We start from the raw sequence: 55111 nt of genomic DNA, 5'->3' as shown, positions 1-55111 counted from the left end.
AAATGGGGGGCGCTGCCGTCCGCATTGAGCATGTACAGCACGCCGCCGTTTTCCCGATCCCTTGCAAGGGCCCAGGTATGCCGCAGGATCGCTGCGGCACCGGGGCAGGGCAGCTTCAGCTGCTCGGCCGCCTCCAGGCAGAACACCATGCTCTCAAAGGTATGGCCGGGGTTGATGCGGCCTCCCCCTGCCGGCGCGCCGCCCGGCGCGCGCTCTTCCAGCACCACCCCCCGGGCCGGGTCCGCGAAGCGGCCCAGAATGCGCTCCAGCAGCCGGGCGCGCAGACCGGCCAGCGCCCCGCCTCCCAGCAGGCGCTGGGCAGGCGCGAGCGAGTTGAGGGCGATCATGTACACGCCGTGCAGCTCGGCCCCCGGCACATATGCCTGGGGCGCGATGCGCTTGACCACGCCTGCCTCCAGCTCCCGGGCCACCGCCGCCGCGGTCAGGCGCACCTGGTCCTGCCCCGCAGCGTCGCCCGAGGCCAAAATGTATTGGGCGAGCCCCTCCAGCGCAAAGAGGTCGGCATACAGTGACACCGATCCCTGTTCCACCTCCCCTCTGCGCGACAGAACGTAGTTCCAGCGGCCCTGCCCCGCCCAGGCATGGTCCAGCAAAAAGTCCCGGCCGGGGCGGGCCAGGGCCAGCCATTGCTCCCTGTGGGCGGGGTCCTGCGCGGCCAGGGTCGAGAACATCCACACCATCCGCCCCTGCATCCAGGTGTTTTTCCGGTCGTCCCACACCCTTCCCCGGCGGTCAAGGCCTGTGAGGTAGCCGCCGTATTCCGCATCCACCGCGTGGCGTTCCCAAAAAGGCATCACATTTTCAAACAGCATCTCCCGCAGCTGCTCCCGTGCCCCCGCCAGGCGCTCATCCATCGCCCTTTCCCCCGAGCTGCCGCTCCGCAAGGCATGCCAGCTGCGACAGATCCGCCCCGCCCATCCCCTCGGCCCGCGCCTCGGCCAGGCGGGCCAGGCCCGCCTGCATCAGGGGCAGGGCGCGGGCGGCTTCCGGCGCCATGGCGGCCGCATAGCGCAGATCCTTGTAGGCCAGATCGATGGAGAAGGACAGCGGATATTCCCCCGCCGCGATCTTTTCGCCGTACAGCCGGTAGGGTACGCAGGCCACCCCGGTCTGGCCGATGGCGCCAAACAGCGCCTGCACATCCGCGCCCGCCGCGCGGGCCAGGGGAAAGATCTCGCAGTACAGCACAGCGTACTGGATGGCCAGATAATTGTTCACCAGCTTGGCCACGTTGCCGCTGCCCGGGCCGCCCATGTACCGCACCTGCGCGGCAAAGCTTCCCAGCACCGGCCGCGCGGCCTCCAGCGCTTCGGGAGCTCCGCCCACATACACCATCAGCGTACCCTGCCGTGCTGCCTCGGGCGTGCCGGCCAGGGGCGCGTCCAGAAACCGCGCGCCCGCCTCCGCCAGCTTTTTGTGCAGCGAGACAGTGGTCTCAGGCAGGCTGGTGCTGGTATCGATCACCAGCCTGCCCGCCACACATCCCTCCATCAGCTCCCCCACCACCTGCTCCACCGCCGGGGCGTCGGGCAGCGACAGAACCACCGCCTCACTGGCGAGCGAAGCCGCCCGCGCGCTTTGGGCCAGCGCCGCCCGGCCCGCAAAGCGCTCCTTTGCGGCCAGGCATACGTCGTACACCGTGAGCTGGTGGCCTGCCCGCAGCAGGCTTTCACACAGGCCCGCCCCCATGCGGCCCAGGCCGATGCATCCCACCTTCATTTTTTCACGCTCCTTTTCCTATTCGGGCTCCACCGTGACCGTATATTCATACGCCGCACCCGCTTCCAGATGCAAAATGCAGGGGCGGGCGGCCAGCTCGTATCCCCCGTCCCCGCGCGAGGGCAGGCCCTGCCAGGGCTCCACGCACACAAACTGGCCCTCGTTGTCGGGTGACCACACCACCAGGGTGGGGAATCCGCCGATGGAGACCCTCACCCCCCGCTCCGCGCCCGCCGCGCGCAGGGCCGCCCAGGGCGCGTTCAGCCCCTGCAGCACCAGGCATCCGCAGGCGCGGAACAGCTCCTTGGAGAGGGGCAGGGCGGCCACCCCCTCCAAACAGGGTTCTTTGTGGTCCAAAAGGCCCTGGGCCAGCCGCCAGTTCCAGGCGGTCTGCGGCCCGGGAAACACCAGGGCGCACTCTTCCAGCGGGCGGCCCAGCGGCGCGAGGGCCAGCCCCAGATGCTCACCCATGGAAAACTCCATGCGGCCGGCACCCGTGTTCTCCACCCGGCGCGTGAGCGCAAGGCCCCGGGGCGTGAGCGCGAAGGTGCAGGTCAGCCGGAACGGAAAGGGGTAACACCGCAGCGTATCCTCGTCCGCCTGCAATACCAGGGACACGCCTGCCGCCTGGCGTTCCTCCTCCCGGAATTCCCGGTCCTTGGCAAAACCGTGGGGCGGCAGCTCGTAGCTCTTGCCGCCGTGGTCAAAGCGCATGTCCCGCAGCTTGCCCGTGATGGGAAACAGGGTGGGCGCATGCCCGCTCCAGTAGCGCGGGTCGCCCTGCCAGATAAACTCTGCCCCGTCGGCTTTGCGCCGCAGCGAGCACAGCTCGGCGCCCAAGGTATCCACCCGGGCTGTAAATAATTCGTTTTCAATGCCGATTTTCATGTTCTATCCCTCCCGGATCTCATGATCGTTTCTGTATCGTCCCATCCCCCGGGCGCTTCGCCCGGCAGATGGCGCCCGCTCTGCCCCAGCTTTTCGCGGATCACGCCCCACGCGGCGGCAAAATCGCGGTCGCCGGGCAGGCGCACGGGCTCAAAGCCATATTTCCCATACAGCGCAACGGCGCGCCAGCTCCAGGTCTGGGTGGTCAGATACACTGCTCTGCCCGGTTCCAGAGCCGCAAAAACATCCAGCATGCCGCACACCAGCGCCCCGCCCAGCCCCCGCCCCTGGCAGCAGGGCCGCAGCGCCACCCTGCGCACGCGCCCCACCCTGCCCTCTCCCGGCACGCTGCCGAACCAGGCAAAGGCCACGCCCATGGGCCGCCCCTCCTGTTCCAACAGCAAAAACCGCCGTTCAAGCTCCCGGGGCCAGGGACCGAACTCCCGGTCAAAGTAGGCGAGCGCCTCCTCTTCGCGGGCAAATTCCCCCACCTCGCACTCCACCCGGGCAAAGGCGAGGCGGTCCGCCCCGCCCTGCCAGCACCGCAGCCGCCATCCGCCATCCGGCAGGGGCGGCCACCCGCCCTGCGGCGGGCCGCTCACCGGGGGGCGGCGCATCTCCACCGGGTAATAGCGCACACTTTTATCCAGCATCCCGCGTTCCTCCCTTCCTCCACTCTCGGTCGTGGGCATTGTAGCACGGCCGCTAAAATTCTGTCAATTTTATGATTTATCCAATTAATCGTCCGGAAAACTATTGAACATATACAATTTTTAAAAGATTTTTACAGTATTTCTTAAGATTGTTTTATTTGTTAAATAGTTAACCAATCGTTTCTTGCAAATGTGCTATTATTGGTGAAAATTATTGCACATGGCCTGGGGCGTGCCTGCTAAAATGAAAGCGTCCCAGGGGACCCTGATTGCTGCAGCGTCTGTTTTCCCCGATGCAACGAACACCCACATGAACTTGAAAAGGAGCCGTCTTCAACATGAAAATTGGTTTTATTGGCCTGGGCCGGATGGGCCGCGGCGCATGCGAAAATTTCATCAAGCACGGCCACGACGTGGCGGTATTCGACGTAAGCGCCGAAGCCATGGAATACTTCCGCGGAAAAGCCGAACTCTCAGCCAGCCCCGCAGCCCTGTTCCAGCGCAGCGAAGCGGTGCTTCTCTCGCTGCCCTCCTCGGTGCAGGTGGAGGCCATGTGCGAGACGTTTTTCGCCTGCGGCGCAGCGGGAAAGACCGTGATCGACCTGTCCACCAGTTACCCGCTGTCCACCAAAAAGCTGCACGCGGCCTTCAAGGAGCGCGGCGGTGTTCTGCTGGACGCCCCGCTGATGGGCAACCCGGCCATGGCCGCCGAGGGCACCATTTCCGTGACCGTGGGCGGCGACGAGGCGGACTTCGAGGCCGCCCGCCCCATTTTTGAGGCCTTTACAAGCCGGGCCGATTATATGGGCGAGGCCGGCAGCGGCCACCTGGTCAAGCTGGCGCTCAATTTCACGGGCCTGATGTACGCAATCACCTATTCGCAGATGTTCCCGCTGATGGAAAAGCTGGGGCTGGACACCCACAAGCTGTTCGATATCATTTGCGGGCAGAAGACCAACTGCGGCGTTTTTCAGTTCTATGGCCAGAAAGTGCTCGACCGCGATTACCGGCTGGATTTTGCCCTGGCGTTCGGCCTGAAGGACCTGGGGTATGTAAAACGGCTGTACGAGGACCTGAACTGCCCGGCCTTTGCGCTGGACGGCGCGTTGGACCTGCTGCGCACCGGCCTGAAGGATGGCCGCGGCGGGCACGATTTCTCCGAGGCAGCCGCAGTGATGCGGGATTATCTGGAACTTTGATCCACAAAAGGCGGTTTTGAAAACAAGCTGAAACGCACCGATGAAAAGGGGGTACCACAAATGTCTGTAACAATAAAACGGCTGATCGCCCTGGGCCTTTCCCTTGCAATGGCGCTGACGCTGGCGGCCTGCGGCGGCAGCCCTTCCCAAAGTGCGCCGGCGCCCGCCGGCCCCGCCGGGGAGAGTGCGGCGGGGGGCGCCGCCTCGGAGGCGGCCCAGCGCCTGGACGAACAAAAGGAACTGAACATCATGTTCGTGGCGGGCAATTTCCCCGAGTCCATGCAAAAGATCTACAGCGACTATGAAGAGGAATACGGCGTGAAGATCAATTACACGGTGCTGGGGGTGGACACCTATTACCAGAAGATGCTGGTGGAGCTTTCGTCCGGGTCGGACGCGTACGATCTGATCTATCTCATGAGCCCGCAGTTTTTGCAGTATGCCTCCAACGATTGGCTGTACCCGCTGGACGATTTTATTGCCGACAAGACCATCACCGACGACGCGCTGCTGGATCTGGACGGCCTGATGAAATCGTCGGTGGACGCCCAGCGCTACGACGGCAAGCTGTACGGCCTGCCGGTGGCGTCGCTGACCACCCTGTTGTACTGGCGCAAGGATCTGTTCGAGGCGGCGGGGCTGGACCCGGACAAGCCCCCCGAGACCTGGGAGCAGCTGCGGGATTACGCCAAGCTCCTGCACAAGGACGGCGTTGCCGGCGTGGGCCTGCGGGGCGCGCGCAGCGCGGGCGGCTCGGAAGGGCTGATTTGGGAGTGGCCCATGGTCATGTATTCCATGGGGGGAGACTTTGTGAAGAACTTCCCCACCGATATGACCCCCACCCTGGACACCCCGGAGGTGGCCGCCTCGATCGATTACTACGCCGACCTGCTGCAAAACTACTCCATCCCCGGCGCCACGACCTGCAACTACGAAGATATCACCGTGGCGGTGCAGCAGGGCGACCTGGCCATGTGGATCGACGGCGCAGCCATTGTGCGCAACTACATCGACCCCGACAAATCCGCCACCCGCGAGGAGGACGTGGGCTTCGCCCCGGTGCCCGCGGGCCCCGAGGGCCGCTGCGCCCCCCTGAACGTGCACTCCATCAATATCCCCAAAAACGCCCAGCACAAAGAGCGGGCCTGGCATTTCATGCAGTGGGCCCTGTCTGAGGAGATCCTGGTGCGGCTGGGGATCGAGGGCAACCTCGTGACCGTGTCGCGGGAGTCGGTATACGACAACCCCGATTTTATCGCGAAGAACAACATCGGCGGCGGCGCCTGGCTGCAGGCCATGCGCGAGAGCCTGGCCAATTACGCCATGCCGAACTACCGGCCGCTGACCCCCGAGTGGCCCGAGGTGGCCGACATTGTGAGCGGCTACATCTCGGATGTGTTCGCAAAGCAGAGCACGGCAGAGGAGGCCATGAAAATGGCCAATGAGGAGGTGGCCGCCGTTTATAAAGAGGCGGGCTATATTTCCTGATCCCCGGCATTTGGAAAAAAGCCAAGCGCAAGGGCCGCTCCCCTTTGGGGGAGCGGCCCTTGCGGATCGTTTGGGTCCCGCCTGCAAAAAGCCGGGCCCCTTTTTAATCGTTGACCAGCATCACCTTGCCCCCCACGCGGCCTCCCTTGAACAGGGCGAACGCCTGGGCCGCCTGGGCCATGGGGAAGGTCCGGTATACCAGCGCGTTGTCAAACCACAGCCGGCCGCCGGCAAAGCACGCGGCGGTGTCCAGCCATTCCCGGCCGGGGAAGGGGGCGCTGTAGCTCATCCAGGAGCCGGTGAGGGTGAACTCTTTGCGGTTCATCTGCTCAAACAGTTTCCAGCCGAATTGCAGGTCCGCCGCCGAGGTCCCGATAAAGCACACCTTTGCCCTGGGGGCCGCCAGCTCGAACGCAAGCCGCATGGTGGCGTTCTGGCCCGCCGTCTCAAACACGAAACCGTAGCCCGCCGGCCCCGCCAGCGCCGCGGCCCGCTCCAGGGCCCCGGGCTGCGCGGTGTTCACCGCCACATCCGCGCCCATGCGCAGCGCCAGTTCCAGGCGTGCGGGGTTCAGATCGAACACAACGGTCCTGCGTGCGCCCAGGATGCGCGCCCACTGCATGGCAAACAGGCCGATGGTGCCGCCCCCCAGGATCGCCACGCTCTCGCCGCCCCGGTACCCCGCCTGCAGCAGGCCGTGCAGGCCCACGGTGGCGGGCTCGAAAAATGCCCCCTGCACAAAACCGACGCTCTCGTCAAAGGGCACCACATTGCGTGCGGGCACACACACATACTCGGCAAAGCCGCCCGCCCGGCTGGAGCCGATGAATTTGTAGTTCCGGCAGAGGGCGTAATCGCCTTTTTGGCAGTTTTCACAGCGCATGCAGGGCACCAGCGGCGCCGCCGTGACCCGCCGGCCCGGGGCAAGGCCCTCCACACCCCGGCCCACCTCGGCCACCTCGCCTGAAAACTCGTGCCCCAGCACGATGGGATAGTAGTGGGCCGCAGGGCCCAGTACCCGGGGCAGGTCCGAGCCGCAGATCCCCGCGGCCCGCACGCGGATCACCACCTCGCCGGGGCCTGCCCGGGGGGTGTCGATCTCCTCCCAGCGAAGGTCATCCACGCCGTGCAGCACTGCTGCTTTCATACTTTTTCACTCCTTTCAATCCGGGCCGCACGGCCCATAGTATCCTTGAGATCTTCGTAAAGCTGCCGGTAGATGGGGTAATACGCCTCGTATACCGCCTGGGCGCCGGGGCGGGGCCGATAGATCTGCCCCGGGCGCGCGCACAGCCGCACGGCCGCCTGCAGGTCCGGGTAGCACCCCACCCCCACGCCGGCCAGCATTGCCGCGCCCAAGGCGGCGGCCGTATCGGCACAGGCGGCCCGCACGGGCGTTCCCGTTACGTCCGCCTTGATCTGCATCCAGAGCGGGCTGTTGGCGGCGCCGCCCGTGGCGTACAGCGTCTGGGCTTCGATCCCCGCCCCGCGGGCTGTTTCCAGGTTATGGCGCAGCGCATAGGCCACGCCTTCCAGCACCGCGCGGAACAAATGCGCCCGGGTGGTGCCGAACCGCAGGCCGAAGAACACGCCGCAGGCGGCGGGATCCCACAGTGGGGAGCGCTCTCCCGAAAGATAGGGCAAAAACACCACTCCCCCCGCGCCCGGCAGCGCCTGGGCGGCAAGCTCGTCCAGCAGGGCGAAAGCGCTTTGCCCCGTCTGGTCCGCCCGGGCCTGTTCCGGCCCCCCCAGCTCCCCCGCCAGCCAGCGCAAAGCGGCGCCCCCCGCCACCGTCCCGCCCTGCAAAAGCCAGCGGCCAGGGGCCACATGGGCGCTCAGGATCAGGTCCGGGTGAGGCAGGGGGACGCCGGTGCAAAGGCTCATGCCTCCCGCCTGGCCCCCCTGCTCCTGTGCCTGGCCCGGCTCGATCACCCCAGCCCCCAGGGCGCTGCAGGCAGCGTCCAGTCCGCCGGCAGCCACAGGCGTCCCCGCCCGCAAACCGGTGGCCGCGGCCGCGGCGCTTGTAACGCGGCCCGCGAGCTGCCAGCAGTCCGCCAGGGGGGGCACCTTTTCGGGGTCCAGCCCCAGCTCCCGCGCCAGGGGCAGGTCGTACTCCCCCTGGGCCATGTTGTAAAAATGCAGGCCGTAGCCCTGGCTGCGATCCTGGCAGAACACGCCCGTGAGCCGGTAAACGATGTAGCCGTTGCTCTGCAAAAAAAAGGCCGTGTTTTTATAAAGCTCCGGCATCTGCCGCTTGAACCACAGCATTTTTGGGGTGGTGTAGGAGGCCTTGAAGGGGTTGCCGCTCACCGCCCGCAGCCGGCCGCCCAGCCGCGCCTCCACCTGCCCGCAGAGCGGCGCGGCCCGGCTGTCGGTCCAGATGGGGGTGGGGGCCAGGACCGTGCCCCCCGTGTCCACGGGGATGCAGGACCAACTCTGGCCGTCCACCCCCACGGCCGCCACCTGCCCGGCTGCCACGCCGCTCTGGGCCAGGCAGCGGCGCACACAGGCGCACACGGCTGCCCACCAATCCCCCGGGTCCTGCTGGGCAAACCCAGGTTCCGGGTATTCCACCCGGTAACCCGCGCTGGCGGCCCCAACCACGGTCCCGGTCAGCGAAAACAGAGCCGCCTTACAGGCCGAAGTGCCAATGTCGATGCCCATCAGATATTCCGCCATGGCTTTTCCCTCCTCACGCGCCCAGCCGCTCGACCCGGCAGCGGGGCAGCAGCGCCGCCACATCCGCCGGCTCCACAAAGCCTGTGCGCTGCTGCATGGCGTTCGCGCCGGCCACCGCCAGGGCGAACCGCAGCTGCTCGGGCCCCGGCCGCCCTTCGCGGATCGCCAGGGCGAACGCCGCCACCATGGAATCCCCGCAGCCGGTGGCATTCTGCACCGGCACGCTGGGGGCCGCGCCCCAAAACACTCCTTCCGGGCAGGCCAGCAGCGCACCGCCTTCGCCCAGCGACACCGCCACGCTGGCCGCGCCTTGGCCGCGCAGCCCCACCGCGGCCGCGCGCACCTGCTCCAGCGAGCCGCAGGCGCAGCCGGTCAGCTGGGCCAGCTCTTCCCGGTTGGGCTTGATGAGATCCGGCCGGGCCCCCAGGCCCCGGGCCAGCGCCTGCCCGCTGGAATCCAGCAGCACGGGCGCGCCGGCGGCTCGCACCGCGCGGATCAGGCGGGCGTAATAATCCGGCGCGCAGCCGGCAGGCAGGCTGCCGCACAGCGCCACCGGCCCCTCCTTCGCCATAAGGCGCAGCTTTTCACAAAAGGCCGCCTGGGCGGCGGCCGGGATCTGCGGCCCCGGCTCTAAAAACTCTGTGCCCCGGCCCTGCGCGTCGATCAGGTTCACACAGCTGCGGCTCTCGCCCTCGACAGCATAAAAATCGCCTTCCACCCCGTCTTTGCGCAGCAGTTCCAACAGATAGGCGCCGCTGTGGCCGCCCAAAAAGCCCGTGGCGCGCACCGGCGCGCCCAGAAGCTGCAGTACCCTGGCCGCATTCACGCCTTTGCCGCCCGCCGAGGCCCGGCATTGCTCCACCCGGTTCACCCGCCCGGGCTGCCAGTTTTCCAGCAGGTACAGCTTGTCGATGGACGCGTTCAGCGTGACGGTCGTGATCATATCCGCCGCCCCCTTTCACGCCCGGCCGCCGCAGCCGCACACGCGGATGAGATCCAGCACCAGCTGCTCCACCGCCTCGCGCCCCGCGCCGCCGTAGGTTTTTGGGTCAAAGGTCTTTGCATCCTGTGCCAGGGCGCGCCGCACACCTGCGGTGTAGGCCGCGCGCAGCTCGGTGGCAAAGTTTACCTTGCAGATGCCCTGGCTTATGCACCCGCGCACCGCGCGCCCGCCCAGGCCCGAAGCCCCGTGCAGCACCAGCGGAACGGCCAGCAGGTCTTTCAGCCGGCCCACCAGCCCGGTGTTCAAAACCGGCGCGGCGGCATACACCCCGTGGGCCGTGCCCACCCCCACCGCCAGGCTGGAGACCCCCGTTTCCCGCACGAACTCCACCGCCTCGCCCGGGTCAGTATAAGCCCCGGCCCCGCACACAAGATCGTCTTCCTTGCCGCCCACCCGGCCCAGCTCCCCCTCCACCGGCACGCCGCAGGCGCGGCCCAGCTCCGCCACACGGCGGGTCAGGGCGATGTTTTCCGGCAGCGGCAGTTTGCTGCCGTCGATCATGACGCTGGTGTAGCCCGCGCGCACGGCCTGGGCGCACAGCTCAAAACTGCTGCCATGGTCCAGGTGCATGGCCACCGGCACCGGGGCGCTCTCGGCCAGGGCGCGCACGCTTGCCAGATACAGCGCAAGGCCACCGTACCGCACGGTGGAGGGGGTGGTCTGAAGGATCACCGGCGCGCGCGCGCGGCACGCCGCCTGCACGATGGCCTGCGCCATCTCCATATTCTCGGCGTTGAATGCGCCCACCGCATAACCGCCCTGCCGGGCGGCCAGCAGCATGGTTTCACTTGTCACCAGCGGCATATATGTACCTCCTTGTTGCCGGGCCCGCAAAAACGGGCAGAAAAAGCCGGAAAGCAGCGGCCGCGAAAGCGTGCTGCCCTCCGGCAGGGTGGGCAGCGCCGAAATCACACTTCCAATTTCAGCGTATGACCCAGCGGTTCATAATTTTGGCGCCCCTCGGCGTAGACTCCCGCCCGGTCCAGCTGGCCGTTGCCGCTCACACGCTCGTGGCGGCCGTCGATCGCCGGGTCGGCATAGCGGGCAAACCACGCCTCCAGCTGCCGCTTGAGCTCGCGGATGCGAAGCGCATGTTCCGGCGCGTCGATGAGGTTTCTTTCCTCGCCGGGGTCGCCTTTCAGATCGTAATATTCGTCCGGCCCGTAGGGGTAACGGCAGACGTATTTGTCCACATAGGTACGGATCATGCGGGCGGGGCCGTATTCATCGAACACCACCACCGGCGCGCTTTCGTTTATGGGCTGCTCTTCCCCTTCCAGCAGCGCGGCAAAGCTGCGGCCCGGCAGCTCCGGGCGCTCGGGTGGGGGCAGGCGCAGGTAGTCCAGCAGGGTGGGCATGAAATCATAGGCGCTTACCATATGCCGCACCACCCGCCCCGCCGGGATGCGGGCCGGGTGCCACATCACCAGCGGCACCTTGACCGAGGTGTCGTACATGTTCAGCGGAAAGGTGCCGTTGCCTTTGCCCCAGATGCCGTGATGGCCGCAGTTGAAGCCGTTGTCGGCGGTGAAGACGACCAGCGTGTTGTCCAGCACGCCCAGCTCGCCCAACCGCCGCATCAGCCGGCCCACGCCCCTGTCCACCCCTGTCACGGCAGCGTAATACCCCTTCAGGCTTTCCTGGGGGTGTTTTGCATTTTCCCGGGTGGGGGCGTCGGGCGCGGTGGAAAAGATGGCCCAGGGATGGGGCTCGCGCACAGGGCAATCCGAAAAGGCGCAGCCCTCGTACAGGTCTGTGAGCTCCGGGGGGTGGTTGCCGCCCGTCCAGGGGCTGTGAGGCGCCGTGTAATGCACGCCCAGATAAAAGGGTCCGCCCTGCGCGGCCATCTCGCTCATGAATTGCAGCGCGTTGTCGGTGATGGCGTCGGTCACATAGCCCGGCTCCTCGATCATTTCTCCATTTTTGATCATGGGGGCATTGTAGTAGTTCCCGCCGCCCCTTTGGTGGGTGTACCACCGGGTGAAACCCTTCTGCGGCAGGGTCGCGTCTCCCAGGTGCCATTTGCCGCTCAGCGCGCAGCTGTAGCCCGCGTCCACCAGATCCTCGGTGTAGCCGCGCATCCCCCGCAGATACTCGATGGCGCCCGGCCCGCAATTGCCGGCGCGGATCCAGTCGTGCACGCCGTGCTGGGAGGGGATGCGCCCGGTGAGCAGCGAGGCCCGGGCCGGGCTGCACACGGGCGAAGCGCAGAAAAAGCTTTCAAAGCGCGCGCCCCCGGCGGCCAGCCGGTCGATGTTGGGGGTGATGATCTCTTTGTTGCCGTTGCAGCCCAGGGCCCAGTAACCCTGATCGTCGGTGAGCACAAAAAGAATGTTGGGTCTTGACGGATCGTGATTGGCCATAAAAAAGCTCCTTTTCAATCGCCTGCAAGGCCGCCCTGTGTGAGCCCCTTGACGTAATATTTGCGGATGGCAACGCCGAAGAACACCACGGGCAGCGCGATCATGATGGAGCCCGCGGCAATGACGCCCCAGTTCATTTTTTCAAACACGATGAAATTGAGAATGCCGATGGGCGCCGTTTGCACCTTTTGCCGTGTGAGCAGCAGGGCGAACAGGAACTCATTCCAGGAAAAGATAAACGCCAGGATGGCGGTGGAGGCGATGCCGGGCGTGGCCAGCGGGATGGAAATTTTGAACAGGGTCTGCAGCAGCGAACAGCCGTCGATGCGGGCCGCTTCTTCCAGGCTTACGGGAATATCCTCCATGAAAGCCCGCAGGCTCCACACGATAATGCCCAGGTTGGACGCAAAGTAGATCAGGGTCAGGCCCAGGTATGTATCCAGCATGTTCAGCTCTTTGTAGGCGATGAAATACGGGATCACAAACACTGCGCCGGGGCTCATGCGGGTAATGAGCAGCACATAGAAAAAGCCCTTTTTGAACCGGAACTCGCACCGGGCAAAAATATAGGCCGACGGAATGCCCACCACAAGCGCCAGCACAATGGAAAGGATGCACACCACAAAGCTGTTGAAAAAATACTGGCCGAAGCTGCCCGTGACAAACAGCTCCTGATAATTTTCAAAGGTGGGTGTGAAAATGAGCTGCGGCGGCACCTGAAACGCGTCCTTTTGGTTTTTCAGCGAAATGAGCAGCGTCCAGTAAAAGGGGAACAGGGTGGCGAACATGAGCACCGCCACGAACAGGCCGCGTGCCGCGGCCGCCAGCCCGCGCTTTGTTTTGGGCTTGAGCATATGCCTTTCCTCCTATCGTTTGGCGCGGGATTTCCGCCCGTAAAAGAAGATGATCAGCGCCAGAAGCACCGCGAACATCAGCATGGAAGAAGCCGACGCATACCCCGCCTTGAATTTTACAAACCCCTCGGAATAGGCAAAGTAGGTGAGCTCTTCGGTGTTGTTGCCGGGCCCCCCCTGGGTGAGCGAAAATACCAGCGGGAATATTTTGAGCCCCTCCACAATGCGGAACACCAGCACCATGGACAAAATGGGCTTGATGAGCGGCAGGGTGAGGTACCACAGCTCCTGCCAGAAGCTGGCGCCGTCGATGCGGGCGGCCTCGAAGGGCGACACGGGCAGCGAGTCCAGCGCGGCCAGCACGAACAGCACCACAAAGGGCGTCCACTCCCACACGGCCACCAGCACGATCACCCACCGCGCCGCAACGGGATCGGCCAGCCAGGCGGGGGCGTCTTTTACGCCCAGCCCGTACAGCAGCGCGTGGATGCCGCCGTATTTCGGGATCAGCAGAATGCGCCAGATCAGGCCTGCGATCACCGGAGGAATCACCATAGGCATCACGATCAGGGCCTGCACCAGACCCCGCAGGCGCCGCATCCGCTGGATGGCGAGCGCGGCGGCCACCCCGGCCGCCATCTGGAACAGCACGCTGAAAAACACCATAAACAGCGTGTTTCCGGCAGCGTTCAAAAACCCCTTGTCGGAAAACAGGCGGATATAATTTTCCAGCCCGGTGAAGCGGATCTGCGCGCCGGTCATCTTGTAGTTGGTGAAGGAAAGCCCCAGCAAACTTGCCATGGGCACCAGCACCAGGATAAGAAGCGAGAGAAACAGCGGCAGCAGAAATGCGATCTCCAGATTCTGCCGCTCGGATTTCAGCGTCGCTCCCTTGGGGCGCCGCGCTGCGGGCCCCCTGCCGCCTTTTTTCATAGCCGGTCTCCTTTCGCATTGCGGCGCCCCAAGCTTTTTGCCTTGCCGCCCGCGCTTTGTGCCAAAACAGCCCCGCCCGCCGAAAAACGCTTGGACCGGCGCGGGCCGCCTGCCTTGCTTTTATTATAAAAAAGTGGAGCGGGGCTTTGTGCCCGAATTCTCACCAGTAATGTAAACATCTTCCGCTGCCTGCGCCGGGCGCCGCCAAAATAGCTTTAATCTACCGAAAAACATAAAAATTTTACGGCTTTTTGTTGGGCGTTGCATAAAAACAGCGGCCCGCCCGGGATGATCCCGGGCGGGCCGCTGTTTTTATTCCAGGCTTCCCGCAGGGGCCGCATGCTGCGGCGGAAGGGAAGGTATAGCCGTGGAGCCGCTTTGCCCCTGCTGCCCCTCACCGCCCGCCGTGGACAGGCTGGCCGGCGGTGTGGGCGACGCTCCTCCTGGCGGCGGGGCGCTGGCCGGGGGCTCGGCGCCGCCCGCCTGCCGGGCGTCCGGCGTGGGCAGCGGGGTTTGCGGGGCGGGCGTTCCGCTCCCTGCCGCCGTGGGGGCCGGCGAGGCGGCGGCGCCCTGCTGCCCTTCCAGCGGGTCGGTCACCGGCTGCGGCGTGGCGTAGAGAGGTTTTTCGGCGGTTTGACCCTCGGCGGGCACAAACCGCAGTTTGGCAAAAGCAATACTGTCTTCTCCGAATTCGTACCGTTGCGCCTGCTGGTCGTACCGGCCGGCCACCGGCTCGGCCTGCACCTGGGCCTGCTTTTTTGCCAGCCAGCGGAAGGTGTTTTCCAAGGTGTAAAAGTCCGCGGCGGTGAGGTCGGTAAGCAGGCTGCCGCTGTTTTTGCGCAGCCCTGCGGGCAGGGTGTCGGCCAGGTTGTCCAGCTGCTGGCGCAGCGCGGCGTCCCAAACCGCCGCACGCACCCGTGCCGCGCGGGCGGGCGGCAGACCCAGCCCCGTTATAAAGGCGTTTGCCTCGGCCGGCGGCAGGCTCAGCACAGGGTCTGCTTCCAGCCCCAGGGCCGCAAGCGCCTCCTGGTCCAGCAGGCCGGTCAGGTTCACCCGGGGCGGTTCCAGCTGCCCCCACAACTTGCCCAGCGTGTCCGGCGTGACGGCCAGGTATTTGTCAATGCGGATGTTCAGGGTAGCGGCCAGCAGCGCCGCCGCCCGGGCCGGGCCTGCGCTGGAATAGCTGTCGGCCAGCAGCACCGTGCCGCCCGGCGCCAAAAGAACGCTCTCGGCAGGCACCGGGCACAGGTGAAGCACCCCATTCTGCGCATCCAGGCGCACCAACACAAAGCCCGGCTTTTCCGCGGCCACCGTTACCAGCACGGTGAGATCGGTCTCAGCCCCGGGCCCGCCCAAGGGCACCCCGCTCTGGCTTTTTTCCGCCTGCCGCGCCTGGCCCCCCTGCCAGCCAGAATAAAAGATCAGCCCGCCCAACAGCGGCAGCAGAATGGCCAGCGTCAAAAAAAACGACAGCCAAAACGCTTTCGCCCCGCTTTTTCGCATGGGCCTCCCCTCCTTTTTCCAAGTGATGTGGCGCATATAGCATGGTCCGATCGCAAACCTTATATGCGTAAAGGAGGGTGAACGAAAATGGAAAAGCACCCCGAACTGGATGCGCTGCCTCATATGGTGCGCCAGGTGGTGGAGGCCGCCCGCCCCGCCCACAACGACCCCCTTGGCAGCTATACCGGCGTTCCGGCCGACGAGGCAGACGCCGTGCCCGTGCAGGACGCGGACGATCTTTAAAGGCGGCGCCCCCGAAGCATGTCCTGCTTTGGGGGCGTCTCTTTTTCGCTTGCGCCCGGGGCTCACCGTGGGCTATACTTAAAAAACACAGCTCTCTTTTCCGGGCAGGAAAAGAGAGGACGGATCCCTTTTCAGGTGGTATTCTGGAGCTGTAAGGAGCTGATGAGATGGACTGGCTGAACCGCATGAACCGCGCCCTGGAATACATCGAGGCGAACCTCGACGGGCAGATCAAGCTGGAACAAGCCGCGCGCATTGCCTGCTGCTCGCCTTTTCATTTTCAGCGCATGTTCTCCTATATTGCAGATCTGCCGCTGGCAGAGTACATCCGCCGCCGGCGCATGAGCCGTGCAGCGGCCGATCTGCAGGCGGGCGAACGCGTGCTGGACGTGGCGCTGAAATACGGCTACAATTCCCCCACCGCCTTTAACCGGGCGTTCCAGGCTGTGCACGGCCTGCCGCCCTCCCGGGCGGGCAGCGGGGGCGCCGTGGTAAAAGCCTGCCCTCCCATCAGCTTCCAAATCACCATCAAAGGAGAGGTAGAAATGGAATACCGCATTGAAAAAAAGCCCGTCATCCGCATTGTGGGCAGCAAAACAAGCTTTACAGGGGGCCAGGCTCAGGGCTTTGCCCAAATTCCCGGCCAGTGGGCCCAGGCGGCAAAGGCCGGCCTGATCCCCCGCCTGTGCGCATTGATGGACGGCGAACCCAAAGGCATTTTGGGGGTGTGCAGCATCGCCGATGGTCAGGCGTTCGATTACTATATCGCCGCCGCTTCCTCCCAGCCCGCGCCCGAAGACCTCTTTTCCTTCGAGATCCCCGCCGCCACCTGGGCGATCTTCGATTGTGTGGGCCCGCTGCCGGGCGCGATGCAGACGCTGCAAAAGCGTATTTTTTCCGAGTGGCTGCCCACCTCCGGCTACGAATACGCAAGCGCCCCGGACATTGAGCTGTATTTTGAGGGTGATCAAAGCGCGGCCGGCTACCGCAGCCAGGTCTGGCTGCCCGTGTCCAAGGCAAAGGGCTGATCCCACCCTCGCCTGTACCGCACAGAGCGCCCCCCGGAGCCATGGCTCCGGGGGGCGCTCTGTATCACGCTTCAGTTCTGCTTTTGAAACACCAAAAACCGGAAGCCGATGGGGGTTTCCAGCACCGTTTGCCGTGCCAGGCGGGCGGCGCCGTCTGCCGGGGTCTTCCAGTAATAAGGGGTCATGGCAAACAGGGCCTGTACCTGCGCGCCCTCGGCACGCAGCTGCGCCTTTACCTCCTGTTCCCCTGTCTGAATAAAACCCTCGTACCCGATCTGCCGGAGCGGGTTCTCATAAGGCCGGTCGTACAACACCGCCTTCAGCCCCATCAGGTGGTCCGCGGTGGGCACCGCATAGATAAGGCGGCCGCCCGGGGCAAGGCAGCGCAAAAACTCACTGCGCGCAAAAGGCGAAAACACATTCAGCACCAGATCCGCCCAGCCGCCCGCCACAGGTGCGGCAAAGCTGCTGGCCACGGCAAACTCGGCGCAGGCCAGGCCCCGCTTCGCGGCCAGGCGCACGGCGGGCTTTGCAATGTCCCACCCGGCAAGGCAAAACAGCCGGCCCGCGCCAGTCAGCGCGGCGCACACCGCCGCGTCATAGTAGCCCTCGCCGCAGCCCGCGTCCAGAATGTGCAGTTCTTTGCCCGCTGCCGGGGCCGCGGCGCACAGGCCGGCCAAGGCCTCTGCAAAAGGGGCATAAGCCCCACTCTGCAAAAAGGTATGGCGGGCCGCCACCATCTCTTTGCTGTCGCCCGGGGCTTTGCTGCGCATGCGGCTGGCGGGCAGAAGATGCGCATACCCCTCCTTTGCCAGATCGAAGCTGTGCCCTTTACAGCAGCGCAGCGCGCCGCCCGTGTGGGCCAGCGCGCCGCCGCATACCGGGCAGCAAAAAGCCGACCGGTTCATTCTTCGCCATTCCCGTCCGGGATGGGGCCGCCGGGGCCGCCCCGATTCTGCATATACTCCTCAAAGCTCGAAAACTTTTGGGCGGGGGCCTTGGGCGAGATCAGCAAAAGGCCCGGGTCCTCGCTGCCCGCAGGCGGCGCGGAGGCCGCCCCATGCCGGGGCTCGGGCCGGAGGGCCCGGCGCTCGTTTTTGCCGCCGCGCTCGGGGCCGCGCGGCTGTGCCTTCTGGGGCGGGGCCGGGCGCTCGGCACGGGCAGGCTTTTGCGTCTGGCGCTGGGGCGCGGCCTGCTTTGCTCCCTGCCCGGGCGCGGGCTGCTGCGCCGCGGCGGCCGGTGCGCCCGCGGGCTTGCCCGTGGCCCGGCGGCGCCGGCGGCGGCGCTTGGCACTGGCCGAAAGGCCCTCGCCCGGCTGGTTTTGCTTTTCTTCCATCGTTGGTTCCTCCCCTTTTACAATCTGCGGGCGCTCATTTTGCCCCGCCCGCCGGGCACTCTGCTCCTTTTTCGGCTGCGCGGGGCGCGCGGCCTGCCGGGGCTCCCTTTCCTGCTCCTCTTCCTGTGCCGGGCGCGGGGCGCCGGGGGCACAGGGGTGGTCCTGTACCACCGGGATCTTTTTTTTGATCAGCTTCTCAATCCCCTGCAGGTATTCCCTCTCCTCCGCGCTGCAAAAGCTCACGGCCGTGCCCTCGGCCCCGGCGCGGCCGGTGCGGCCGATGCGGTGCACGTAGGTTTCGGGTACCTCCGGCAGGTCCAGCTGGAACACATGGGTCAGTTCGCTGATGTCGATGCCGCGGGCCGCAATGTCGGTTGCGACCAGGGCCTTGATCCTTCCGGCTTTAAAGCTCTCCAGGGCCGCCACCCGGGCGGACTGGCTCTTGTTGCCGTGAATGGCCGCCGCGCCCACCCCTTGTTTTATCAAAAAGGCGGCGATGGCGTTGGCCCCATGCTTGGTGCGGCTGAACACCAGGGCGTTTTTCACCTCCGGGTCTGCCAGCAAAAAGGCCAACAGGCGCTTCTTGTCGGCTTTTTCCACAAAATAAAGGCTCTGGCGGATCTTGTCCACCGTGCTGGCGGGCGGATCCACCTTCACGCTCACAGGCCGCTTTAAAATGCTGCCCGCCAATTGCTCGATCTCTTTGGGCATGGTGGCGCTGAACAAAAGGTTCTGCCGCTGGGCGGGCAGGTGCTTGATGACCCGCTTCACATCGTGCACAAAGCCCATGTCCAGCATGCGGTCGGCCTCGTCCAGCACAAACACCTCCAGGTGCGCAAGATCCACAAAGCCCTGGCCGATCAGATCGTTCAGGCGGCCCGGGCAGGCGGTGAGCACCTCCACCCCGCGGCCCAGCGCCGCCACCTGGGGCGCCTGCCCCACCCCGCCAAAAATCACAGCATGGCTCACGTTCACGTATCTGCCGTAATTTTCAAAGCACTCGTCGATCTGCAGCGCCAGCTCGCGGGTGGGCGTCAGAATGAGCGCCCGCACCCCCTTGTGATTCGGGTGGCCCGCAGCGAGCCGCTGCAGAATGGGCAGCGCAAAGGCCGCCGTCTTGCCGGTGCCGGTCTGGGCGCAGCCCAACAGGTCTCGCCCCTCCAGCACCGGGGGGATGGCCTTCTCCTGAATGGGAGAGGGCGTTTCGTAGCCCTGCTCTGCCACTGCCTTGAGCAGGGGGCGGGCCAGTTTCAATTCGCTGAAATCCATAATCCTCCAAATATTCTGCCGGGGCTATACAATGGCCCGGCATTCCAGGTAATAACGCTTGTCCTGCGCGTGGCCCATGCTGAAGGTCTTGCGGGGCAGAACGCCCCCCAGCACCACGCCCCGGAACAGATCGCGCTTTTCAAAATCCGGCAGTAAAATGCCGGTGTTTCCGCCCCCGCTCAGCTCGGCCACCGCCTCTTCGCCGTGAATGTAATCCACCGCAGCCGCCGGGTGCAGCATTAAGTAGTCGGCCAAAAAGGCCTCCACCGTGCCCACCGCCAGCGCCGCCGGGGCGTTTTTCACCCGCACCCGCCGCCGCCACCCCCCATACACCAGGGTCAGGCACTGCTCGCCGTCGGGCCCGTCCGCCGCAGCGCCGTGGGCAGCGCACCAGGCCTTGAACTCGGCCAGCAGGGTGAGGCCCTGCACCCCAAACACCACCCGGTGGATGGGCTCGAACTCAATGGCGGGGCTGTGCAGGTTGCACACCTCGGCCAGGCAGAACCGGGCCGGGTGGCAGCCCCGCTGCCCGGCGTTCAGGGTCGGCTTCAGCTGCTCCCAATAGGCCTTGGCCGTGGCAAGGCTGTGGTTGCCGTCGCCCGAGGCGAGGGTCAGCGGCGGCGCGCCCGCCGCCAGGGGATATTTTGCGTCAAACACGGCCTGGCTGCCCAGCGCCCGCACCGCCGCGCCGATGCGGGCGATCAGCGCCTCGTCCTCCACCGCCCAACCGGCCACCGAGCCGCCGTTCATGGCAAGCGGCCCGGAATAGAGCGGCCGCAGCCGCGCTTTTTCCGCCGCCACCGGCTCCACCAGGGTGCAGCCGTCATCGTCGGCCAGCATCATCACATGGGGGCTTTCCAGGCATGCGCCCTGGCGCACCGCAAGGCGCGGCGCAATGCGGCTGGGCACCGTGCCCTCGGTGGGCCGCACCGCGCAGGACGCGCCGGGCCGCCAGTCGTATTGTTCCAGATCCACCAGCCCCAAAAGCCCCTGGCGCACCGCGCCGCCGGGCAGGGTGCGCTCCAGGTAGAGATAGCCCTCCACCTGCCGGGTGAGCACGGTTTCGCGGCAGTGGACCATGTTTTTGTGAATGGTTTCGATCCGGGCGGCCGTGTCCACCTTGTCCAGATACACCTCGGGCAGCACGATGTCCAGCGCGCTGGGGCCGCCCGCCGCCAGCGCTGCGGCCTCCTGCCAGTAGTCCGGCTGGCTGGTATACTGGTCGCAGGCAAGGCAGGCCCACTGTTCCACACTGATCTCCTCACCCGGCAGCAGAATGCGGCCAGGCTGAAAACAAAGCTCCATCTTCCGGTCCCTTCCCCTTTTTACTGCAGGGCGAACGTGTCGCCCTGCACCACGGCCACATTGGAAACGCCGCCCTCTTTGGCGGCCCGCACCGTTTCAGCAAGCCGGTCGGAATCCTCTTCGCTCAGGGCCGTGTCCGCCCTGAGCGCCAGATTCTTCACTCCCAGCTCCGCGGGGGAAGCCCCCAGAACCTGGCTCCCGGCGCCGGCGGCAGCCACCTCCAGCGGGTACTCCACCCAGCACACGCCGCCCTCCTGCCATGTGCTGAGCACCTGAGCCAGGCGCTCACCCATGGAAAGGCCGCCGGTATCGCCAAAGTTTGCCTTGTCGCGGCCTGCAACGCCGGGGAACTGCACGCCGGTGAGCCAGATCTGTTCATAGCCCATACCCCGCGCCTCGGCGATCAGCGCGCCGATGTAGCCCACAGCTTCGTCCGAATAGGGGTTCAGCCAGGGCTTGCCGCCCGCATCCCGTGCGGCGTCCAGCCAAAAGTAGTCGGTGTCCTGGTAGCGCACGGCCATGGTGCGGTTCGCGTTGGGCGCAATGGGGTCGCGGAATGCGCAGATGGACGCCACCGGGGTAATGCCCGCGTCCCGCAGGGCCGCAGCGGCGGCCGCAGCGTCAAAAGTGGTGGCCGCAATGCTGCCCTGGGCGGCCGGCGCCCCGCTGGGATAATACACATACCCCTGGCTGTCTTTTAAGGGCAGCACGGCGTATTTGACGCCCTGCTGCGCCAGCTGCTGCGCTGTGGCAGCCGCGGCGTCGGCGTCCCTGACGCCGGTGATTCCCACAAAAGCCCAACCGCCCTCGCCCACAGCCTGCATGGGCTGCGGGGTGGCCTGGGGGGGCGGCTCCGGGCTGGCGGTGGCCTGGGGCGCGGGGGTCTCGGCCGGCTGCGAACTGGGCGCGGGCTCGCCCCCGCGTTTGAGCCGGTACCAGGTGCTGGTGCCGAAGTCGATCACCGCCGGGCCGATGAGCCAGCCCGCCAAAAACAGCGCGGCCAACAGCACGGCGCCGCCGGCGATCCGCTTTGCCCGCTGGGGCCCCGAGTAAAAACTGCGCCGGTACCGCTTGACCTTGCCCAGATTTTTGCGCCTTTTTGCCATGACCGCCTCGCCGCCTTTCGTTTTTGCAGTGTTCCGTTCAGATGGAAGGCCTGTGCCCGGTGAAGCCGTAGATCGCCAGCGACAGGATCCCGATGTACAAAAGGGTAACGGGCAGCCCCTTGAACGCCGCAGGCACCGACCGGCTGCGCAGCTTCCGCTGCCCCTCGGTCACGATCACCACCGCCATCATGTAACCCACGCCGCTGCCCAGGGCAAACCCCAGGGTCTGCAGCAGGGTAAAACTCTGGGTGGCGGTGATCAGCAGCATGCCCATCACCGCGCTGTTAAAGGTGGCCATGGGCAGCACCGCCACCACCTGCTTTGCGTTTTGCAGCCGAAAGACCAGCAGCACCAGCGCCAGCACCACCAAAAATGCCGCCGTGCTGCACAGCACGAACACCAGCGGCCGGATCGCCCCCCGGAACGGGAGCGGCTGGATCCACCGGTTGGCATAGTGGGCCAGGGGCGCCGCAATCAGCTGGATCAGGCACATCAGCCCGCCGAAGGTCAGGGTGTCCACGGTCGAGTCCTCGACCAGCTTTACCAGGCGCGATACGCCCAGTGCGCGGCTGAACACGGCGTTTTGGGCAAATACCGCCGCCACCGCGTAAAAGAAGAAGACGCCGCAGGCCTCGATCACATTACTCATACGCCGCGCTTCGCCTCCATATTCACATGTTTTTTATATGCGTTCACCGCGCTTCGCCAGACCGCGCACACCACCCCCAGCAGAATAAACCCGCCGGCGGGCAGGCTGGCAATGGGCAGCAGCGCCCAGGGCAGCCCTTCCAGCGGCATACCGAAAATGGCCCGGGCGGCCAGCACCTCCCGCAGGCAGCCCATCAGCAGCAGGATCAGCGCATAGCCGCAGGTAATGCGCAGGCCCTTTTTAAAGGCCACGCTCACCCGCTCCTTTTGGGGCCGCTCGTACCGCTTGATGATGAGCGGCTCCACCACCAGCATGGGCAGGTAGATGCCCAGCTGCAAATACTCCACATCGAACAGCGCCCGCACCGCATAATACGCCGCGATGTAGGTGAGCGAACTGGTCAGGCAATAGGTCAGCGCCCGGAAGCGGTACACCGCCGCCCGGCTGAGCACCGCCGCGATCACGCGGGTGGGGGTAAGCATAATCAGCACCGCCACGCACAGCATCAGGGCGCTGCGCCCGGTGGTGGCAGCCACCACCAGGGGGGCCAGGCCCATGCCCTGCATGACCACAGGGTTATTTAAAAACACCCGGTCCCTGCGGGCAATCCGGTCCATGTTTTCCGAAAGATACAGCGCTTTTTTAAGCTTCACGGCGCACCACCCCTTTCCGGTTCATCGCGCGCAGGATCGCCCGGTCGATCCACCCGGACACCGAGTTCACCGCCAGCAACGCAAAGCACACGCCGGTTTCATAGCTGCCGTAATAGCGGAACATCATGGCCACCACGCCCAGCACCAGGCCGTACACGGCCCGGCTCACCTTGTTCTTGGGCAGTGTGGCCGGGTCGTTGATCAAAAACACCGCCGCATACAAAATGCCGCCGCTGCCCACTTCGTACTTGGCCGCCGCCAGCCGCTCGGCCAGGTGGCTCCAGGGCATGGACCAGGCCACGTCCCCAAGCCGCGGGAACAAAAACGCGACCAGCAGGCAGGCCCCCACAAAGCACAGCGGCGTGGCCACGCCGATGCGCCGCCGGTGCAGCAAAAACAGCGCGCAGGCCAGGATCACCAGCAGCATGGTGGCGCCCATGGGCCCCGCGTAGTTGCCCAGCGCCAGATCCATGGTGGAAATGGTGGGCAGGCCCCCGTTGCGCAGGATGTGCGAGGGGCCCTCCACCAGGGCCACACCCTTGGCGCTGCCCAGCGGCAGGCTGGCAAAAAGGTTGGGCTGCGGGTAGGCGAACACCTGCTCCGGCCAGCTCACAGCCACCACCGCGTACCCCACGGCCGCCGGGTGGAATGGGTAGGCGCCATAGCCTCCAAAAGCCTCTTTTGCCAGCAGCACTGCGGCCAGCACGCCCACGATCACCACATAATAGCTCACCGTGGCGGGCATGAGCAGAGTAAGCAGCAGGGCGAACGCCTCGCTGCTCCACTCGCCCTTTTCATATTTCTGGCGGCGCAGCAGCGCCACCAGCCGGTCGCACAGGTTGGCGGTAATCACCGCCGTGCCGCACAGCAGCGCCACCCGGATGCCGTAAAAGCAAACGGCCATGGCAATGAGCGGCAGGCACATGTAAACAAGGTCGGTGTGCATGCCCAGATCCTCGTGGATCGGGGCCGGTTGTTTTGGTTTTGTGCTCATGGTTTCCTTTCCACGCCCCGCAAAAGGCCTTGGCGGCCCGGGCGTTACAGGTTTTTGAGTGCGGCCACCGCAGCCGCCAGATCCGGCCGGCCAAACACCGCGCTGCCCGCCACCAGCAGGTCGGCCCCCGCGCGGGCGCACCCCGGGGCGGTGGTTTCGTCCACGCCGCCGTCCACCTCCAGCCAGGGGCTGAGCCCGCGCGCAGCGCATTCCGCGCGCAGCATCCGCAGCTTGTCCAGCGCCCCAGGCTGGAATTTCTGCCCGCCAAACCCGGGCTCCACGCTCATCACCAGCACCAGGTCCAGCTCGTCAAGGTAGGGCAGCACCCTTTGGGCCGGGGTGCCGGGCTTTATCGAAAGGCCCGCCTTGCACCCCGCCGCATGGATGGCGGCGATGGTGGCCGCGGCGTCGCTCTCGCTTTCCAGGTGAAAGGTAATGCAGCCGGCCCCCGCCTTTGCAAAGGGCTGCACATAGTCCAGCGGGCGGCTGATCATCAGGTGTACATCGTAAAACGCCCCGGGCAGGGTTTTGTGCAGGCTTTCCAGCACCGGCACGCCAAAGCTGATATTCGGCACGAAATGGCCGTCCATCACATCGAAGTGCAGCATGTCCGCCCCGGCAGCCAGCGCTGCGGCGCATTGGGCGCCCAGCGCGGCAAAATCCGCCGCCAGAATCGAGGGGCTGAGCTGGGTCATAGGGGTCCCGTCCTCCCTGCGCGGCGCAGGTCCAAAAGCCGCACTGCGCCACTTTAAAAATATACATGATTTATTTTATCCTAAAGCGGCCCAAAAAGCAAATAGACGGCATTCTTTTTCACGTTTTTTGCACAAAAAGGGGCGCTTTTCGCAAGCGCCCCTTTTTATAAGGATCTCCACAACTGCGGCGGGCCCTACCGGCCGGCCGCCTTTTTGCGGCGCTCGCCCGAGGCCGGCGCATCGCAGGGCAGCGTAAAGCTGAACTGGCACCACTGCCCCTCCTCGCTCTCCGCCCAGATCTCGCCGCCCGAAAGCGCCACCAGCACCTTGCTGATGTGCAGCCCCAGGCCGCTGCCGCGGGTATTCAGCCCGCGGCTCTTGTCCTCCTTGTAAAACCGCTCGAACACATAGGGCAGCGCGTCCGCCGAGATGCCCTGCCCGGAGTTGCGCACCGATATGGTCACAAAGCCCCCGCTCTTCTGCACGCCAAATTTGATGAAGCCCCCCTCGGGGGTAAATTTGATGGCGTTGTCCAAAAGATTATACACCACCTGGTACACCAGATCCGGGTCGGCGTAGACCATAGTCTTCTGCGGGGCCAGGCCCTGGATGTCGATGCGGCGGGCCTCGATGCGCTGCTCGGCGCTGAATACCACGCCGGTCATGCTTTCCCACACATCATAGGTCTGGGCGTGCACCTGATACTCGCCCGCCTCCAGCTTGGAGATATCCAGCATGTTCTGGATCAGGCGGGTCAGCCGCCCCACCTCCTGGCTCACCAGGCCCAGGTAATGCTGGCGCATCTCGTCCGGGATGGTTCCGTCCAGCATGCCGTCGATAAAGCCCTTGATGCTGGTCATGGGGGTGCGCAGCTCGTGGGCGATGTTCCCCATAAAGCTGGCGCGGCTGGAATCGATGGTCTCCAGGTTGCGGGCCATGTTGTTGAAGGTGATCGCCAGCTGGGCCACCTCGTCGTCACCGTCCACCGGCACCCGCACGCTGAAATCGCCGCCGCCGAACTTGCGGGCGGCCTCGCTGATCCGGCGCAGCGGGGTGGTCAGGCGGGTGGTAAAAAAGATGGCCAGCACGCTGGAGGCCAGCAGCATCAGCCCCGCCGCCAGGATAAAGCTGGAAAACATATCGCTCACGAACACGCCCAGGCTCTCGGCGCTGGTGGAGGCGAACACATACCCCCGCACCCCGCCGCTGCCGTCGCGCACCGCGCCGCCCGCGGTATAATAGCGGGCGGGGTAAAGCCCGCCCAGGGTGCCGGTCTCGAAAAAGCCCTTGTCGCTCTCGGCGGCCTTCAGGGCCGAGGCCGGCACCGTTTTGCCCAGGTTCACGCTCTTGGATCCCTCGCTGCACAGCACCAGCGTGCCCTCTTTGTCGGTAAAAAAGATGGTGGTGCTGCTGGTCTCGCTGATCAGCGCCATGCTCTTCTGCACCGCCTGGGCCAGGTCCGGGTTCTGAAGCAGCGCCTCGCGCAGCTGCGACTCGCTCTGGAACTGGGTGGAGGCGATGTTCACCACATCGGTGAGGGACTCGCGCTTGTCGTTTTTGAAATAGCCCATGACCAGATACATCTGGATGAGCCCCATCACCGCCGTGCTGGCGATCAGCAGCGCCGCGGTGGTGGTAAAATACATGGAACTGATGCTCTTGCGCAAAACACGTCAGTCCTTTACTTCAAACTTGTAGCCCACGCCCCACACCGTTTTCAGGCACCACTGCCCGCTTGCGCCCTCCAGCTTTTCGCGCAGGCGCTTGATGTGCACGTCGATGGTGCGGGAGTCGCCGTAATACTCAAATCCCCACACCTCGTCCAGCAGCTGGTCGCGGGTGAACACCCGGTTGGGGTGGCCGGCAAGGTAGGCCAGCAATTCCAGCTCCTTGGGCGGGGCCTCCACCACCTTGCCCCCCACCTTAAGTTCGTACCGGCCCATATCCAGCGACAGGTTCTCGAACTGGATGATCCCCTCCCTGCCATTCTCAGCCGGGGCGCAGCGGCGCAGCACCGCCTTGATGCGGGCCACCACCTCCTTGGTGTCGAAGGGCTTTACCACATAATCGTCGGCTCCCAGCTCCAGGCCCAGAACCTTATCAAAGGTCTCGCCCTTGGCGGTGAGCATGATGACCGGCACATCCCCCAGCGCGCGGATGCGGCGGCAGACCTCCCACCCATCCATTTTGGGCATCATCACATCCAAAAGCACCAGGCCCGGCCGCCAGCTCTCAAAGGTGGCAATGGCGGTTTCGCCGTCATGAGCAATCTGGGTCTGGTAGCCCTCTTTATCCAGATACAGCCGAAGCAGCTCGCAGATATTCTGGTCGTCGTCCACGATCAATATTTTTTCACTGGGCATTTTGCAAAACATCCCTCTCTGTTTCAAAAATCACACGGCGCGTTTGCCCGTGCTGCCCGGCGCGGGCAAAGCCCGGCGCGGCAGATCGTTTTTATTATACTGTACATTTGTGGATAAAAAAAGAACATATGGCCCGAAAATCGCCGGTTTTCTTGCCTTGGCCGGCCCAGTTCGCTATAATAGGGTGGTATAAAAGCAGCTGCGAGGCTTTGCGGCGCCGCCCGGCGCGGCAGGCCTTCCGCGGCGCAGAAAACCGGGCCGCGCACTTTTCCAGGTGCGCCGCGCCCGATATGGAAAAAGGAGCCGAGCAATGAAACTAGGCATCGTGGGCCTGCCCAACGTGGGCAAGAGCACCCTGTTCAACGCCATCACCAGCACCCGGAACGCGGCGGCGGCGAACTACCCGTTCTGCACCATCGACCCCAACACCGGCATCGTGGCCGTGCCCGACGCCCGGCTGGACAAGCTGGCCGAGATCTGGGCCACCAATAAAAAGACCCCCGCCATCGTGGAATTTGTGGACATTGCGGGCCTGGTGAAGGGCGCGTCCAGGGGCGAGGGGCTGGGCAATAAATTTTTGGGCAACATCCGCGAGTGCGAGGCCATCGTGCACGTGGTGCGCTGCTTCGGCGGCACCGACATCGTGCACGTGGAGGGCGCGGTGGACCCCCTGCGGGACATCGAGACCATCGACACCGAGCTGATCCTGAGCGATCTGGAGGTGGTGGAAAACCGCGCCGCCAAATTTGAAAAGGCCGCCAAGACCGGCGACAAAAAGGCCGGGGCCGCCGCCGCGTGGCTGCGGGCGCTGGCGGATCATTTGGGCCAGGGCAAAAACGCCCGCGCCTTTGCCTTCGACGAGGGCGACGAGGAGCAGGCCCTGCAGCTGAAAGAGATGGGGCTGCTCACCGCAAAGCCGGTAATCTACGCCGCCAACCTGAGCGAGGACGACCTGATGGACGGCATGGAGGCAAACCCCCACTACCAGGCCGTGAAAGCCCTGGCCGCGCGGGAGGGCGCCGAGTGCATCCCCATCTGCGCCAAGACCGAGGAGGACATTGCCGACTACACCCCCGAGGAGAAGCGGGAATTTTTGGCCGAGATGGGCATCGGGGCCACCGGGCTGGACAACCTGATCAAGGCCAGCTACCACCTGCTGGGCCTCATCAGCTTTTTGACCGACGGCAAAAAGGAGTGCCGCGCCTGGACCATCAAGCGCGGCACCAAGGCCCCCCAGGCGGCGGGCAAGATCCACTCGGACTTTGAGCGGGGCTTCATCCGGGCCAGCGTGGTGGGCTACGCCGACTTTGAGGCCTGCGATTACAGCATGGCCGCCGTGAAGGCCAAGGGCCTGCAGCGCACCGAGGGCAAGGAATACGTGGTGCAGGACGGCGACATCATCGAGTTTTTGTTCAACGTGTAACCAAAACAGAAGGAGAAGACCGTGGAAGACATCATTGGCATCATGGGCGCCATGCCCGAAGAGGTGGATCAGCTCTGCGCGCTGCTGGACGGCGTGAGCCTGGAACCCTATGCGGGGGTGGAGTACCACCAGGGCTATCTGGGCGAGCGCCGGGTGGTGGTGTGCTGCGGCGGCATGGGCAAGGCCAACGCCGCAGCCACCGCGCAGGTGCTCATTACAAAATTCGGCGTGGGATGCATCGTTTTTTCCGGCGTGGCCGGCAACCTGAGCAGCGAGATCGGCATTGGGGACGTGGTGGTGGGCCGCCGGGTGGTCTACCACGACGCGCAGGACGACATGCTGGTGCAGAGCGCCCCGTTCACCGCCGAATACGAGGGCGACCCGGAACTGGTGGAGGCCGCGCTGCGGGCCTGCCGCGCGGTGGGCGTGCGCGCCGTTGCGGGCACCATCGCCACCGGCGACCAGTTTGTGGGCGACAGCGCCACCAAGCGCTCCATCCAGCAAAGGGTGGGCCCGGACTGTGTGGAGATGGAGGGCGCGGCGGTAAGCCAGATCGCCGCCAAAAACGGCGTGCCCTGCGTGATCCTGCGGGCCATGAGCGACAATGCCGACGAGGCCGGCTACGAGGTGCTGGTGGTGAAGGATTTCAGCATCAGCGAATATGTGGCCACCGCCACCGCCATTGTGGCCCACATGCTCAAAGAGCTGGCCTGAGCCCGGGCCCGCAAGCGCATGAAAAAGGTTCTGGACGAGCGGCTGATCTACGAGATCCTGTCCGCAGTGGAAGAGATCCCCTCGGGACGCGTGGCCAGCTATGGGCAGATCGCCCGGCTGATCGGGCGGGACAAAAACGCTCGGCTGGTGGGCAATGTGCTCAGCCGGGCCGAATTTTACGGCAGCTACCCCTGCCACAGGGTCGTGAACCACGCCGGCCGCACCGCCCCCGGGTGGGCGCGGCAGCGGGCCCTTCTGGAAAGCGAGGGCGTTCACTTTAAGCCGAACGGCTGCGTGGATATGAAGCACTATCAATGGGATGAGTAAGAGCTGCATTCAACAAAAGCAGGATGTTCGGAAGTAACTTTTTGTTACCCAAAGCGGCGTTCCGCCGCGGCCTTTTTGCCGCGGCGGAACGCCGCTTTTTACGTGTTTTCTCTATATTTTGCAGCAGGTACGACTCAAAAATTCACCCCCGCGATTCATTTGTCGCAAAGGCTTCCAGCAGCGCATTAAACATATTCAGAGCAACTTTAAGCTGGGCAGGTGAAAGATTTTCATTGTTATTCCCAAAGAAATCAGGAATAGCCTTGATCTCTACACGGGGAAGCATTTGTCTATTTATACTTATGGCTCGTCAATTATTCTTTCTGCTATGGATAAAAAAAACGGGGCCGATTCTCACAAGCCGGGGAAAAGTCTGCCGCCCCCTTTGATGGAGGACATCACGGAGGCTGCCGCACAACTGGGTAGCGAGGATGTGCTTGCTTGGGTCGATATTCTGCGTCGGATGGCCCGCATACAAACTCCTGATGATCCCGGCAATAATCCCGCCAAATAAAAATTGCCGCCCTATTTTCCATAAGGCTCGCTGGTTATTTGAATAATAGGCTCGCTCACTGCGGCGCGGCCGCCTGAGCCTTGGGCAGCGGCTCGGTGCCAAAATACGCGCACAGGCCCTCGTAGTACACCCGGCCCGCGCGCTTGCAGCCCTCGGGCGAGGCCCAGGCCTCGTAGTCGCCGCTGTTGGACAAAAAGCACTGCTCCATGAGCACCGCCGGGCAGTGGGGCTGCTCCACAATGCCGAAGCTCTTCTCGGCGCGCACGTCGTTGACGGTGCTGTCCACAATTTTTTTGCGCTTGCCGTAATAGTAGGCAAAGCGCACGCCGTTGCCGCCCCGCAGCCGGTGCCCCGCCTGCCCCATGGCCTCGGCCAGGCACTGGGCTGCCCGCAGGGATTCCTGCGAATAGACCCGGCCCGGCGGGGTGGGGAAACACTCGAACCCGTGGGACTGGCGGTTGCCGGGGTCCAAATTGGCATGGATGCTCAGCAGCAGCGAGGCTTGGCGCTCGGTGGCGGTTTTGACCCGGTCCGCGATGGATAAATCCACCCCGTTTTCCCGGGTGCGCACGGGCTCGAAGTTCGGATCCGCCTCCAGCCAGGCGAACAGCGCGTCCACCGTCTGCTCGCACACAACCGCCTCCTCCACCTGGCGGCAGTGCGCCCCGGTGTCCATGCCGCCGTGGCCCGCGTCCAGCGCCACCGTGTAGGGGGGTGCCGTTTGCAGGGTATACGGGCGCTGGGGGTCGCCGGTGTCCCTGCTCGGCTCGGCCGGCTCCGGCTGGCAGGCCGTGCCCCCAAAGCCCTCGGGCGCCAGCACCCGCCCCACCTGGCCCACGCAGGCGCTCAGGCAGCCCGCCGCCAGGCTCACGGCCACGGCATACAGCACCCAGCGGGCCGGGCGGCTGCGCGGGCGCACACAGTATACTGCCCCCTTGCGGGCAGGCGTCTCTCGCCTCATCGCATGGTCCCCCTTCCGCCGGCGCTAGGGCGCGGCCGGGGCGGCGGGCGCCGACCCCAGCTCGGTCACGCTGCCGAAGGTGTAACCCATCTCTTCCCACTTGGTCAGCAATTCGTCCAGAATGGCCGCGTTGGTGGCGCTGGTGGAGTGCAGCAGCACAATGGCGCCGTCGTGGGTGCGGGGCAAAAGCTTGCTGAACGCCTTCTCCTTGGAGGGCTGGTCCTCGGTGTTCCAGTCCACATAGGCCAGGCTCCAGAAAACGGTCTTGTAGCCCAGCGCCTGGGCCCATTGGAGGTTTTCATCCGAGAATTTGCCCTCGGGCGGGCGGTAAAACTTTTGCATGGGCTGGCCCGTCAGCTCCTGGAACAGCTGCTCCACACTCTCCAGCTCCTGGGTGAAGCTCTCCCGGTCCTTCTGCGACATGTTGGGGTGATGGTAGGTGTGGTTGCCCACCACATGCCCCTCCTCCGCCATGCGCTTGACCAGGTCCGGGTTTTCCTTGATGTACGGTCCCACCACAAAAAACGCGCCGGGCGCTCCGTGCTTTTTCAGCGCGTCCAGAATGGCGGGCATGTTGCCGTTCTCGTAGCCCGCGTCGAAGGTGAGATACAGCCGCTTTTGGGTGGTGTCGCCGCAGTAATAGGCGTCGTAAGGGCGCAGCTGTTCCGCGGTGAGGTTTGGCACCGGGGGCTGGTTTTCCTCCTGGAAAGAAAGGCCCCACTCGTGGGCGAACACCGTCACGGCGGCGGGCTCCTCACGCCCATGGGCGCGCAGCCCCGCCGCGCCGCAGCACACCACCGCCGCGCACACAATCCCCGCCGCCGCGCGGTGCGCCGCTTTTTTGGAAACGCATAAAAACATTGTTGACCACCTGCCTCGTGGTGCCATTTTATGCGGGCAAATGCGGGAACATGAGAGAAATAACGGGGACAAGCAGGAAAAAGCCCGACGCTCCTGCGCGCGGGGCCGGGCGGGGGTTTCCCCTTGCGGCCCCGGCGCAAGGCGCCGGGCTCTGGCGCGGGCGTTTTTGGCCGGGCATCCGCCCGGCCAAAACACCCTTTCTGCTGTTTTACAGGTATTCCCGCATTTCCACAGCGGCGTGCTCCTCAAACTGCTGCAGCTCGTCCAGCAGCTGCATGGCGCCGGTGGAAGCGTGCGGGTGGTCCTTGCGGGCCTTCTCGCAGTCCAATACGCCCTGGTTTGCACCCTGGATGACCATATCGGCCAGGGCTCGGGTAGAGCTGTCCTTCATGGTTTTTGCGTGGATGCCCATGCTGGTGGCCATTTTGGCCATCTTGCTCTGGCCGTGGCCATGGGTGCCGCAGGCTGCCAGCGCGGTGTGTGCGTTCTGGTTCAGCTTGCGGAATTCGCGCTGCTGGTTCAAAAGGCTGGCCTTGAACACCCGGTCGTCGGTGATACCGATCAGCTGGCCCAGGGTATTTTTTCCCATCTCGGTATTCCGCACCACCTCGTTCAGCACGGCTTCGTTGTCGCAGTCGCCGTGGTTCTGGTCGTTTTTCTGCGCTTTATTTTTTTCTTGCATAAAAGTAAAACCCCCTTTGCCGCTAGTGTTCACGCTGCAAAGGGGGTTTATTCATTCTTTTGCAGCCTGGGGGGCGCCTGCGCATTCCACCCCGTCGCCGCCCGCCTGTTTTCGCCGGTACATGCGCTGATCGGCCAGGGCAAACAGCGCTTCCCAGCTGCCGCAGCCCTCGCCCCGGCAGGCGCAGCCCACGCTGACGGTAAAGTGCGCCCAGCCGCCGGGCAGCTCGCACCGCCGGGCGCTTATTTCATACACCCGGCGGATCAGCGAACAGAACGCGTCGTAATCAATGCTGGGGGCCACCACCACAAACTCATCGCCGCCGTAGCGGGCCACAAACGCCCCTTTCAGCGCTTCCAGCGCCTGGGCCCACTGCCGCGCCACCTGCACCAGCACCGCGTCGCCCGCCGGGTGGCCGTAGCGGTCGTTGATGCTTTTAAAATGATCCAGGTCCATCACTGCCAAACAGTATTCCTGCCCTGCGGGGGCCGATTCCAGCGTGGCCGCAAAATGCTCCTGCAAATACTGGCGGTTGTATACGCCGGTGAGAAAATCGGTGATGAGCTGGCGGTTGAACCGGCGGATCTGGTTTACCACGTCGCGCATGTTCATCTCGCCGAACTGGATGCCGCTGGTCACCTCGTTCACCATTTCCAGCGCGCGGGGCTTGCCGTCGATCTCGATGTATTTGGAGTACACACTGAATGCCCGGTCGTTCAGCAGCTCCAGCTTGTTCAGGTATCCCTTTTCCTGTACAACCCGCATGGACAGGCAATTTTCGCACCGGTCCGGCTTGCCCCACACCTGGTGGCAGCTCTCCGCACCTGCCTGGCCCTGGTCGTCGCATACCGCGCATTGGCGCGGCTCCACGATCCGCACCAACTCAAAGTTTTCCCGCAGAACCCTCAGCAGCTGCCCGGTCTCGGCCGCGGTATACTGAAATCTCATCGGCCGTGCCCCCTTTCGCACGGGGCCCTCCGCCCCTTGGTTTTACTCTGCCGCCGGCCCGCGGCCGTATACCGCGCACTGCCTGCGAATCGCCCCGGCCAGCGCCGGGCTGAATGCGCCGGGTTTTGCCCGCCATTGCCAGTTGCCGGCGCTGGTACCGGGTGTGTTGATGCGCCCCTCGGCGCCCAGGCCCAGCCAATCGGCCGCGGGAATAACCGCCAGCCGGGCCGGGCTTGCCAGCGCCCCCCGCAAAAAGCCCTTCACCTCGCCCTCTTCTTTCGTGAGGCCCAGGTACGCGCGGGCTTTGGCCAGCTCTTTTTTGCCCGCTGTGGCCAGCCACTGGGCGGCGGTGGCGTTGTCGTGCGTGCCGGGGTAAACCACACAGTTTTCCGGGTGGTTGTGGGGCAGGTATTCGCTGTCGCAATCTGGGTCAAAGGCAAATTGCAGCACCTTCATACCCGGCAGGCCGCTGGCCTTCAAAAGCCGGCGCACGCTGCCGAACAAAAGGCCCAGGTCCTCGGCCACGATGGGCACCTGGCCCAGCTCCCGCCGCAGCGCTTCGAACAGCTCCATGCCCGGGCCCTGTTCCCACACCCCGTCCCGGGCGGTCGACGCACCGGCGGGGATTGCGTAGTAGGTGTCGAACGCGCGGAAGTGGTCGATGCGGATCTCGCCGTACAGCGCCAGGGCGTGACGCACCCGCCGTACCCACCAGGCGTACCCCGTGGCGCGGTGGTGGGCCCAGTCGTAAAGCGGGTTGCCCCACAGCTGGCCGTCCTTTGCAAAATAGTCCGGCGGGCAGCCCGCCACCCGCCGGGGGCTGCCCTCGGCGTCGGTTTCAAACAGGCTGCCGCCGGCCCAGGCGTCGGCGGAATCCGCCGCCACATAGATGGGGATATCCCCCAAAATGCGCACGCCTTTTTCGTTTGCGTACCCTTTCAGCGCGGCCCACTGGCGGCTGAACTGAAACTGCAAAAACTTCCAGAACGCGGTCTCCCCGGCGGCGGTGCGGGCCAGCGCGGCCAGCGCCTCCGGCTCGCGCAGGCGCAATTCGCGCGGCCACTCCAGCCAGCTCTTCATCCCGTTCTGCCCCTTGGCGGCCATGTAAAGGGCATAGTCGTCCAGCCAGTCCTCGTTCAAAAAACAAAAGGTGTAATATTCGTCCGGCGGGTAGGGCTCAAACCGGGCAAAAGCGGCCCGCAGCACCGCAAAGCGGTGCCGGTACACGGCGCCGTAGTCCACCCGCGCCGGATCCGCGCCCCAGGGCAGCCGTTCATATTCACCCTTTTTCAGCAGGCCCTGAGCGCACAACTCGTCCAGATCGATAAAATAGGGGTTGCCCGCAAAGGCCGAGCAGCTCTGGTAGGGGCTGTCGCCGTAGCCGGTGGGCGAAAGGGGCAGCAGCTGCCACACCTGCTGCCCCGCCCGGGCCAGAAAGTCCACAAACCGGTACGCCTCTTTCCCAAAACAGCCGATCCCATAAGGCCCCGGCAGGCTGGACACCGGCATCAATACGCCGCACTCTCGCATGTTGGCTCTCCCCTTCATTCCTGCAGCTGTTCCAGCAGCGCGGCGGCGTACGCCGCGCGGTCGGTCTTTTGCCAGGTTTCTTTTTGCAGCAGGGCTTCGCCCTGGCTGCGGGCCGCCTGGCCCAAGGCCGCGGGCAGCGCCGCCGCAAGATCCGGCAGACCCTCGGCCTGCGTTCCTTTGGGCGCAAGCTTTTGCCCCTGTTCGCTGGCATAGAGCCACAGCAAAAAAGCCTCGGCCTCCCTTTGCCCATCCCCGCCGCCGGCCGCGGTGGGAACATAGATCCAGCCCCCCTGGCACAGCACGGGCTGCGCCGCCAGCTCCTGCAGGCTGTAACCGCCGTGCAGATCGGTCTCATCAAAGCTGAACTTCAGGGGCACCACCCAATGCAGGTCGCCGGGGCTTTCCAGCACACTGTAAGAGGCGCGGTAAAACAGGGCCGCCCCGTCCCAATAGGCCTGCCCGGCCTCCCCTCGGGTAAGGGGTTCCGCCCCCTGCCCCCGCTTTACCGGGCCCTGCGGCCCTGCAAGGTTCGCGCTCTCCAACTCCAAAAAGCTCCACAGGCTGTTCAGCGCGCCGGTCAGTTCCTCGGCGCTGCGCCCGCCCGCGGCAGCCTCTTCCGCCGTCTTGTAGCAGGTGCCCAGCACCGGGCTCAGCACCGGGCCGCTGAACTGATCCTCCCCGGCCACCGTGAACACGGCTTGCAGCCCGTTCAGCTCCCCGGGGCGTTCCGCAGGCAGTGTGTATTCCCTGGCGTTCAGGGTCACGGCCGCCTCGGCGGGCGCTTCGATCCACCCGGCCAGGGCCTGCACAAACGCCTCCCATTCCCCGTAAGTCGCCTTTTGCAGGTCCGCGATGTCGAACCCATCCCCCAGCAGCGCCTGAAGGCGCGCTGCGTCCGCCAGGTAGCCGTACTGCGCGCTGCCCAGCGGCAGGCCATAACAAGGTCCGGCGCTGCCGGTCAGCCCGGCCAGCACCCGCACAAGGCCCGCCTGTGCCGCCAGGTCCAGCGCTTCGCCCCCGCCGGGCGCGGCCGGGGCAACCGCCAGCGCGGCCCCCTCGGCCGAAGCAAGCTGTTCCACCTCCACCCCCTGGGCTTCGGTATAGGCGGCCAGCGCCGCGCTGAGCGCTCCCTCCGGGTCGTATACCTGCAGCGTCCGGGGCAGGGCTTCGGTGGGAGCGGGCGTGCCGGCGGCATCGGGCGCGGCGCTCTGCCGCGGCAAAAGATCCAGCGGCCCCGCCCCGCAGCCCGCCAAAAGGCACGCCGCCAGGCACAGTGCAAACAAACGCTTCAAATAGCTTTCCCTCCCAAACCGGGGTTCCCCGGATCCAAAAAATCTTTCTCCCATTATACAATATCGGGCGGGGTTTTTCTACCGGCAAGTTTGTGGTATAATCCATAGGATATCTGCTGTGGAAAGGGGCTTTTTGCCATGGAACGCACAGAAAAACTTTATTATACACAGCCGCCCGTGGGGGCCTTTGCCGCCACGGTGCTGGCCTGCGAGGCGGCGGCCGGCGGCTGGCTTGTAACGCTGGACCGCACCGCCTTTTACCCCGAGGGCGGGGGCCAGCCCGCGGACCAGGGCCGTTTGGGCGGTGCCGGGGTGCTGGACGTGCACGAAAAAGAGGGCGTGGTGCTGCATCTCACAAGCGCCCCGCTCACCCCGGGCAGCCGGGTGGAGGGCACGGTGGATCTGGCCCGCCGGTGGGACCACACCCAGCAGCACTCGGGTGAACACATTCTTTCCGGGCTCCTGCACAGCATGTTCGGGGCGGAAAACGTGGGCTTTCACATCGGTGCAGACTACCTGACCATGGACACCAGCCTGCTCATCCCGGCCGAGGGCCTTTTGGAGGCCGAGCGCCGGGCAAACCAGGTGATCTGGGCGGACCCGCCGCTGGAAGCTGCCTGGTACACCGACAAGGATGCCCTGGCCGCCCTTGCATACCGCAGTAAAAAAGAGCTGGACGGCCCGGTGCGCATTGTGACCGTGCCTGGGGCCGACTGCTGCGCCTGCTGCGGCACCCATGTGCAGCGCGCGGGCCAGGTGGGCCAGATCAAAATCATCGACTGGCAGAAATACAAAGAGGGCACCCGCCTGTTCGTGGTGTGCGGCGGCAGGGCTCTGGCCCATCACGAAGCCCAGCGGGCCCAGTGCGCCGCCATCGGCGCCGCGCTCTCGGCCAAAGCAAACGCCCTGGCCGACGCGGTCCTGCGCCAGCAAAACGAGCTGGAAGCGGCAAAGTTCCGCGCCATCCAGGCCGAGAACCAGTGGTTCGGGGCGCTGGCCGCAGCGGTTCACCCGGGCCAGGCGCCGGTCCTGCTGGCAGAGCACACCGGCCCGGATGGGCTGCGCCGCCTGGTGGGCCTTCTCACCGCCCGCACCGGGGAGCTCTGCGCCGCCTTTGCCCCGGCGGAAAACGGCCTGGCCTACGCGCTGGGGTGCGCCGCGCCGGGCGCCGACCTGCGCCCGCTGTGCAAGGCCATGAACGCGGCGCTGGGCGGCCGCGGCGGCGGCAAGCCGGGCTTTGTGCAGGGCAGCGTGGCCGCCGGTTTTGATGCCGCGCAGGCCTTTTTGAGCAGCCACCCTTTCAAATAAACACCGCGGGCGCACCCCCGCAGGGCGCCCGCCGCAAGGAGAACATACCGCAATGCGAATGAGATTCAAACCCTACGCCCGGCCGGAGCTTCTGGCCACCCCCTGGCACGCCCACGAGCCCGCCGCCAACAAGGGCTGCTGGCGCAGCCAGTTCGCCCGGCCCGAACAGCCCATGCATCTCGAACTGGGCTGCGGCAAGGGCGGCTTTCTGGCCCGGCTGGCGGCCGCCCACCCCGAAATAAACTACCTGGGCATCGACATCACCGACAAGGTGCTGATCCTTGCCAAGCGCAAGATCGAGGCGCTGTACGCTGAGGCCGGCCGCCCGGTGGACAATGTGCTCATCATGAGCCTGGACATTGAGCGCATCCTGGACGCCTTCAGCCCTCAGGATGCCGTGCAGCGCGTCTACATCAACTTCTGCAACCCCTGGAACCGCAGGCTGGCCCACAAAAAGCACCGGCTCACCCACACCCGCCAGCTGGCCTTGTACCGGCAGCTGCTGGCCGACGGCGGCGAGGTATACTTTAAGACCGACGATGACGGCCTCTTTGCCGACAGCCTGGAATATTTTGCCGAGGCGGGCTTTGCGGTGGTGTGGAAGACCCTGGACCTTCACCAGAACGAACCCGCGTGGAACATCCGCACCGAGCACGAGGCCATGTTCACCGATCAGGGCATCGCCACCAAAGCCCTGATCGCCCAAAAGCTGCCGCTGGCGCGGGAGGCCGAAACCCTGGCCGCGGCCATCGCCGCACGCACCGCAAAGGAAAAGGCCGAGAGCGCGGCCATCCGCGCGGCGCAGGGCGAGGCGTAAAGGAGTTTTCCCATGAAGGAACAGCCCTTCCCCATTTTAGAGTTTGACCCCGACCCGGACGCCGTGATCTCCCCGGCCGACTGGGCTGGCGGCGCACGGCTGCCGCGCCGGTGCGTTCTCACCTTTTTCCGGGAAATCGTGGAGGAAAAGTGCGCCGCACAGGGCCTGCAGCCGCTGGCTGCCCTGCGCTCCGAAATCGTGACGCTGCCCATCTACCCCCTGGAGGTGGGCGGGGTGCCCGTGTGCCTTGCCATGCCTTTTGCCGGCAGCGCCGGGGCAGCCGGCGCGCTGGACGAACTGGCCGCAATGGGCTGCGGCACCTTTTTGATCTGCGGGGCGGCCGGCGCGCTGCAAAGCGGGCTCACTGCGGGGCGCCTGATCCTGCCCACCGCCGCCGTGCGGGACGAGGGCGCCTCGTACCATTACCTGCCCCCGGGCCGGGAAGCCTTGCCCGACCCGGAGCTTGTGGCCGCGCTGGAACGCGCCCTGGCGGTCCACGGCCTGCCCTTTCTCAAAGGCAAGACCTGGACGACCGACGCGCTTTACCGCGAAACCAGGGGTAAAATCGCCCGGCGCGCGGCCGAGGGCTGCCTGACGGTGGAGATGGAGGCGGCGGGCTTTTTTGCCGCGGCCGCCTTCCGGGGCCTGCAGGCCGCGCAGCTTCTCTACGCAGCCGACGACGTTTCGGGCGAGGCTTGGGCCGAGCGCGGCTGGCGAAGCCAGCACAAGGTACGGCGTGCGATGGTGGACCTGTGCCTGGAAACCATCGCGGCTTTGTAGCGATACAAACAGCGGCCCGCCGGGAAAATCCCCGGCGGGCCGCTGTTTGTTTTGATAAAACTATTCCATCTCGAAATCACAGAACGCGCGGTCGGTGATGACCGTGTGAATGAACTTTTTCACTTCCAGGTGGGCCGGGTGCTCCTGATACACCGCCAGGGCCCCGCGGCTCTCCAACTCGGTGATCAGCACCACGTCGTAGCCCGCAAAGCTCTTGTGCACCCAGGCGCTTTTGAGCCCGGGCACCACGCCCACCAGGCCCTCCAGCTTTTCCTTCATTTTTGCGGCGGTGGCCACCGCGTTTTCCTTGTCGGCCAGGTTCCACATCACGATATGCTTTACCATGTTTTATTCTTCCTTTCTTTTTCCACAGCCCCGCGGCTGGTTTGTTGAAATCTCAAAGGGTGTCCAGCAGGGGGATCGCCTCCCGCAGGCTGGGCACCACCGCCGCGGCCAGGGCCGCCAGCTCGGGGGTGACGGGGTCAAGATCCGGCACCATTACGGCGCGGCAGCCCGCCGCCGCGCCGGCCCGCAGGCCGTTGGGGCTGTCTTCCAGCACCATGCAGTGCCGCGGCGGCACGCCCGCCAGGGCCGCCGCCCGCAAAAAGATGTCCGGCGCGGGCTTGCTGTGCTCCACCTCGTCGCCGCAGACCGCGCCCTTAAAATACCCGCTCACCCCGGCAAGCTCCAGGTAGCGCAGGGCGGTGGCCCGGCTGGTGCTGGTGGCCAGCACCGCGGGCAGGCCCCGGCGGGCAAGCTCGCCCAGCAGTTCGTCCAGCCCCGGGCGCTTGGGCAGGCCCTTTTCTGCGATCGCGGCCTCCATGCGCTCCACACAGGCGTCGCGCAGCTCAGTAAAATCGAACTTCGCGCCGAAGGCCTCCCTGCACAGCGCGACGCATCCCTGCCGGTTGCGGCCCCGCATACCGGTCACGATCTCCTCGGTCATCGCCAGGCCCCGCCGCCGCCCCAGCTCCAGCCAGGCATCGTGATACATGCGCTCGGTGTCGAACATCAGGCCGTCCATATCAAACAGCACCGCTTTGATCATACGCGCTCCCCCTTTTAAAGTGGCCCCTTTACCTTTTCGTCCAGATCCTCGTCCTCGCCGGGGCTCCCAATGGCAAGCTCCCCCAGCCCCAGATCGTTTTTCAAAATGCTTCCCGCGCCAATGGCCGCCCTGCCGTACTTCTGGCGGATGGCGTCCAGGCTTTGCTCCAGCTTTTCCCTCTTCGGGTCGGTCCTCGGCGCGTCCTCAAAAAAGCTCTGCTGCACCGCAAAGGGCTCAGTGGTAATGGAAAGCGCCGTGACCGTGAGCATGCGGATGGGCTTTTGCATCTCCCAGTTGGCCTGCATGAGCTGCCAGCAGCCCCCTTCCAGGTCCTTTGCCAGGTGGGTGGCCTGGGGCAGCTGCTTTTGCCGGGTGATGGTCTTGAGCTGGGTGTCGCGCACCGTCACCTGCACTGCGCCCGCCCATACGCCGTGGCGGCGCAGCCGGGCGGCCACCTCGTCGGCCAGGACCGTGAGCGCGTGCCGGATGTCGGCCGGGCCGCAAAGGTTGCGCTTGAAGGTCATGCCGTTGCCCACCGATTTTACCGGCTCGGCCTCGCCCCATCGGCGCACGGGCTCTGCGTCCTCGCCGCGGGCATAACGCCCGATCTCAGGGCCCAGCTTGCCCAGGGCGCTCTGCAGCATGGCGGGCTCGGCCGCCGCCAGCTCGCCGATGGTGCGCACCCCCAGGCCCTGCAGCTTTTCCTTCGCAGAGCGGCCCACAAACAGCATCTGCCCCACCGGCAGCGGCCACAAAATATCCCTGTAGTTCTGCCGGCTGATCAGGGTGGTGGCGTCCGGTTTTTTATAGTCGCTGCCCAGCTTTGCGAATACCTTGTTAAAGCTCACCCCCACCGAGATGGTCAGCCCGGTGGCGGCTTTCACCTCGGCCCGCAGCCGGTCCGCCAGCGCGGCGGGGCTTTTTTCAAACAGCTGCCAGGAACCGGTCACGTCCAGCCAGCTCTCGTCAATGCTGAAGGGCTCCACCCGGTCGGTATAGCGCTGGTAGATCGTGTTGATGATCCGGTAGTATTTGCGGTACAGTTCCCGGTGGGGGGGCAGCAGCACCAGGTCCGGGCACTTGCGCTTTGCCTGCCAGATGGTCTCGGCGGTCTTGACGCCCAGCTTTTTTGCGGGCTCGTTTTTTGCCAGGATGATCCCATGCCGGCTCTCGGGGTCGCCGCACACTGCCACGCATCTTTGCCTCAGTTCGGGGTGCGCCAGCAGCTCCACGCTGGCGTAAAAGCTGTTGCAGTCGCAATGCAGAACCCAGCGCTCTTCCACGGCGCGCGCCCCCTTTCTGTTTCGACAAATCCCCGTTACTGATTATACCATATCCCGGCCGCCGGTGCTATAATGGCTACAAAAGGAGGGGGAAGCAATGTTTGGTTTTTCTGTGTACCAGCTGCTCTGGTACTTCTTTATTTATGCGGTGCTGGGCTGGTGTGTGGAGGTGATCTTCTGCACCGCGACCACCGGCCAGTGGGTAAACCGGGGCTTTTTGAACGGCCCGCTGTGCCCCATCTACGGCTTCGGCATGGTGATCGTGCTGCTCTGCCTCACCCCGCTGCAGGGCAGCCTGCCGCTCTTGTTCCTGGGATCTTTTCTGCTCACCAGCGCCCTGGAACTGGTGACCGGCTTTGTGCTGAAAAAGGCCTTCCACACCACCTGGTGGGATTATTCCGACCAGCCCTTCAACCTGGGCGGTTACGTGTGCCTGGGGTTCAGCCTGGCCTGGGGCCTGGGGGGCATGGCGGCGGTGCGCCTTCTGCATCCGCCGGTGGCAAAATTTGTCGCCTTTTTGCCCCGCCCGGTGGGCTGGACCCTGCTGGGGGTCTTTGGGCTTGCCTTTCTGATCGACCTGGCCGCCACCCTGACCACCCTCATCGGCCTGGAACGGGACCTGCGGGAGCTGGAGCGCATTGCCGCGGCCCTGCGCCGGGGCAGCGACGCCATCAGCCGGAACCTGAGCGACGCGGCCCTTGCCGCCGACGAAAAGCTGGAGGAGGGCAGGGAAGCCCTGCCCGCAAAGCTTGCCGAGCTGGAGGTGCGGCGCGATTTTCTGCGGGCCAAGCTGGTGGACAGCCGCCTGTTCGGTGCGGGCCGGCTGATGCGGGCCTTCCCCGCCATGCAGAACTTAAAGCACAGCGACGCCCTGGCCGAGCTGAAAGCCGAGTTCAAAGCCCGCCTGCCGCGTTAATGCCGCCCCACATGCAAAGAACACCGCCGGTCCTTTGGACCGGCGGTGTTCTCTTTTTCAGTTGTGTTCAGGCGGCCTTTTCGGTGCCCGCCACCTGGCGGATGCTCACCGCGGCCGAGTGCCGGATGGGCGCCCACTCCACCTTTTTAAAACAGGCCATAAGTCCCACAGGCAGGTAGGTGGCCATGAACAGCGGGAAGGTCACCAGGCTTGCCAGCTTTTGCGCGGTGGTGGCCCGCAAATTCTTCCACTCGGTGATGCCGGTCAGGATCCCCATGCCCAGCAGCGAAACATACGCCCCCGCGATCAGCTGCAGCACCGAGAGCCCAAGCAGGCTCCAGCTGCCGGCCGCCAGCGCGGCCAGGCCCGCAAAGCACAGGCTCAAAGCGGTGCACAGCAGGATCGGCATATAGGAGAGCAGAATGTCGGCGCAGGCCCAGCTGCCCCGCAGCGCGCCCTTGACCATGCGGCCGCCCCGCGAGCCCAGCACCTGCAAAAAGCCCTTGCACCAGCGCATGCGCTGTTTCACGCTGGCCGCGTAATCGGTGGGCTGCTCGTCAAAGAACTCCGCCTGGGGGCAGTAGCCAATGCGGCGGCCCGCCAGGATCTGATCCACCGAGAACTGCAAGTCCTCGCACAAAAGGTGCCAGGGCCAGCCGCCCGCCTCTTTCAAAATCTCCTCGCTCACCACAAAACCGGTGCCGGTCACGTTGCAGCTGGTTTTCAGCATCATGCGGGGGGCGTTCATGTAGCGGGCCTCGCGCAGAAAGCACAGTGCGTAGCCCGAGGCGATCCAGCCTGCGTAGTTTTTCGAGTTTCGGTAGCTGGTGACCACCGGGCACTCGGGGCCGAACACGCCGTCCATCCGGCGCACAAAATCCGGCCGAAGCAGGTTATCCGCATCAAACACAAAGTAGCCGTCGTAATGCTTGCCCAGCGCCCAGATCTTTTTAAGCAAAAAATCCAGCGCGTAGCCCTTGCCCACAAGCTGCTTGTTCTGCCGCTCGAACACGGTGGCTCCCGCCTGGCGGGCTGCCTTTGCGGTCCCGTCGGTGCAGTTGTCGGCGGCTACATACATATCCACACCGCCCGGGTAATCCTGGGCGCGGATGCTCTCGAGCAGTTGGGGAAGCACGGCCTCCTCGTTGCGGGCGCACACCAGCACGGCGTAGCGGTTTTCACCCTTGCCCGGGTTCCACTTCGGTTTTTTCATCAGGGTCAGCAGGGCGTAAAGGCCCTGGTAGGCGCAGCACACACCCAGCGCCATCATGCACAGGCGGCTGATCAAAAGCAATGTATCGGCCATAGTCGGCCCATCCTCTCCCGGCCCCCGATTTAGCGCGGATGCGCCCGGGCCGTTACATCCCATTCAACGAGAGGGGGAAGCGTATATTTTCAGTTTTTTTGATTTTTTTCATTTTGTAAGAAAGATTTAAGATTCTGCGGGCGAAAAAAAAAGGCCCCAAAGCCGCAAGACCACAGGCTTTGGGGGCATTTTACCTGTTTTCAAAAAGCAGGCTTCCTTTTTTTAGCAGCGGGCTTGCGCGGGGCGGCACCGGGCCCTTTTGCTCCAGCCGGTAGGCTTTGTCCCGCAGGGGGGGCTCGCCGCTCAGCACCGCCGCGTCGGTCACGCCGGCCAGCACCAGCAGCCGTTCCCCCGCCTCGGTAACGTCCTTTACCCGGCAGATCAAAATCGCGCTCACATGTTCAGCCGGGCAGGGCACCGCACGCAGCTCGGCCACCTGCAGGCCCTCGAATTTGTCGATCTCTGCGCAGGAATAAAGCCCGAACCGCTCGATCAGCTTCGGGGGCGCGCTTTCGGCCAGCACCGAAAGCGCAAATGTTTTGCCGCGCTGCACCGCGCGGGCCGTAAAGTTTTCCCTGTGCAGGCTCACGGTGAGCTGCGGGTCGGCGGTGGCAAGCGGCGTGACCGCGCTCACCACACACCCCACACCCCGGCCCCCGTCCACCGCGGTGAGCACATACAGCCCGTGATCCAGCTTTTGCAGCGCACTGCGATCCATTCGTGCTTCCCCCTTCTGTCCGCGCCTTCAGGCGCGCCGGCCCCGCCTGCCCAGCAGCTGGCGCAGCATGCCCAAAACCCCCTGGAAGTTAAAGGCGCATACCCCCACCGTGAGCAGCGAGCACCAGATCGCCCAGTGGGGCGCCTGGAACAGCATCAACCCCACCTCGGCCATGACCATGATTCCGTTGAACACAAGCTTTACCGGCGCAAAATCAATGCGCAGCAGCCCCCGGGTGTTCACCGCCCGCAGCAAAAACACCAGCAGATAGCTCAAAAAGCTGGCCAGGGTCACCCCATTCGGTCCCATGCGGGGAATGAACAGCCAGTTGAGCGCGCAGTTTGCAACAGCGCCCGCCATCATGGTGTAAAGCGACAGGGTACTGCGCTTTTCCACCATGTAAATGCTGTTCAGGAACTGGTTCAGGCAGTTGAACAGCGTGGCAATGGTGAGCAGCGGCACAAACTGCCAGGCCTCGTAAAAATTCGCCTTGAACAGGAACATGAGCGGGCGGCACAGCAGCACAATCCCCGCGCAGCAGCAGAACAAAAGGCTCTGGTAAAGGCTGAACACCCGGCTGAAAAACCGCTCCCGCCCCTGCTCCTCGGTCACGGCCGAGAGCTGCCACGCCTCGTAAAAAATGGTGCCCAGTACCGTCAGAATGGTGGGCAAAAAGTAGCCCACCCCCAAAAGGCCGGTCCAGTATTCGCCCGCCTGGCCCTCGTAGCCGTTGCACATCACCTTTACAAAAAACAGGTCGCTGGCGTTGATGATCCAAAAGCTGATCTGTGCGGGCACCATGGGCAGCGCGTAGCCCATCATCTTTTTCCACAGCGGCAGGTTAAAGCTGGCAAAGCGCAGGTAGCGCCGCAGCCCCGCGATCACAAACACGAACAGCGCGCTCAGCGCGTCCGAGCAGATGAGCGCCAGCACATACCCCTCGGCCCCCAGGTGCAGCCCGGACAAAAACAGCAGCATAAACCCCAAATTGGTCGCGCTGCACAGAACGCCGTCCAACGCGACCAGCCGGTTGATCTGGCGGCTGCGCACAAATTGGGTGCACAGGGTGCGCAGGCAGCTCACCAGCACATGTACATACAAAAGCAGCGCGTAGGTATTGAACAGCGGGATCAGCCGCAGCAGCGGGTAAAAAGCCAGCATCAGCCCAAACCCCAGCAAAATGGTCACAAGGCCGTTGGTGAACACCTGGCTCTTGCTGTTTTGTTTTTCCAGCCCGAACCGGATAATGGCAAAGCTCACGCCCATGCTCACCAGTGGGATGAGCAGTGAGCCGATGTTCTGCACCAGCTTGGTGATGCCCACCTCCTCCACCTCGCCCATGGCAAAGGTGATGTAGGGCTGCAGCACGATGCTGAGCAGCTTGGAGGAAAAGTTGCTGATGGCAAACAGCATGGTGTTGTTCATCAGCTTTTTATACTTGCCGTCCACCGGATCCTTCCTCTCCCGATTCGTTCCCATTAGGTTACCCTATTATAACAAGCTTAGTCCGCCTTGTCACCCTGCGGCGGCATTTTAAGCAGGGCGCGGCGGGCCTTATAGTCCGGCAGGATGCCGGCCACCAGCGCCCAGAATCCTGCCTGGTGGTCGGGGTGCACAAAATGGCAGTACTCGTGCACCACCACGTATTCCACCGCCTCGGGGGGCATCAGGGCAAGGCGCGCCGCCAGGGTGATACGCCGCTCTTTTACATTGCAGCTGCCCCAGCGGGTGCGCATGTCCCGCACGCGCAGTTCGGGCCTTTGGCCCCCCAGCACCCCTGCAAACAGGGGGAATACCCGCTCGCTGACCGGCAAAAACAGCGCAAGGCACTCTTTTTTGCCGGGCGCGGCCTGTGCCGCCTCGGCGGCCTGCCGGCGGCGCATCTTGGCCTGCGCGGCCGCGATCCACCCGGCCCGGCCGGCCACAAATGCGTCCACCGCGGCCAGGGGCGCGCGCGGCGGAGCGCTCACCGCCACGCTGCCGTCGCCCCGAACCCGCAGATTCAAATTTTTAACCCGTTTGCGGGTCAGCTCGTATTCCACCCCGCCTGCGCTGCGCATGCTGCACTGCCGCAAGCCCATCCGTTCTCCCCCGCTTTGTTTTGGATTTTTCGTTTGTTTTCCTGTTTTGCCAAAAAGCGCGGCGCGTGAACGGCCACCCTGCGCCCGGTCCGGGCGCAGGGGCGGATGCACCCTTTATTCGGTCGGCAAAACAACCGCGCTGCGGTTATTTTACCATGTTTTTCATATGAAAGGGGCACCCAGAGCAAAAGTAACAAAAAATTCATACAAACCTTAGCGTTTATTTTGTGTTCTCTCATATTGACACCCACTATATCTGGGTGTCATAATGAATAGCGAATGAAATCAAACCCAAAATACAGGGCTGGGCGCAGGGCGCCCGAAAGGCCGCGCAAAAAGGAGTTTTCGCCATGATCAAGAGTGTTGTCAAGCGGGACGGGCGGGTCGTTTTATACGACGAGAGCAAGATCGCCTCGGCCGTTTTAAAGGCTTTGGAGGCCGCCGGAGAGGGCGATGCCGCCGAGGCCGCCCGCGTTGCCAACAAGGTGGCCCGCCGCCTGGAGCTGGGCTGCGGCGACGAATCGCCCCAGATCGAGCAGATCCAGGACGCGGTGGAGACCGGCCTGATGGAGTGCGGCCACGACGAGGCCGCCAAAAAGTACATCCTGTATCGGGCCAACCGCACCCGCATCCGCGAGGCGAACACCAGCCTGATGAAGACCATCGACGAGATCACCAATGTGGACGCCCGCATCAGCGACATGAAGCGCGACAACGCCAACATCGACGGCAACACCGCCATGGGCAGCATGCTGCAGATCGGCACCGCCGGCGCCAAAGCCTACAACGCGGCCTATCTGCTCACCCCCCAGCAGGCAAAGGCCCACTCCGAGGGCGACATCCACATCCACGACTTCGATTTTTATTCCCTCACCACCACCTGCACCCAGATCGATATTCTGCGCCTGTTCCACGGCGGGTTTTCCACCGGGCACGGCTTTTTGCGCGAGCCCTCGGGCATCGGCAGCTACGCCGCGCTGGCGGCCATCGCCATCCAGTCCAACCAGAACGACCAGCACGGCGGCCAAAGCATCCCCAACTTCGACTATGGCATGGCCGAGGGCATCCGCAAAAGCTTTGCCAAGGCCTACGTGAAAAAGCTGGCGGAGACCGCCGAGGATCTGCTGGCAAGCGAGGATGGCTCCGCCCTGGCAAAGGCCGCGGTGCAGGCCGCGGTCAGCGAGCTTGGCACCGGCCCCCGCATGGGCGATGATCAGCAGGAGTTCGACCAGCTCGTGGCCGGCGCCCTTGCCGGGGCCAGCGCGCTCAGCAGCGCCGACGCGGAGCGTGCCGTGGCCACGGCACGCCGCCGGGCGTTCCAGCAGACCGACCGCGACACCTACCAGGCCATGGAGGGCTTTGTGCATAACCTGAACACCATGCACAGCCGCGCCGGCGCCCAGACCCCCTTCAGCAGCATCAACTACGGCACCGACACCAGCCCCGAGGGCCGCATGGCCATCCGCAATATCCTTCTGGCCGAGGACGCGGGCCTGGGCCACGGCGAAACCCCCATCTTCCCCATCCATATTTTTAAGGTCAAGGAGGGGGTAAACTACAACGAGGGCGATCCCAACTACGATTTGTTCAAGCTCTCCATGAAGGTCAGCGCCAAGCGCCTGTTCCCGAACTACGTCTTTTTGGACGCGCCCTTCAACCTGCAGTATTACGTGCCCGGCCGCCCCGAGACCGAGGTTGCCACCATGGGCTGCCGCACCCGCGTGATGGGCAATGTATACGACCCCGAGCGCCAGATCAGCTACAGCCGGGGCAACCTGTCCTTCACCAGCATCAACCTGCCGCGCCTTGCCATCTTGTCCGGCCGCGACGAGGCGGCTTTCTATCAAAAGCTGGATGCCATGCTGGAGCTGGTGGCGCAGCAGCTGCTGGACCGGTTCGAGATCCAGGCCGCCAAACGGGTCTACAACTACCCGTTCCTGATGGGCCAGGGCGTCTGGCTGGACAGCGACACCCTCGGCCCTGCCGACGAGGTGCGCGAGGTGCTCAAGCACGGCACCCTCTCCATCGGGTTCATCGGCTTGGCCGAAGCCCTGACCGCGCTGTACGGCCACCACCACGGCGAGAGCGAGGAGATGCAGCAGAAGGGCCTTGCCATCGTAAAGCACATGCGCGATTTCTGCGACCAAAAGAGCCAGGCCATGAAGATGAATTTCACCCTGCTGGCCACCCCGGCCGAGGGGCTCTCCGGGCGCTTTACCCGCATGGACCGCAAGCGGTTCGGCACCATTCCCGGTGTGAACGACCGCGAATACTACACCAACAGCTTCCACATCCCGGTGTGGTACCCCATCTCGGCCTACGACAAGATCCAGAAAGAAGGCCCTTACCACGCTTTTACCAACGCGGGGCATATCAGCTATGTGGAGCTGGACGGCGACACCGCCAACAACCTGGAGGCCTTTGAGAGCGTGGTGCGCTGCATGCACGACGCGGGCGTGGGGTACGGCAGCATCAACCACCCGGTGGATCGGGACCCCGTGTGCGGCTATGTGGGTGTGATCGGCGACGTTTGCCCCCGGTGTGGCCGCCGCAGCGGCGAGGCCCTGGCCCCCGAAAAGCTGGCCGAGCTTCGCAAAAAGTACCCGGGCGTGCCCACTTTCTGCGGGTGCGAATAAGGTTTTTGCCGGGTTTTGTTGCAACGGCAACCCGGTCAGCCGGCCCGGCCTGTTATAATCGGTTTTAAGGCAAAAGCAATTACTTTTGAATTTTGGAGGAATGAACAATGGCCGCAATGCAAAAACAGTCGGTCGTGGGCAAGGACGTGCCCTTCGAGCGCATCCGCCGCATCACGGGTTACCTGGTGGGCACCATGGACAAATGGAACGACGCCAAAAAGGCTGAAGAGCGCGACCGGGTAAAGCACCTGTAATGCTGCGCGTCGCGGGTTTTGCAAACGATAGCATCGTGGATGGGCCCGGCCTGCGCTTCACGGTGTTCTTCCAGGGGTGCCCCCATCATTGCCCCGGCTGCCACAACCCCGAAACCTGGCCTTTCGAGGGTGGCCAGCAGTGCACCCCCGAACAGCTGCTGGCCCTGGCCCGGCGCAACCCCCTGTGCAGGGGCGTCACTCTTTCGGGCGGCGAACCCTTTGCCCAGGCCGGGCCAGAGCTGGTGCGCTTTGCGCTGCTCTGCCGCGAAGCAGGGTACGAGCTGGCGGCCTATACCGGCTACACCTTTGAGCAGCTGGCCTCCGGCACGCCGGAGCAGCGCGCGCTGCTGGCGCAGCTCGACACCCTGATCGACGGCCCGTTTGTGCAGGCCGAGAAAAGCCTGGACCTGCGCTTTCGGGGCAGCCGGAACCAGCGCATCCTGAACGTGCCTCAAAGCCTTTGCGCCGGCACCCCCGTCTGGGAAACAGGCGAGCGCTGGGTGGGGGCTCATGAATAATTTCTTCGGCGGGCGGGGCTTTTTTGCCCCGCCCGCTTGGTGTTTACAGTTCCGATACAACTTATTGCCTACAAATTTGCGGTCTGTATGCAATAATGAGGGCAAGCAAGGCTGGCTGCAGCGGGTGTTTTGCGGCGGCTGGGCAAGGAGGGAATGCGATATGGCCCATATCCTGATCGTGGAAGACGAAGCGCACATCGCGCAGATGATCGGGGCCACCCTGGCGCTGGGCGGCTACACCAGCGAGACCTGCGCCGACGGGCAAAAGGCGGTGGAGCGCATTTTTTCCGGCGGGTTCGATTTGATCCTGCTGGATGTAATGCTGCCCGGGCTGGACGGCTTTTCGGTGATGGAGCGGGTGGCCGAGCTGGATGTGCCGGTGATCTTTCTGTCGGCCATGCAGCAGGTGGCGGATAAGGTAAAAGGCCTGCACCTGGGGGCTGAGGACTACATCGCCAAACCCTTTGAGGCGCTGGAGCTGCTGGCCCGGGTGGAGGTTGCCCTGCGCCGGCGGGGCAGGGGCGCACAGGTGCTGCAATACGGCGACATCCGGCAGGATCTGGCGGCCCACACTGTCACCCGGGGCGGCCGGCCGGTGACCCTAAGCCCCAAGGAATTTGAGCTTCTTCGGGTGTTTCTGCAAAACCAGGATCTGGCCCTCAGCCGCGAAAAGCTGCTGGCCATGGTGTGGGGCTACGAGTTCGAGGGCGAAACCCGCACCGTGGATATCCACGTGCAGCGGCTGCGCCACAAGCTGGGGCTGGCTGGGCGGCTTGTGACCCTGCCCCGCATCGGCTACCGGCTGGAGCACTGAAATGAAGCTGTGGCAAAAGGTATTTCTCACAACGCTGGCCCTGCTGGTGCTCACCACCAGCGGGCTGAGCCTTTTGTTTCTGCGCTCCAGTCAAAACGAGCTGTGGCAGCGGGAACGCCGGCGGGCTGCCACCCAGCAGCAATATATGGCGAGCCTCATCAAAACAGGGGTGGTCAGCCAGCGGCTGCAAAGCGGGCAGATCTGCCTTGGGCCGGACGCCGCCGACCAGGCGGCGCTGGAGGTGATGGAGCGGCAGGCGCCGGACGAGTATCTCACCGCCAGCCAGCTCTATCGCAACGGCCGCTCCGTCAGCGCCGACGAAACCGGCCTGTGCCGCGGCAGCGGCCTGGCCGGCAGTGAATACACAGACCCTGCGCTCACCTACGGGCAGGTTTTCCGCCGGGAAGCGCAGCTGTTTTTTGCTCTGAACGCCCCCCTTTTGCTGGAACAGACCGACTACCGGTTGATCTGCGTTTTCGATGTGACTGACCTGGACCGGCATTTGCAGCGCCAAACCACCAACGCCCTGGCGCTGAGCGGCGCGGCCAGCCTGCTTTCCGCCGCCGTGCTGCTTGTGATCGTGCGGGCCTTGCTGCGGCCGCTTTCCACCCTGTCGCGCGCTTCCCGCCATATCGCGCAGGGCAACTATGCCGAGCGGGTGAACCTTGGCGGGAGCGACGAACTGGCCAGCCTTGCCCAGGATATGAACCGCATGGCCCAGGCCGTGCAGAGCCGGGTAGAGCAGCTGGAACAGGCCGCTGACGACCAAAAAGCCTTTATCGCCAATATGGCCCACGAAATGAAGACCCCTCTCACCAGCATCCTGGGCTTCGCAGACCTTCTGTATCTTCAAAAAGATGTACCGGTCAAGCGCCGCATGGAATACGCGGGCATCATTGTGGAGGAAACAAAACGCATGCGCTCCCTGTCCGGCAAACTGATGGAGCTGCTGAATGTGGGCAGCCAGAACCTGGTGTTCACTCCGGAGCCCCTGGACGCCCTGGTGGCCGAGGTTTCCGCTGCCATGCAGCCGGTGCTGGCCGGCGCGGGCATCACGCTGCAGCAGGCCTGCGAGCCCGGCCTGACCGTGCTGGCCGACCGCGAACTATTCAAATCGCTGCTGTTCAATTTTATCGACAACGCCCGCAAAGCAAGCCCCCAGGGCAGCACCATCAAGCTGCTGGGGCATGTTCAGCAGGGCGAGGCTGAGCTTCTGGTACGGGATTACGGGCAGGGCATTCCCGAAAAAGAACTGGAAAAAATCCGCCAGCCCTTTTACATGGTGGACAAGTCCCGCAGCCGCAAGGCCGGGGGCGCGGGGCTGGGCCTTGCTCTGTGCGAGGAGATCGCCCGCATCCACGGCGCCCGCTTTTCCATCGACAGCCGGGTTGGCGAAGGCACCCTGATTACCCTGCGCCTGCCCCTGGCCGGCGCGGAACCAACCACCGGGGAGGTGCAGCCATGATGGACCGCCAGCCCGCAAGGCCGATGCCGCCCGCCTCTGCAAAGCCGGCCTCCGCCCCCTGCGGCCTCCGGCGCAGCGCGGCCCGCAAACGCCGGTATACCGCCTGGAAGGTGGCGGCTCTGGCGGCGGGTATTTTGCTGGCCGGGAGCCTGGGGACCTACCTTGCAGCCCAGGCCATCGCCGCCCCCAAAGCCACCGTGGAGCAATCCGCCGCGCTGCCCGTGCGCAACGCCGTGGGGCAAAAGGCCGATGAGGTGAAATTTTTGCCCTGGCAGGTGTTCGACCAGGCCGCGCCCGCACCCGTGGGCGAAGTGGACGTTCAGGAGGTGGTCCGGGCGCTCCAGGCCCCCGCAATGGCGCTGCTGAGCTGTGGGTATACCCGGCAGGCCGCGTGGGAGCCCGCGGCAGGCTCCTCTTCCCTTCCCTTTTTCTCCCTCTCCGACCGGCAGGGTGACTTTTCCTACATCCAGGGCGCGGGTTTTACCGTTACCTGCCAGCCGGGGCCGGAGGGCCTTCCCGCGGCGTTCCCGGCTTTATTGGACGTTGCCGTCGGCACTTCTCCGGGCGGTTTGCACGCCGCCTGTTTTGTAATGCAGCTGCGCCCCGACCTGGTTACCTCCCCCGGCCCGGACCAGTTGGATGCGGCCCGGCATGCCGTGCTGCAGGATCTGTATGCCCTGGCCGGCACGGCCGGGGGCGGGTTGGCGGTGCCCTCTGTGGCAGGCACCGAAGAAACTGTGCAGTCTTCCTCTGCATGCAGCCTGCAGGCGATGCTCCCCTTTTTGGAGGGTTACCTGGGCGAGGGCAGCTTTACCGGTGCTTCCGCCGCTGCCCTCTCGCTTGTGCGGGGCGCGCTGGACAGCCCGGATTTCGCCGGGCTTTTCCGCGAGAGCCTGCGAACCGCAAACCCGGCCGACCCGGAAGACGAGCGCATTGAACAGGCCTTGCAGTCCGCTTTTTTGGCCTGGCAGAGCATTGACTTTCAGCTTGTGACGCTGGATTCCACGATCCTGATGCTTTTTACTGCCAGCTACGATGGTTCCAGCAGCGCGCTGGGCATTTACTATGACCCGGTGCTGGCCTGCTACAGCGGGTTCGGCATCCAATAAGCCGTGCGAAGGGAGGCTGCGGGCAATGGAAAAACATCCCAAGCATGGTTCTTTCAACGCGGTATTTGCCGGTGCGGCTGCGGGCATTTTGCTGGCGGGCGCGGGCCTGGTGGGTCTTGCGGGGAATCCCCGCTGGGCCAGGCCGGTACGGCAGGCTGCCAGCGCCCTGCCGGTGCGCAGTGTCATCGGCCTGGATTCGGCCGATGTGGAGTTCTGGCCCTGGGAGGCTCTGGCACAGGCCCGCGCAGCCGATTCGCCTGAACTCATCACACCCCCTCCCGACCCAGGCGGCGCCTTTTCGCTGGAGTTTGTGAATGCTCTTTTGGGAATGGGCGGCCTGGATGTGGATTTGGATCTGCTCAACGGCGCCTGCTCTGTTCTAAACAGCGGCGGGGAAAGCTGCTTTTATCTGGAGGGGCTCTCCTTTTTCTCTTATCCGGTGCGCCGGGAGGCCGATCCCACGCCCTCCCTGGCCACGCTTCCGCTTCGGGCCGGGCTGGTGATGGGCTATCGCCGGGAACGGCTTGCCCTGACCCTGAACGTGGAGGCCGCAGAGGGCTACGCCGCGCTGCCGGAAAATTGGGCCGCGGCTGCCCAGCAGCGCGCACTGGAAGAGCTGATGTACCTGGTCAATCTGAGCAACGACGACCAGCGCGCGCACCTGTACGATCATATGGCGTCCATTTTTTCCCGTGCGGGCGATCTTCCTCCCACGCCTATTTTCGACTCACAGCAGCAGCTGCTGTGGCGCATGGTGGGGAAGGATCAGCTCATACAGCGGCTGGAACGCCTTGCTGCCCTGCTGCGTTACGCCCAGCAATGCAGCGTGGATTCTTACAGCCGTTACGGCTTCGATCACAGCGTCTCCATCAATGGCGGGCTGTATCCGCACCAGCCCCTGCATGCGGACGCCCCGCCCCCGCAGGAGGCCTTGCTCACGGTACTCACCCAGGCGGGGCTGGACGTACAGCTGCTCCCGCTGGATCACCAGCTCCTTATTTTATTCAGTTGGGAAAGCGGGAATCTGGGCGTCTGCTACGACCCCCTGCTGGATCATTTCGAGGGCTTTGCCCTGCAATGAGCCTTGGGCCGCCGGTACTGCACTTTTTACAGGCCGGATACATCTTTTTGTTTACTTTGTTCGCTCTTTCTTTTTGTACTTTGCTTGTAACGGATGTTTCCCCGCAGGCGTCATGTAAAAAGAAAGGGGGCTTGTACTGTGCCTGTACGTACCGTTTGTACCACCCATGCCCGGCGCACTTTTTTGAGCAGATCCGCCCCGTTTGAAACATTTGCGTTCTGTTTCTCGTTTTACAGCTAGACCCCAAAATGAAAGTGAGGGCCCCTTTATGCGCCGCTCAATCTTTTCCAGCCCCCCGCACTCCCGCGCCCGCCGCCACACCCTGCTGTTTGTTGCCGCAGCGGCCGCTCTTTTGCTGCTTGTGTACCTTGCCAGCAGCGTGCTGGCAGGTTTTTTAAAGCAAACGCCCGGCGGCCCGTACCGGGTGGCGGTCGATGCCGGCCACGGCGGGGGCGACAACGGCGCCTCGGGCCTTGCGGGCAGCCAGGAGTGGGCGCTCACCCAGGCCACGGCCCAGGCGCTGTGGGAGCTGTTGGAAACCGACCCGGACTTTATCCCCCTCATGGTGCGCGCAGACTGGAACGCCTCCGCCACGGCGGGTGAACGCGCCCGCACCGCCAAGCGCCAGCATGCCGACCTGCTGCTTTCCATCCACATGAATTCAGACGGCGGGGCGGGAACCGCCAGCGGGTTCGAGTGCTTTCCCGCGCCGCCTCAAAGCCCCCAAAACGCCGGCAGCCTGCGCTTTGCCGACTTACTGGCCGCCGAGATGGGCGCCGCC

General features: G+C 64.6%; 54 protein-coding genes and 1 pseudogene (1 of these 55 cut by a window edge). 20 read left to right on the top strand and 35 right to left on the bottom strand.

Features of this window, described 5'->3' with window-relative positions; all coding sequences use genetic code 11:
* The 4 genes in view from ACMLHZ_RS14265 to ACMLHZ_RS14250 are tightly spaced (at most 18 nt apart) and all read right to left on the bottom strand, a layout consistent with a single transcriptional unit that may run on beyond the window.
* Positions 1-875, bottom strand: partial view of an AGE family epimerase/isomerase gene (locus ACMLHZ_RS14265; protein WP_418668335.1) — the 5' portion only. It extends 313 nt beyond the left edge of the window; only the first 875 of its 1188 coding nucleotides appear in the window; its start codon is at positions 873-875; the stop codon falls past the left edge of the window.
* Positions 868-1740, bottom strand: a complete 873-nt coding sequence (locus tag ACMLHZ_RS14260) for an NAD(P)-dependent oxidoreductase (protein ID WP_418668334.1) — start codon at positions 1738-1740, stop codon at positions 868-870. The genes ACMLHZ_RS14265 and ACMLHZ_RS14260 overlap by 8 nt, the downstream gene beginning before the upstream one ends.
* 18 nt (positions 1741-1758) lie before the next feature.
* Positions 1759-2628: a hypothetical protein gene (locus ACMLHZ_RS14255; protein ID WP_418668333.1), complete on the bottom strand. Its 870-nt coding sequence runs from the start codon at positions 2626-2628 to the stop codon at positions 1759-1761.
* Positions 2625-3281, bottom strand: a complete 657-nt coding sequence (locus tag ACMLHZ_RS14250; RefSeq protein WP_418668332.1) for a GNAT family N-acetyltransferase — start codon at positions 3279-3281, stop codon at positions 2625-2627. The genes ACMLHZ_RS14255 and ACMLHZ_RS14250 overlap by 4 nt, the downstream gene beginning before the upstream one ends.
* A gap of 338 nt (positions 3282-3619) precedes the next feature.
* Between ACMLHZ_RS14250 and ACMLHZ_RS14245 the strand changes: the two genes are divergently transcribed.
* Both ACMLHZ_RS14245 and ACMLHZ_RS14240 read left to right on the top strand, forming a co-directional pair.
* Entirely contained in the window at positions 3620-4480 is an 861-nt protein-coding gene (locus tag ACMLHZ_RS14245) for an NAD(P)-dependent oxidoreductase (RefSeq protein ID WP_418668331.1), read from the top strand.
* Between the two features lie 60 nt (positions 4481-4540).
* Entirely contained in the window at positions 4541-5968 is a 1428-nt protein-coding gene (locus ACMLHZ_RS14240; RefSeq protein ID WP_418668330.1) for an ABC transporter substrate-binding protein, read from the top strand.
* A gap of 103 nt (positions 5969-6071) precedes the next feature.
* Here ACMLHZ_RS14240 and ACMLHZ_RS14235 read toward each other — a convergent pair whose 3' ends face one another.
* From ACMLHZ_RS14235 to ACMLHZ_RS14200, 8 genes are all read right to left on the bottom strand, one after another.
* A complete protein-coding gene (locus ACMLHZ_RS14235) occupies positions 6072-7115 on the bottom strand; it encodes a galactitol-1-phosphate 5-dehydrogenase (RefSeq protein ID WP_418668329.1) in 1044 nt (347 codons plus the stop codon).
* Positions 7112-8647, bottom strand: a complete 1536-nt coding sequence (locus ACMLHZ_RS14230) for a xylulokinase (RefSeq protein WP_418668328.1) — start codon at positions 8645-8647, stop codon at positions 7112-7114. Before ACMLHZ_RS14230 ends, ACMLHZ_RS14235 begins: the two co-directional genes overlap by 4 nt.
* 13 nt (positions 8648-8660) lie before the next feature.
* A complete protein-coding gene (pfkB, locus tag ACMLHZ_RS14225; protein ID WP_418668327.1) occupies positions 8661-9590 on the bottom strand; it encodes a 1-phosphofructokinase in 930 nt (309 codons plus the stop codon).
* Between the two features lie 15 nt (positions 9591-9605).
* Positions 9606-10454, bottom strand: coding sequence for a class II fructose-bisphosphate aldolase (locus ACMLHZ_RS14220; protein WP_418668326.1), 849 nt, complete (start codon positions 10452-10454; stop codon positions 9606-9608).
* A 104-nt stretch (positions 10455-10558) separates the two neighbouring features.
* A complete protein-coding gene (locus ACMLHZ_RS14215) occupies positions 10559-12013 on the bottom strand; it encodes a sulfatase-like hydrolase/transferase (RefSeq protein WP_418668325.1) in 1455 nt (484 codons plus the stop codon).
* Between the two features lie 14 nt (positions 12014-12027).
* Positions 12028-12867, bottom strand: coding sequence for a carbohydrate ABC transporter permease (locus tag ACMLHZ_RS14210; RefSeq protein ID WP_418668324.1), 840 nt, complete (start codon positions 12865-12867; stop codon positions 12028-12030).
* 12 nt (positions 12868-12879) lie between these two features.
* The gene (locus ACMLHZ_RS14205) at positions 12880-13800 is read right to left on the bottom strand and encodes a carbohydrate ABC transporter permease (RefSeq protein ID WP_418668323.1); all 921 of its coding nucleotides are present in this window, start codon (positions 13798-13800) and stop codon (positions 12880-12882) included.
* 312 nt (positions 13801-14112) lie between these two features.
* Complete coding sequence (locus ACMLHZ_RS14200; protein ID WP_418668322.1) at positions 14113-15303, bottom strand: hypothetical protein; 1191 nt, start codon at positions 15301-15303, stop codon at positions 14113-14115.
* 87 nt (positions 15304-15390) lie between these two features.
* Here ACMLHZ_RS14200 and ACMLHZ_RS14195 point away from each other — a divergent pair, with 87 nt between their 5' ends.
* Complete coding sequence (locus tag ACMLHZ_RS14195; RefSeq protein WP_177564688.1) at positions 15391-15546, top strand: hypothetical protein; 156 nt, start codon at positions 15391-15393, stop codon at positions 15544-15546.
* 167 nt (positions 15547-15713) lie between these two features.
* The gene (locus tag ACMLHZ_RS14190) at positions 15714-16574 is read left to right on the top strand and encodes an AraC family transcriptional regulator (RefSeq protein ID WP_418668321.1); all 861 of its coding nucleotides are present in this window, start codon (positions 15714-15716) and stop codon (positions 16572-16574) included.
* Between the two features lie 71 nt (positions 16575-16645).
* Here the strand turns inward: ACMLHZ_RS14190 and ACMLHZ_RS14185 are convergent, their stop codons facing one another.
* From ACMLHZ_RS14185 to ACMLHZ_RS14140, 10 genes are all read right to left on the bottom strand, one after another.
* Positions 16646-17482: a putative RNA methyltransferase gene (locus ACMLHZ_RS14185; RefSeq protein WP_418668320.1), complete on the bottom strand. Its 837-nt coding sequence runs from the start codon at positions 17480-17482 to the stop codon at positions 16646-16648.
* Positions 17479-19179, bottom strand: coding sequence for a DEAD/DEAH box helicase (locus ACMLHZ_RS14180; protein WP_418668319.1), 1701 nt, complete (start codon positions 19177-19179; stop codon positions 17479-17481). Before ACMLHZ_RS14180 ends, ACMLHZ_RS14185 begins: the two co-directional genes overlap by 4 nt.
* Before the next feature lie 24 nt (positions 19180-19203).
* Entirely contained in the window at positions 19204-20484 is a 1281-nt protein-coding gene (locus ACMLHZ_RS14175; RefSeq protein WP_418668318.1) for a DUF1015 domain-containing protein, read from the bottom strand.
* Between the two features lie 20 nt (positions 20485-20504).
* Positions 20505-21590 (bottom strand): putative glycoside hydrolase, encoded by a 1086-nt coding sequence (locus ACMLHZ_RS14170; protein ID WP_418668317.1) that lies wholly within the window; start codon positions 21588-21590, stop codon positions 20505-20507.
* A 37-nt stretch (positions 21591-21627) separates the two neighbouring features.
* Complete coding sequence (locus tag ACMLHZ_RS14165; RefSeq protein WP_418455890.1) at positions 21628-22239, bottom strand: Rnf-Nqr domain containing protein; 612 nt, start codon at positions 22237-22239, stop codon at positions 21628-21630.
* A complete protein-coding gene (locus ACMLHZ_RS14160) occupies positions 22236-22892 on the bottom strand; it encodes an Rnf-Nqr domain containing protein (RefSeq protein WP_418668316.1) in 657 nt (218 codons plus the stop codon). Before ACMLHZ_RS14160 ends, ACMLHZ_RS14165 begins: the two co-directional genes overlap by 4 nt.
* Positions 22882-23886, bottom strand: a complete 1005-nt coding sequence (locus ACMLHZ_RS14155) for an RnfABCDGE type electron transport complex subunit D (RefSeq protein WP_418668315.1) — start codon at positions 23884-23886, stop codon at positions 22882-22884. Before ACMLHZ_RS14155 ends, ACMLHZ_RS14160 begins: the two co-directional genes overlap by 11 nt.
* 44 nt (positions 23887-23930) lie before the next feature.
* Positions 23931-24581: a ribulose-phosphate 3-epimerase gene (rpe, locus tag ACMLHZ_RS14150; RefSeq protein WP_418668314.1), complete on the bottom strand. Its 651-nt coding sequence runs from the start codon at positions 24579-24581 to the stop codon at positions 23931-23933.
* A gap of 194 nt (positions 24582-24775) precedes the next feature.
* Positions 24776-26227, bottom strand: coding sequence for a sensor histidine kinase (locus tag ACMLHZ_RS14145; RefSeq protein WP_418668313.1), 1452 nt, complete (start codon positions 26225-26227; stop codon positions 24776-24778).
* Positions 26228-26254: 27 nt separating this feature from the next.
* On the bottom strand, positions 26255-26944 hold the full coding sequence (locus ACMLHZ_RS14140; protein ID WP_418668312.1) for a response regulator transcription factor: 690 nt from the start codon (positions 26942-26944) through the stop codon (positions 26255-26257).
* A 310-nt stretch (positions 26945-27254) separates the two neighbouring features.
* On the opposite strand from ACMLHZ_RS14140, the gene ychF reads away from it, so the two are divergent.
* The 4 genes from ychF (at position 27255) to ACMLHZ_RS14120 (ending at position 29922) form a co-directional block, all read left to right on the top strand.
* Positions 27255-28367: a redox-regulated ATPase YchF gene (ychF, locus tag ACMLHZ_RS14135; RefSeq protein ID WP_418668311.1), complete on the top strand. Its 1113-nt coding sequence runs from the start codon at positions 27255-27257 to the stop codon at positions 28365-28367.
* 42 nt (positions 28368-28409) lie between these two features.
* Complete coding sequence (locus tag ACMLHZ_RS14130) at positions 28410-29081, top strand: 5'-methylthioadenosine/adenosylhomocysteine nucleosidase (RefSeq protein ID WP_418668347.1); 672 nt, start codon at positions 28410-28412, stop codon at positions 29079-29081.
* 18 nt (positions 29082-29099) lie between these two features.
* The gene (locus ACMLHZ_RS14125; protein WP_418668310.1) at positions 29100-29408 is read left to right on the top strand and encodes an MGMT family protein; all 309 of its coding nucleotides are present in this window, start codon (positions 29100-29102) and stop codon (positions 29406-29408) included.
* Positions 29409-29694: 286 nt separating this feature from the next.
* Positions 29695-29922: a hypothetical protein gene (locus ACMLHZ_RS14120; protein WP_418668309.1), complete on the top strand. Its 228-nt coding sequence runs from the start codon at positions 29695-29697 to the stop codon at positions 29920-29922.
* 55 nt (positions 29923-29977) lie between these two features.
* Here the strand turns inward: ACMLHZ_RS14120 and ACMLHZ_RS14115 are convergent, their stop codons facing one another.
* The 6 genes from ACMLHZ_RS14115 to ACMLHZ_RS14090 all read right to left on the bottom strand — a co-directional run bounded on the left by ACMLHZ_RS14115 (position 29978) and on the right by ACMLHZ_RS14090 (position 36196).
* A complete protein-coding gene (locus ACMLHZ_RS14115) occupies positions 29978-30883 on the bottom strand; it encodes an N-acetylmuramoyl-L-alanine amidase family protein (protein ID WP_418668308.1) in 906 nt (301 codons plus the stop codon).
* Positions 30884-30907: 24 nt separating this feature from the next.
* A complete protein-coding gene (pdaA, locus tag ACMLHZ_RS14110) occupies positions 30908-31744 on the bottom strand; it encodes a delta-lactam-biosynthetic de-N-acetylase (protein WP_418668307.1) in 837 nt (278 codons plus the stop codon).
* Between the two features lie 208 nt (positions 31745-31952).
* On the bottom strand, positions 31953-32426 hold the full coding sequence (locus ACMLHZ_RS14105) for a hypothetical protein (protein ID WP_177564489.1): 474 nt from the start codon (positions 32424-32426) through the stop codon (positions 31953-31955).
* 51 nt (positions 32427-32477) lie between these two features.
* Entirely contained in the window at positions 32478-33374 is an 897-nt protein-coding gene (locus ACMLHZ_RS14100; protein WP_418668306.1) for a GGDEF domain-containing protein, read from the bottom strand.
* 42 nt (positions 33375-33416) lie between these two features.
* Positions 33417-34904 carry a 4-alpha-glucanotransferase gene (gene malQ, locus ACMLHZ_RS14095; RefSeq protein ID WP_418668305.1) on the bottom strand — a complete coding sequence of 496 codons (1488 nt, stop codon included), beginning with the start codon at positions 34902-34904 and terminating at the stop codon, positions 33417-33419.
* Between the two features lie 14 nt (positions 34905-34918).
* Entirely contained in the window at positions 34919-36196 is a 1278-nt protein-coding gene (locus ACMLHZ_RS14090) for a hypothetical protein (protein WP_418668304.1), read from the bottom strand.
* A gap of 138 nt (positions 36197-36334) precedes the next feature.
* Between ACMLHZ_RS14090 and ACMLHZ_RS14085 the strand changes: the two genes are divergently transcribed.
* From ACMLHZ_RS14085 to ACMLHZ_RS14075, 3 genes are read left to right on the top strand one after another with little or no spacing between them, the layout of a single operon-like run.
* Positions 36335-37504 carry an alanyl-tRNA editing protein gene (locus ACMLHZ_RS14085; RefSeq protein ID WP_418668303.1) on the top strand — a complete coding sequence of 390 codons (1170 nt, stop codon included), beginning with the start codon at positions 36335-36337 and terminating at the stop codon, positions 37502-37504.
* Between the two features lie 52 nt (positions 37505-37556).
* A complete protein-coding gene (gene trmB, locus ACMLHZ_RS14080; protein ID WP_418668302.1) occupies positions 37557-38321 on the top strand; it encodes a tRNA (guanosine(46)-N7)-methyltransferase TrmB in 765 nt (254 codons plus the stop codon).
* Positions 38322-38333: 12 nt separating this feature from the next.
* Entirely contained in the window at positions 38334-39101 is a 768-nt protein-coding gene (locus tag ACMLHZ_RS14075; protein WP_418668301.1) for a nucleoside phosphorylase, read from the top strand.
* Positions 39102-39161: 60 nt separating this feature from the next.
* On the opposite strand, the gene ACMLHZ_RS14070 is transcribed toward ACMLHZ_RS14075, so the two are convergent.
* From ACMLHZ_RS14070 to ACMLHZ_RS14060, 3 genes are read right to left on the bottom strand one after another with little or no spacing between them, the layout of a single operon-like run.
* Positions 39162-39446: a Dabb family protein gene (locus ACMLHZ_RS14070; protein WP_418668300.1), complete on the bottom strand. Its 285-nt coding sequence runs from the start codon at positions 39444-39446 to the stop codon at positions 39162-39164.
* Between the two features lie 52 nt (positions 39447-39498).
* A complete protein-coding gene (locus ACMLHZ_RS14065; protein WP_418668299.1) occupies positions 39499-40149 on the bottom strand; it encodes an HAD family hydrolase in 651 nt (216 codons plus the stop codon).
* Positions 40150-40163: 14 nt separating this feature from the next.
* A complete protein-coding gene (locus ACMLHZ_RS14060; RefSeq protein WP_418668298.1) occupies positions 40164-41432 on the bottom strand; it encodes a DNA polymerase Y family protein in 1269 nt (422 codons plus the stop codon).
* Positions 41433-41529: 97 nt separating this feature from the next.
* Here ACMLHZ_RS14060 and ACMLHZ_RS14055 point away from each other — a divergent pair, with 97 nt between their 5' ends.
* Positions 41530-42348: a putative ABC transporter permease gene (locus ACMLHZ_RS14055; protein ID WP_418668297.1), complete on the top strand. Its 819-nt coding sequence runs from the start codon at positions 41530-41532 to the stop codon at positions 42346-42348.
* Positions 42349-42415: 67 nt separating this feature from the next.
* Here the strand turns inward: ACMLHZ_RS14055 and ACMLHZ_RS14050 are convergent, their stop codons facing one another.
* From ACMLHZ_RS14050 to ACMLHZ_RS14035, 4 genes are all read right to left on the bottom strand, one after another.
* The gene (locus tag ACMLHZ_RS14050) at positions 42416-43654 is read right to left on the bottom strand and encodes a glycosyltransferase family 2 protein (RefSeq protein WP_418668296.1); all 1239 of its coding nucleotides are present in this window, start codon (positions 43652-43654) and stop codon (positions 42416-42418) included.
* A 190-nt stretch (positions 43655-43844) separates the two neighbouring features.
* The gene (locus ACMLHZ_RS14045) at positions 43845-44372 is read right to left on the bottom strand and encodes a flavin reductase family protein (RefSeq protein ID WP_418668295.1); all 528 of its coding nucleotides are present in this window, start codon (positions 44370-44372) and stop codon (positions 43845-43847) included.
* Positions 44373-44399: 27 nt separating this feature from the next.
* Positions 44400-45821 carry a lipopolysaccharide biosynthesis protein gene (locus ACMLHZ_RS14040; protein ID WP_418668294.1) on the bottom strand — a complete coding sequence of 474 codons (1422 nt, stop codon included), beginning with the start codon at positions 45819-45821 and terminating at the stop codon, positions 44400-44402.
* 53 nt (positions 45822-45874) lie between these two features.
* Positions 45875-46453, bottom strand: a complete 579-nt coding sequence (locus ACMLHZ_RS14035; protein ID WP_418668293.1) for a M48 family metallopeptidase — start codon at positions 46451-46453, stop codon at positions 45875-45877.
* A 350-nt stretch (positions 46454-46803) separates the two neighbouring features.
* Between ACMLHZ_RS14035 and ACMLHZ_RS14030 the strand changes: the two genes are divergently transcribed.
* The 8 genes and pseudogenes from ACMLHZ_RS14030 to ACMLHZ_RS13995 form a co-directional block, all read left to right on the top strand.
* Positions 46804-49089, top strand: coding sequence for an anaerobic ribonucleoside triphosphate reductase (locus ACMLHZ_RS14030; RefSeq protein WP_418668292.1), 2286 nt, complete (start codon positions 46804-46806; stop codon positions 49087-49089).
* Between the two features lie 143 nt (positions 49090-49232).
* Positions 49233-49343: pseudogene (gene nrdD, locus ACMLHZ_RS14025) on the top strand (anaerobic ribonucleoside-triphosphate reductase); the annotation flags it as partial.
* A complete protein-coding gene (nrdG, locus tag ACMLHZ_RS14020; protein ID WP_418668291.1) occupies positions 49343-49861 on the top strand; it encodes an anaerobic ribonucleoside-triphosphate reductase activating protein in 519 nt (172 codons plus the stop codon). The pseudogene nrdD and the gene nrdG, both read left to right, overlap by 1 nt.
* A gap of 160 nt (positions 49862-50021) precedes the next feature.
* Positions 50022-50675 carry a response regulator transcription factor gene (locus tag ACMLHZ_RS14015; RefSeq protein WP_177564423.1) on the top strand — a complete coding sequence of 218 codons (654 nt, stop codon included), beginning with the start codon at positions 50022-50024 and terminating at the stop codon, positions 50673-50675.
* A gap of 1 nt (position 50676) precedes the next feature.
* Positions 50677-52140, top strand: a complete 1464-nt coding sequence (locus ACMLHZ_RS14010) for a sensor histidine kinase (RefSeq protein ID WP_418668290.1) — start codon at positions 50677-50679, stop codon at positions 52138-52140.
* Positions 52137-53249, top strand: coding sequence for a hypothetical protein (locus ACMLHZ_RS14005; RefSeq protein ID WP_418668289.1), 1113 nt, complete (start codon positions 52137-52139; stop codon positions 53247-53249). Before ACMLHZ_RS14010 ends, ACMLHZ_RS14005 begins: the two co-directional genes overlap by 4 nt.
* A 25-nt stretch (positions 53250-53274) precedes the next feature.
* Complete coding sequence (locus tag ACMLHZ_RS14000) at positions 53275-54330, top strand: hypothetical protein (RefSeq protein ID WP_418668288.1); 1056 nt, start codon at positions 53275-53277, stop codon at positions 54328-54330.
* A 268-nt stretch (positions 54331-54598) separates the two neighbouring features.
* Positions 54599-55111: N-acetylmuramoyl-L-alanine amidase family protein (locus ACMLHZ_RS13995; RefSeq protein ID WP_418668287.1), on the top strand; the 513-nt coding region annotated here is incomplete at its 3' end.

The sequence above is a fragment of the Allofournierella sp. genome (genome assembly GCF_048388525.1).
Lineage (GTDB): Bacteria > Bacillota > Clostridia > Oscillospirales > Ruminococcaceae > BQOK01.
Note: the sequence above shows the minus strand (reverse complement) of the source record. Positions and strands in the feature narration are given on the sequence as shown.

Excerpts from the sequence above, each read along its gene's own strand:
- ACMLHZ_RS14260 (WP_418668334.1), bottom strand. The coding sequence starts at position 1,740 with ATGAAGGTGGGATGCATCGGCCTGGGCCGCATGGGGGCGGGCCTGTGT.
- ACMLHZ_RS14255 (WP_418668333.1), bottom strand. The coding sequence starts at position 2,628 with ATGAAAATCGGCATTGAAAACGAATTATTTACAGCCCGGGTGGATACC.
- ACMLHZ_RS14250 (WP_418668332.1), bottom strand. The coding sequence starts at position 3,281 with ATGCTGGATAAAAGTGTGCGCTATTACCCGGTGGAGATGCGCCGCCCC.
- ACMLHZ_RS14245 (WP_418668331.1), top strand. The coding sequence starts at position 3,620 with ATGAAAATTGGTTTTATTGGCCTGGGCCGGATGGGCCGCGGCGCATGC.
- ACMLHZ_RS14240 (WP_418668330.1), top strand. The coding sequence starts at position 4,541 with ATGTCTGTAACAATAAAACGGCTGATCGCCCTGGGCCTTTCCCTTGCA.
- ACMLHZ_RS14235 (WP_418668329.1), bottom strand. The coding sequence starts at position 7,115 with ATGAAAGCAGCAGTGCTGCACGGCGTGGATGACCTTCGCTGGGAGGAG.
- ACMLHZ_RS14230 (WP_418668328.1), bottom strand. The coding sequence starts at position 8,647 with ATGGCGGAATATCTGATGGGCATCGACATTGGCACTTCGGCCTGTAAG.
- pfkB (WP_418668327.1), bottom strand. The coding sequence starts at position 9,590 with ATGATCACGACCGTCACGCTGAACGCGTCCATCGACAAGCTGTACCTG.
- ACMLHZ_RS14220 (WP_418668326.1), bottom strand. The coding sequence starts at position 10,454 with ATGCCGCTGGTGACAAGTGAAACCATGCTGCTGGCCGCCCGGCAGGGC.
- ACMLHZ_RS14215 (WP_418668325.1), bottom strand. The coding sequence starts at position 12,013 with ATGGCCAATCACGATCCGTCAAGACCCAACATTCTTTTTGTGCTCACC.
- ACMLHZ_RS14210 (WP_418668324.1), bottom strand. The coding sequence starts at position 12,867 with ATGCTCAAGCCCAAAACAAAGCGCGGGCTGGCGGCCGCGGCACGCGGC.
- ACMLHZ_RS14205 (WP_418668323.1), bottom strand. The coding sequence starts at position 13,800 with ATGAAAAAAGGCGGCAGGGGGCCCGCAGCGCGGCGCCCCAAGGGAGCG.
- ACMLHZ_RS14200 (WP_418668322.1), bottom strand. The coding sequence starts at position 15,303 with ATGCGAAAAAGCGGGGCGAAAGCGTTTTGGCTGTCGTTTTTTTTGACG.
- ACMLHZ_RS14195 (WP_177564688.1), top strand. The coding sequence starts at position 15,391 with ATGGAAAAGCACCCCGAACTGGATGCGCTGCCTCATATGGTGCGCCAG.
- ACMLHZ_RS14190 (WP_418668321.1), top strand. The coding sequence starts at position 15,714 with ATGGACTGGCTGAACCGCATGAACCGCGCCCTGGAATACATCGAGGCG.
- ACMLHZ_RS14185 (WP_418668320.1), bottom strand. The coding sequence starts at position 17,482 with ATGAACCGGTCGGCTTTTTGCTGCCCGGTATGCGGCGGCGCGCTGGCC.
- ACMLHZ_RS14180 (WP_418668319.1), bottom strand. The coding sequence starts at position 19,179 with ATGGATTTCAGCGAATTGAAACTGGCCCGCCCCCTGCTCAAGGCAGTG.
- ACMLHZ_RS14175 (WP_418668318.1), bottom strand. The coding sequence starts at position 20,484 with ATGGAGCTTTGTTTTCAGCCTGGCCGCATTCTGCTGCCGGGTGAGGAG.
- ACMLHZ_RS14170 (WP_418668317.1), bottom strand. The coding sequence starts at position 21,590 with ATGGCAAAAAGGCGCAAAAATCTGGGCAAGGTCAAGCGGTACCGGCGC.
- ACMLHZ_RS14165 (WP_418455890.1), bottom strand. The coding sequence starts at position 22,239 with ATGAGTAATGTGATCGAGGCCTGCGGCGTCTTCTTCTTTTACGCGGTG.
- ACMLHZ_RS14155 (WP_418668315.1), bottom strand. The coding sequence starts at position 23,886 with ATGAGCACAAAACCAAAACAACCGGCCCCGATCCACGAGGATCTGGGC.
- rpe (WP_418668314.1), bottom strand. The coding sequence starts at position 24,581 with ATGACCCAGCTCAGCCCCTCGATTCTGGCGGCGGATTTTGCCGCGCTG.
- ACMLHZ_RS14145 (WP_418668313.1), bottom strand. The coding sequence starts at position 26,227 with ATGTATTTTACCACCACCGCGGCGCTGCTGATCGCCAGCACGGCGGTG.
- ACMLHZ_RS14140 (WP_418668312.1), bottom strand. The coding sequence starts at position 26,944 with ATGCCCAGTGAAAAAATATTGATCGTGGACGACGACCAGAATATCTGC.
- ychF (WP_418668311.1), top strand. The coding sequence starts at position 27,255 with ATGAAACTAGGCATCGTGGGCCTGCCCAACGTGGGCAAGAGCACCCTG.
- ACMLHZ_RS14130 (WP_418668347.1), top strand. The coding sequence starts at position 28,410 with ATGGGCGCCATGCCCGAAGAGGTGGATCAGCTCTGCGCGCTGCTGGAC.
- ACMLHZ_RS14125 (WP_418668310.1), top strand. The coding sequence starts at position 29,100 with ATGAAAAAGGTTCTGGACGAGCGGCTGATCTACGAGATCCTGTCCGCA.
- ACMLHZ_RS14115 (WP_418668308.1), bottom strand. The coding sequence starts at position 30,883 with ATGAGGCGAGAGACGCCTGCCCGCAAGGGGGCAGTATACTGTGTGCGC.
- pdaA (WP_418668307.1), bottom strand. The coding sequence starts at position 31,744 with ATGTTTTTATGCGTTTCCAAAAAAGCGGCGCACCGCGCGGCGGCGGGG.
- ACMLHZ_RS14105 (WP_177564489.1), bottom strand. The coding sequence starts at position 32,426 with ATGCAAGAAAAAAATAAAGCGCAGAAAAACGACCAGAACCACGGCGAC.
- ACMLHZ_RS14100 (WP_418668306.1), bottom strand. The coding sequence starts at position 33,374 with ATGAGATTTCAGTATACCGCGGCCGAGACCGGGCAGCTGCTGAGGGTT.
- malQ (WP_418668305.1), bottom strand. The coding sequence starts at position 34,904 with ATGCGAGAGTGCGGCGTATTGATGCCGGTGTCCAGCCTGCCGGGGCCT.
- ACMLHZ_RS14085 (WP_418668303.1), top strand. The coding sequence starts at position 36,335 with ATGGAACGCACAGAAAAACTTTATTATACACAGCCGCCCGTGGGGGCC.
- trmB (WP_418668302.1), top strand. The coding sequence starts at position 37,557 with ATGCGAATGAGATTCAAACCCTACGCCCGGCCGGAGCTTCTGGCCACC.
- ACMLHZ_RS14075 (WP_418668301.1), top strand. The coding sequence starts at position 38,334 with ATGAAGGAACAGCCCTTCCCCATTTTAGAGTTTGACCCCGACCCGGAC.
- ACMLHZ_RS14070 (WP_418668300.1), bottom strand. The coding sequence starts at position 39,446 with ATGGTAAAGCATATCGTGATGTGGAACCTGGCCGACAAGGAAAACGCG.
- ACMLHZ_RS14065 (WP_418668299.1), bottom strand. The coding sequence starts at position 40,149 with ATGATCAAAGCGGTGCTGTTTGATATGGACGGCCTGATGTTCGACACC.
- ACMLHZ_RS14055 (WP_418668297.1), top strand. The coding sequence starts at position 41,530 with ATGTTTGGTTTTTCTGTGTACCAGCTGCTCTGGTACTTCTTTATTTAT.
- ACMLHZ_RS14050 (WP_418668296.1), bottom strand. The coding sequence starts at position 43,654 with ATGGCCGATACATTGCTTTTGATCAGCCGCCTGTGCATGATGGCGCTG.
- ACMLHZ_RS14045 (WP_418668295.1), bottom strand. The coding sequence starts at position 44,372 with ATGGATCGCAGTGCGCTGCAAAAGCTGGATCACGGGCTGTATGTGCTC.
- ACMLHZ_RS14035 (WP_418668293.1), bottom strand. The coding sequence starts at position 46,453 with ATGGGCTTGCGGCAGTGCAGCATGCGCAGCGCAGGCGGGGTGGAATAC.
- ACMLHZ_RS14030 (WP_418668292.1), top strand. The coding sequence starts at position 46,804 with ATGATCAAGAGTGTTGTCAAGCGGGACGGGCGGGTCGTTTTATACGAC.
- nrdG (WP_418668291.1), top strand. The coding sequence starts at position 49,343 with ATGCTGCGCGTCGCGGGTTTTGCAAACGATAGCATCGTGGATGGGCCC.
- ACMLHZ_RS14015 (WP_177564423.1), top strand. The coding sequence starts at position 50,022 with ATGGCCCATATCCTGATCGTGGAAGACGAAGCGCACATCGCGCAGATG.
- ACMLHZ_RS14010 (WP_418668290.1), top strand. The coding sequence starts at position 50,677 with ATGAAGCTGTGGCAAAAGGTATTTCTCACAACGCTGGCCCTGCTGGTG.
- ACMLHZ_RS14005 (WP_418668289.1), top strand. The coding sequence starts at position 52,137 with ATGATGGACCGCCAGCCCGCAAGGCCGATGCCGCCCGCCTCTGCAAAG.
- ACMLHZ_RS14000 (WP_418668288.1), top strand. The coding sequence starts at position 53,275 with ATGGAAAAACATCCCAAGCATGGTTCTTTCAACGCGGTATTTGCCGGT.